The organism is Acidovorax sp. FW305-C-20-28, assembly GCF_058783375.1.
This window is the reverse complement of the sequence record NZ_JBYSYM010000022.1, coordinates 1-56,226: the sequence shown is the minus strand read 5'-3', so window position 1 is coordinate 56,226 and position 56,226 is coordinate 1. Positions and strand designations below refer to the sequence as shown.

At 63.7% G+C, this 56,226-nt stretch carries 55 protein-coding genes and 1 pseudogene (1 of these 56 only partly in view); 21 read left to right on the top strand and 35 right to left on the bottom strand.

Translation table 11 applies throughout. The features are described 5' to 3' along the window. The 3 genes from AC3WOH_RS23095 to AC3WOH_RS23085 all read left to right on the top strand — a co-directional run. Positions 1-1,655, top strand: the 3' portion of a protein-coding gene (locus AC3WOH_RS23095; protein ID WP_492231661.1) for a xanthine dehydrogenase family protein molybdopterin-binding subunit. 715 nt of this gene lie to the left of the window's left edge; only the last 1,655 of its 2,370 coding nucleotides appear in the window; the start codon falls outside the window, past its left edge; its stop codon occupies positions 1,653-1,655. Between the two features lie 162 nt (positions 1,656-1,817). After that, on the top strand, positions 1,818-2,306 hold the full coding sequence (locus AC3WOH_RS23090) for a hypothetical protein (RefSeq protein ID WP_492231660.1): 489 nt from the start codon (positions 1,818-1,820) through the stop codon (positions 2,304-2,306). 146 nt (positions 2,307-2,452) lie between these two features. Then, a complete protein-coding gene (locus tag AC3WOH_RS23085) occupies positions 2,453-2,692 on the top strand; it encodes a hypothetical protein (protein WP_492231659.1) in 240 nt (79 codons plus the stop codon). Between the two features lie 39 nt (positions 2,693-2,731). On the opposite strand, the gene AC3WOH_RS23080 is transcribed toward AC3WOH_RS23085, so the two are convergent. Beyond that, positions 2,732-3,517, bottom strand: coding sequence for a YoaK family protein (locus tag AC3WOH_RS23080; RefSeq protein ID WP_492231730.1), 786 nt, complete (start codon positions 3,515-3,517; stop codon positions 2,732-2,734). A 206-nt stretch (positions 3,518-3,723) separates the two neighbouring features. Between AC3WOH_RS23080 and AC3WOH_RS23075 the strand changes: the two genes are divergently transcribed. Continuing rightward, on the top strand, positions 3,724-4,356 hold the full coding sequence (locus AC3WOH_RS23075) for a response regulator (RefSeq protein WP_492231658.1): 633 nt from the start codon (positions 3,724-3,726) through the stop codon (positions 4,354-4,356). 42 nt (positions 4,357-4,398) lie between these two features. On the opposite strand, the gene AC3WOH_RS23070 is transcribed toward AC3WOH_RS23075, so the two are convergent. Both AC3WOH_RS23070 and AC3WOH_RS23065 read right to left on the bottom strand, forming a co-directional pair. Then, positions 4,399-4,617, bottom strand: coding sequence for a hypothetical protein (locus AC3WOH_RS23070; protein WP_492231657.1), 219 nt, complete (start codon positions 4,615-4,617; stop codon positions 4,399-4,401). A gap of 989 nt (positions 4,618-5,606) precedes the next feature. Next, complete coding sequence (locus AC3WOH_RS23065; protein WP_492231656.1) at positions 5,607-5,831, bottom strand: hypothetical protein; 225 nt, start codon at positions 5,829-5,831, stop codon at positions 5,607-5,609. Between the two features lie 60 nt (positions 5,832-5,891). On the opposite strand from AC3WOH_RS23065, the gene AC3WOH_RS23060 reads away from it, so the two are divergent. Then, positions 5,892-6,341 (top strand): hypothetical protein, encoded by a 450-nt coding sequence (locus AC3WOH_RS23060; RefSeq protein ID WP_492231655.1) that lies wholly within the window; start codon positions 5,892-5,894, stop codon positions 6,339-6,341. Positions 6,342-6,784: 443 nt separating this feature from the next. On the opposite strand, the gene AC3WOH_RS23055 is transcribed toward AC3WOH_RS23060, so the two are convergent. The 4 genes from AC3WOH_RS23055 to AC3WOH_RS23040 form a co-directional block, all read right to left on the bottom strand. Continuing rightward, on the bottom strand, positions 6,785-7,705 hold the full coding sequence (locus tag AC3WOH_RS23055; protein ID WP_492231654.1) for a MipA/OmpV family protein: 921 nt from the start codon (positions 7,703-7,705) through the stop codon (positions 6,785-6,787). Positions 7,706-7,722: 17 nt separating this feature from the next. Continuing rightward, entirely contained in the window at positions 7,723-8,541 is an 819-nt protein-coding gene (locus tag AC3WOH_RS23050) for an alpha/beta fold hydrolase (RefSeq protein ID WP_492231653.1), read from the bottom strand. 60 nt (positions 8,542-8,601) lie between these two features. Further along, positions 8,602-9,030, bottom strand: coding sequence for a hypothetical protein (locus tag AC3WOH_RS23045; protein WP_492231652.1), 429 nt, complete (start codon positions 9,028-9,030; stop codon positions 8,602-8,604). 211 nt (positions 9,031-9,241) lie between these two features. Then, the gene (locus tag AC3WOH_RS23040; RefSeq protein WP_492231651.1) at positions 9,242-9,940 is read right to left on the bottom strand and encodes a class I SAM-dependent methyltransferase; all 699 of its coding nucleotides are present in this window, start codon (positions 9,938-9,940) and stop codon (positions 9,242-9,244) included. A gap of 127 nt (positions 9,941-10,067) precedes the next feature. On the opposite strand from AC3WOH_RS23040, the gene AC3WOH_RS23035 reads away from it, so the two are divergent. Beyond that, positions 10,068-10,520, top strand: a complete 453-nt coding sequence (locus AC3WOH_RS23035; RefSeq protein WP_492231650.1) for a LysR family transcriptional regulator — start codon at positions 10,068-10,070, stop codon at positions 10,518-10,520. Positions 10,521-10,831: 311 nt separating this feature from the next. Here AC3WOH_RS23035 and AC3WOH_RS23030 read toward each other — a convergent pair whose 3' ends face one another. The 3 genes from AC3WOH_RS23030 to AC3WOH_RS23020 form a co-directional block, all read right to left on the bottom strand. Next, positions 10,832-11,950 (bottom strand): sugar ABC transporter substrate-binding protein, encoded by a 1,119-nt coding sequence (locus AC3WOH_RS23030; protein ID WP_492231649.1) that lies wholly within the window; start codon positions 11,948-11,950, stop codon positions 10,832-10,834. An 11-nt stretch (positions 11,951-11,961) separates the two neighbouring features. Further along, positions 11,962-13,296, bottom strand: a complete 1,335-nt coding sequence (locus AC3WOH_RS23025; RefSeq protein ID WP_492231648.1) for a sensor histidine kinase — start codon at positions 13,294-13,296, stop codon at positions 11,962-11,964. Positions 13,297-13,791: 495 nt separating this feature from the next. After that, the gene (locus tag AC3WOH_RS23020) at positions 13,792-14,778 is read right to left on the bottom strand and encodes a LysR family transcriptional regulator (protein ID WP_492231647.1); all 987 of its coding nucleotides are present in this window, start codon (positions 14,776-14,778) and stop codon (positions 13,792-13,794) included. On the opposite strand from AC3WOH_RS23020, the gene AC3WOH_RS23015 reads away from it, so the two are divergent. Further along, positions 14,771-15,769 carry a sodium-dependent bicarbonate transport family permease gene (locus AC3WOH_RS23015; RefSeq protein WP_492231646.1) on the top strand — a complete coding sequence of 333 codons (999 nt, stop codon included), beginning with the start codon at positions 14,771-14,773 and terminating at the stop codon, positions 15,767-15,769. The genes AC3WOH_RS23020 and AC3WOH_RS23015 overlap by 8 nt on opposite strands. Positions 15,770-16,024: 255 nt before the next feature. On the opposite strand, the pseudogene AC3WOH_RS23010 reads toward AC3WOH_RS23015, so the two are convergent. After that, positions 16,025-16,144 (bottom strand): annotated as a pseudogene (locus AC3WOH_RS23010) (IS5/IS1182 family transposase); the annotation flags it as partial. A gap of 26 nt (positions 16,145-16,170) precedes the next feature. Between AC3WOH_RS23010 and AC3WOH_RS23005 the strand changes: the two are divergent. The 3 genes from AC3WOH_RS23005 to AC3WOH_RS22995 all read left to right on the top strand — a co-directional run bounded on the left by AC3WOH_RS23005 (position 16,171) and on the right by AC3WOH_RS22995 (position 17,278). Next, positions 16,171-16,587, top strand: a complete 417-nt coding sequence (locus AC3WOH_RS23005) for an IclR family transcriptional regulator domain-containing protein (RefSeq protein WP_492231645.1) — start codon at positions 16,171-16,173, stop codon at positions 16,585-16,587. Positions 16,588-16,781: 194 nt separating this feature from the next. Further along, positions 16,782-17,072 carry a hypothetical protein gene (locus AC3WOH_RS23000; RefSeq protein ID WP_492231644.1) on the top strand — a complete coding sequence of 97 codons (291 nt, stop codon included), beginning with the start codon at positions 16,782-16,784 and terminating at the stop codon, positions 17,070-17,072. Continuing rightward, the gene (locus AC3WOH_RS22995; protein ID WP_492231643.1) at positions 17,069-17,278 is read left to right on the top strand and encodes a hypothetical protein; all 210 of its coding nucleotides are present in this window, start codon (positions 17,069-17,071) and stop codon (positions 17,276-17,278) included. The genes AC3WOH_RS23000 and AC3WOH_RS22995 overlap by 4 nt, the downstream gene beginning before the upstream one ends. Positions 17,279-17,324: 46 nt before the next feature. Here AC3WOH_RS22995 and AC3WOH_RS22990 read toward each other — a convergent pair whose 3' ends face one another. Continuing rightward, on the bottom strand, positions 17,325-17,561 hold the full coding sequence (locus AC3WOH_RS22990) for a hypothetical protein (RefSeq protein ID WP_492231642.1): 237 nt from the start codon (positions 17,559-17,561) through the stop codon (positions 17,325-17,327). Positions 17,562-17,767: 206 nt separating this feature from the next. Here AC3WOH_RS22990 and imuA point away from each other — a divergent pair, with 206 nt between their 5' ends. The 3 genes from imuA to AC3WOH_RS22975 are packed head-to-tail and all read left to right on the top strand — an operon-like array spanning position 17,768 to position 22,938. Next, positions 17,768-18,550: a translesion DNA synthesis-associated protein ImuA gene (gene imuA / locus AC3WOH_RS22985; RefSeq protein WP_492231641.1), complete on the top strand. Its 783-nt coding sequence runs from the start codon at positions 17,768-17,770 to the stop codon at positions 18,548-18,550. Beyond that, on the top strand, positions 18,486-19,802 hold the full coding sequence (locus AC3WOH_RS22980) for a Y-family DNA polymerase (RefSeq protein ID WP_492231640.1): 1,317 nt from the start codon (positions 18,486-18,488) through the stop codon (positions 19,800-19,802). The genes imuA and AC3WOH_RS22980 overlap by 65 nt, the downstream gene beginning before the upstream one ends. Positions 19,803-19,839: 37 nt before the next feature. Beyond that, on the top strand, positions 19,840-22,938 hold the full coding sequence (locus AC3WOH_RS22975) for an error-prone DNA polymerase (protein WP_492231639.1): 3,099 nt from the start codon (positions 19,840-19,842) through the stop codon (positions 22,936-22,938). 401 nt (positions 22,939-23,339) lie between these two features. On the opposite strand, the gene AC3WOH_RS22970 is transcribed toward AC3WOH_RS22975, so the two are convergent. From AC3WOH_RS22970 to AC3WOH_RS22945, 6 genes are all read right to left on the bottom strand, one after another. Further along, positions 23,340-24,608 carry a tyrosine-type recombinase/integrase gene (locus AC3WOH_RS22970; RefSeq protein ID WP_492231638.1) on the bottom strand — a complete coding sequence of 423 codons (1,269 nt, stop codon included), beginning with the start codon at positions 24,606-24,608 and terminating at the stop codon, positions 23,340-23,342. Beyond that, positions 24,605-24,934, bottom strand: a complete 330-nt coding sequence (locus tag AC3WOH_RS22965) for a hypothetical protein (RefSeq protein WP_492231637.1) — start codon at positions 24,932-24,934, stop codon at positions 24,605-24,607. The genes AC3WOH_RS22970 and AC3WOH_RS22965 overlap by 4 nt, the downstream gene beginning before the upstream one ends. Positions 24,935-24,959: 25 nt before the next feature. Then, positions 24,960-25,751, bottom strand: a complete 792-nt coding sequence (locus tag AC3WOH_RS22960; RefSeq protein ID WP_492231636.1) for a hypothetical protein — start codon at positions 25,749-25,751, stop codon at positions 24,960-24,962. A 139-nt stretch (positions 25,752-25,890) separates the two neighbouring features. Continuing rightward, on the bottom strand, positions 25,891-27,963 hold the full coding sequence (locus AC3WOH_RS22955; RefSeq protein WP_492231635.1) for a tyrosine-type recombinase/integrase: 2,073 nt from the start codon (positions 27,961-27,963) through the stop codon (positions 25,891-25,893). Beyond that, entirely contained in the window at positions 27,960-30,263 is a 2,304-nt protein-coding gene (locus AC3WOH_RS22950) for a hypothetical protein (RefSeq protein WP_492231634.1), read from the bottom strand. The genes AC3WOH_RS22955 and AC3WOH_RS22950 overlap by 4 nt, the downstream gene beginning before the upstream one ends. A gap of 73 nt (positions 30,264-30,336) precedes the next feature. Beyond that, complete coding sequence (locus AC3WOH_RS22945) at positions 30,337-30,624, bottom strand: hypothetical protein (RefSeq protein ID WP_492231633.1); 288 nt, start codon at positions 30,622-30,624, stop codon at positions 30,337-30,339. 211 nt (positions 30,625-30,835) lie between these two features. Between AC3WOH_RS22945 and AC3WOH_RS22940 the strand changes: the two genes are divergently transcribed. Further along, on the top strand, positions 30,836-31,801 hold the full coding sequence (locus AC3WOH_RS22940) for an AraC-like ligand-binding domain-containing protein (protein ID WP_492231632.1): 966 nt from the start codon (positions 30,836-30,838) through the stop codon (positions 31,799-31,801). Positions 31,802-31,810: 9 nt separating this feature from the next. On the opposite strand, the gene AC3WOH_RS22935 is transcribed toward AC3WOH_RS22940, so the two are convergent. From AC3WOH_RS22935 to AC3WOH_RS22880, 12 genes are all read right to left on the bottom strand, one after another. After that, the gene (locus tag AC3WOH_RS22935; protein WP_492231631.1) at positions 31,811-32,521 is read right to left on the bottom strand and encodes an ABC transporter ATP-binding protein; all 711 of its coding nucleotides are present in this window, start codon (positions 32,519-32,521) and stop codon (positions 31,811-31,813) included. An 11-nt stretch (positions 32,522-32,532) separates the two neighbouring features. Continuing rightward, a complete protein-coding gene (locus AC3WOH_RS22930) occupies positions 32,533-33,237 on the bottom strand; it encodes an ABC transporter ATP-binding protein (protein ID WP_492231630.1) in 705 nt (234 codons plus the stop codon). Then, entirely contained in the window at positions 33,234-34,313 is a 1,080-nt protein-coding gene (locus tag AC3WOH_RS22925) for a branched-chain amino acid ABC transporter permease (RefSeq protein WP_492231629.1), read from the bottom strand. The genes AC3WOH_RS22930 and AC3WOH_RS22925 overlap by 4 nt, the downstream gene beginning before the upstream one ends. 27 nt (positions 34,314-34,340) lie before the next feature. After that, positions 34,341-35,198: a branched-chain amino acid ABC transporter permease gene (locus AC3WOH_RS22920; protein ID WP_492231628.1), complete on the bottom strand. Its 858-nt coding sequence runs from the start codon at positions 35,196-35,198 to the stop codon at positions 34,341-34,343. Between the two features lie 10 nt (positions 35,199-35,208). Further along, complete coding sequence (locus AC3WOH_RS22915) at positions 35,209-36,474, bottom strand: ABC transporter substrate-binding protein (protein ID WP_492231627.1); 1,266 nt, start codon at positions 36,472-36,474, stop codon at positions 35,209-35,211. Positions 36,475-36,525: 51 nt separating this feature from the next. Then, on the bottom strand, positions 36,526-38,028 hold the full coding sequence (locus AC3WOH_RS22910) for an aldehyde dehydrogenase family protein (RefSeq protein ID WP_492231626.1): 1,503 nt from the start codon (positions 38,026-38,028) through the stop codon (positions 36,526-36,528). A 23-nt stretch (positions 38,029-38,051) separates the two neighbouring features. Further along, a complete protein-coding gene (locus AC3WOH_RS22905) occupies positions 38,052-38,444 on the bottom strand; it encodes a nuclear transport factor 2 family protein (protein WP_492231625.1) in 393 nt (130 codons plus the stop codon). 11 nt (positions 38,445-38,455) lie between these two features. Then, complete coding sequence (locus AC3WOH_RS22900) at positions 38,456-39,262, bottom strand: MoaF C-terminal domain-containing protein (RefSeq protein WP_492231624.1); 807 nt, start codon at positions 39,260-39,262, stop codon at positions 38,456-38,458. A 38-nt stretch (positions 39,263-39,300) separates the two neighbouring features. Next, entirely contained in the window at positions 39,301-40,104 is an 804-nt protein-coding gene (locus AC3WOH_RS22895) for an SDR family NAD(P)-dependent oxidoreductase (RefSeq protein ID WP_492231623.1), read from the bottom strand. A gap of 160 nt (positions 40,105-40,264) precedes the next feature. After that, positions 40,265-41,866, bottom strand: a complete 1,602-nt coding sequence (locus tag AC3WOH_RS22890; protein ID WP_492231622.1) for a GMC family oxidoreductase — start codon at positions 41,864-41,866, stop codon at positions 40,265-40,267. A gap of 184 nt (positions 41,867-42,050) precedes the next feature. Continuing rightward, positions 42,051-42,935, bottom strand: a complete 885-nt coding sequence (locus AC3WOH_RS22885) for a methylglyoxal synthase (RefSeq protein ID WP_492231621.1) — start codon at positions 42,933-42,935, stop codon at positions 42,051-42,053. Positions 42,936-43,032: 97 nt separating this feature from the next. Beyond that, entirely contained in the window at positions 43,033-44,130 is a 1,098-nt protein-coding gene (locus AC3WOH_RS22880) for a hypothetical protein (RefSeq protein ID WP_492231620.1), read from the bottom strand. An 85-nt stretch (positions 44,131-44,215) separates the two neighbouring features. On the opposite strand from AC3WOH_RS22880, the gene AC3WOH_RS22875 reads away from it, so the two are divergent. After that, positions 44,216-45,244 carry a hypothetical protein gene (locus AC3WOH_RS22875; RefSeq protein ID WP_492231619.1) on the top strand — a complete coding sequence of 343 codons (1,029 nt, stop codon included), beginning with the start codon at positions 44,216-44,218 and terminating at the stop codon, positions 45,242-45,244. Positions 45,245-45,277: 33 nt separating this feature from the next. Further along, positions 45,278-46,285 carry a hypothetical protein gene (locus AC3WOH_RS22870; protein ID WP_492231618.1) on the top strand — a complete coding sequence of 336 codons (1,008 nt, stop codon included), beginning with the start codon at positions 45,278-45,280 and terminating at the stop codon, positions 46,283-46,285. 30 nt (positions 46,286-46,315) lie between these two features. Here the strand turns inward: AC3WOH_RS22870 and AC3WOH_RS22865 are convergent, their stop codons facing one another. Next, positions 46,316-47,215: a LysR family transcriptional regulator gene (locus tag AC3WOH_RS22865; RefSeq protein ID WP_492231617.1), complete on the bottom strand. Its 900-nt coding sequence runs from the start codon at positions 47,213-47,215 to the stop codon at positions 46,316-46,318. Between the two features lie 90 nt (positions 47,216-47,305). Between AC3WOH_RS22865 and mdlC the strand changes: the two genes are divergently transcribed. The 5 genes from mdlC to AC3WOH_RS22840 all read left to right on the top strand — a co-directional run bounded on the left by mdlC (position 47,306) and on the right by AC3WOH_RS22840 (position 51,699). Further along, positions 47,306-48,931: a benzoylformate decarboxylase gene (gene mdlC / locus AC3WOH_RS22860; protein ID WP_492231616.1), complete on the top strand. Its 1,626-nt coding sequence runs from the start codon at positions 47,306-47,308 to the stop codon at positions 48,929-48,931. 67 nt (positions 48,932-48,998) lie between these two features. Next, positions 48,999-50,018: a Bug family tripartite tricarboxylate transporter substrate binding protein gene (locus AC3WOH_RS22855; protein ID WP_492231615.1), complete on the top strand. Its 1,020-nt coding sequence runs from the start codon at positions 48,999-49,001 to the stop codon at positions 50,016-50,018. A 106-nt stretch (positions 50,019-50,124) separates the two neighbouring features. After that, on the top strand, positions 50,125-50,538 hold the full coding sequence (gene rnk / locus AC3WOH_RS22850; RefSeq protein WP_184863310.1) for a nucleoside diphosphate kinase regulator: 414 nt from the start codon (positions 50,125-50,127) through the stop codon (positions 50,536-50,538). Positions 50,539-50,737: 199 nt separating this feature from the next. Continuing rightward, entirely contained in the window at positions 50,738-51,142 is a 405-nt protein-coding gene (locus AC3WOH_RS22845) for a hypothetical protein (protein WP_492231614.1), read from the top strand. After that, complete coding sequence (locus AC3WOH_RS22840) at positions 51,142-51,699, top strand: DUF6886 family protein (protein ID WP_492231613.1); 558 nt, start codon at positions 51,142-51,144, stop codon at positions 51,697-51,699. Before AC3WOH_RS22845 ends, AC3WOH_RS22840 begins: the two co-directional genes overlap by 1 nt. A 26-nt stretch (positions 51,700-51,725) precedes the next feature. Here the strand turns inward: AC3WOH_RS22840 and AC3WOH_RS22835 are convergent, their stop codons facing one another. The 4 genes from AC3WOH_RS22835 to AC3WOH_RS22820 form a co-directional block, all read right to left on the bottom strand. Then, entirely contained in the window at positions 51,726-52,844 is a 1,119-nt protein-coding gene (locus AC3WOH_RS22835) for an acyltransferase family protein (RefSeq protein ID WP_492231612.1), read from the bottom strand. Between the two features lie 192 nt (positions 52,845-53,036). Continuing rightward, positions 53,037-53,990, bottom strand: coding sequence for an NAD(P)H-dependent flavin oxidoreductase (locus AC3WOH_RS22830; protein WP_492231611.1), 954 nt, complete (start codon positions 53,988-53,990; stop codon positions 53,037-53,039). A gap of 109 nt (positions 53,991-54,099) precedes the next feature. Then, positions 54,100-55,890: an acyl-CoA dehydrogenase gene (locus AC3WOH_RS22825; RefSeq protein WP_492231610.1), complete on the bottom strand. Its 1,791-nt coding sequence runs from the start codon at positions 55,888-55,890 to the stop codon at positions 54,100-54,102. Between the two features lie 87 nt (positions 55,891-55,977). After that, positions 55,978-56,226 (bottom strand): FAD-binding protein (locus tag AC3WOH_RS22820; RefSeq protein WP_492231609.1); only part of this gene is annotated, 249 nt, incomplete at its 5' end.

Sequence of the window (56,226 nt, the reverse complement as noted above, 5' to 3'; positions counted from 1 at the left end):
GCCGCTGGGTCGTCTCACGTGTGTTCGGCCTGGGCAAGGACAAGGTCACCGTGCGCAACCCGTTCGTGGGCGGCGCCTTCGGCTCGGGGCTGCGGCCGCAGTACAACCTGATCCTTGCGGTGATGGCCTCGCTTCATACGGCGTGCTCTGTGCGGCTGGTGCTCACGCGCCAGCAGATGTTCACCTTCGGCCACCGGCCGGAGACGGTGCAGCGCGTGCGGCTGGCGGCCGAGCGCGACGGAATGCTCACCTCCATCATCCACGAGGCGGTGGCCGAGACCTCGCGCCTGGAAGACTATGTCGAAGTGGTGGTCAACTGGTCGGGCCAGCTGTATATGAGCGACAACGTGCGCCTGGACTACAAGCTGGTGGACCTGGACCGCTACAGCCCCATGGACATGCGCGCTCCGGGGGCGGCACACGGCGTGCATGCGCTGGAGGTGGCCATGGACGAACTCTCCTACGCCCTGGGCATGGACCCGCTGGCCCTGCGCCTGAGGAACTATGCGGAGCTCGACCCCGCCACCGACCTGCCCCACTCCACCAAGGAGCTCAAGGCCTGCTACGCCCAGGGGGCCGAGCGCTTTGGCTGGGCCGCGAGGCCGCTGGCACCGCGATCGATGCGCGAAGGCCACGAACTGGTGGGCTGGGGCATGGCCACCGGCGTGTGGGACGCGCTGCAGATGTTCGCCCGCGCCCGCGCCGTGCTGCACCCCGATGGCCGGCTGGAGGTGAGCAGCGCCGCCAGCGACATCGGCACCGGTACCTACACCGTGATGGCCCAGATCGCCGCCGCCGCGCTGGGGCTGCCGCTGGAGAAGGTGACCTTCCGGCTGGGCGACTCGACCCTGCCCGTGGCCCCCATCGAGGGCGGCTCGTCCCACGTGGCCACCGTGGGCTCGGCCGTGCAAGGTGTGTGCGAGAAGCTGCGCAAGGCCTTGTTCAAGATTGCGCGCAAAATCGATGGCTCCCCCTTCGCCAAGGCGCGCCTGGCCGATGTGGAGTTCCACCGCGGAGCCATGCGCCTGAAGGGCGTGGCCGGGGCCCAGCTGCCGCTGGTCGACGTTCTGGCCGCAACGGGCGGCAGCCCGCTCGAAGCCAAGTACCTCATGCTGCCGCACATGCTCAAGCAGCGCAAATACTCGCGCGCCACGCACTCGGCCGTGTTCTGCGAGGTGCGCGTGGACGAGGAGCTGGGCACCGTGCGCGTGACCCGCGTGGTCAGCGCCATCGCGGCCGGCCGCATCATCAACGCCCGCACGGCGCGCAGCCAGATCCTGGGCGGCGTGGTCTGGGGCATCAGCCAGGCGTTGCACGAAGAAGCCCACTCCGACGGCGCCCAGGGCCGCTTCATGAACCATAGTTTCGCCGAGTACCACATCCCCGTGCAGGCCGACGTGCACGACATCGATGTGCTTTTCGTGGACGAGGACGACCGCATCGTGAGCCGCCTTGGCGCCAAGGGCGTGGGCGAGATCGGCATGGTAGGAGTGGCTGCAGCCATCTCCAACGCCATCTTCCACGCCACCGGCCGACGTGTGCGCAGCACTCCCATCACACCTGACAAGGTGATGGGTGTGCTCAGCGTGACTGAACAGGGGTCTCCCATCAATGCAGAGTTTCGAGAAGCGAGCCTTGGCCCTGCTCAAGGTTAGTGAGTGCTTGGGGCAGCACAGTGGCGGCAAGAGTCACCGTTGATGTCACTCGCACACTGGTCCTACAGCAGTCAAGCCACATGGATGAGGTCCAGCAGGTATCCGAGGAAGCACGATCACCGTTTGTCCACGCACTTTCCCCATCCCCTCGTGAGAGAAGGCATGCCTATGAAACCCCCCGCATTGCTCTGGTCTGCGCTCATCGGCGCCGTGGCCAGCGCGCGCTCCATGACGCCCATGGCCACCCTGTCGGCCGCGCGACTGCTGGGCCACTCCACTCCCGGCGCCCTGGCGCTGCTTGACCGCCCGCTGTTCAAGTTCGGCGCGCTTGCCATGGGGGCCGGCGAACTGGCAGGCGACAAGATGAAGTCCGCCCCCGACCGAACCGTCTTGCTGGGACTGCTGGCCCGAGTGGCCAGCGCAGGCATTGCAGGGGCAGCCCTGGCGCCCCGTGGCCGCGAGTCGGCGGGCGCAGCCGCGGCAATTGGCACGGCCGTGCCGCTCGCCTATCTCACGTTGGATGCGCGCAAGCGTGCCATGCGGCAGGTAGGCCAGACCCGCAGTGGCCTGGTGGAAGACGCACTGGTCATTGCCGGGGGCATCGCCATCGTCTCGCTGGCCGTTCGGGGGAGCAAGTCCAGCTCGCGATAGAGGTGGGTTCGTGAAGTGGCGAAACCCTAGTCCGTGCCGACCAAACATGTGACTGGATCGTAGGCAAAGGTCCTACGCGGCAGTGTAAGCGGATGACGCACATTGGGAACTTACCGCCTTCACAAGCATATTTCTTGGAGCCAGACGTGAAACACGATCAACCCTTGAACAGGGATGCGAATACCTCCAAGCCATTTCAGAGCGTGCGTACACCCACGGCGGTGAAGTACGGCGCGACCATCGCATTCATCCTGTTCTTTGCCTTCATCGCCTTCTACTACTTCGGCCCAAAGAGTTCTGCTGATCCGGATGCAGATGCGCGGCCCATAGGGGGTCAGAAGGCGCAAGCACCGCTTGGGCCATCCTCTGCCCCTCTGTCCAGATAGCCGTATCCACGCCCTGCCACCGTATCCGTAGCTGCCGCATCAGTGGTGTTCGGTGGGCTTTGCAGGCTGGCGCATCCAGCAGGAGACAGAAGCTCGTCGCCTTTCACGCGCAATGGGCGGCATCGACAACACCAGCAGCAGCGACGCGAGCGGCACCACGCAGATGAAGCCGATGTGTTGGAAGCCGAGAGCACCCACCAGTCCGCCGAGCAAGAACATGGCGATCAGGCCGGCTACGCGCGTCACCCGCTCCGGGTCACAATGGACCAGGGGGAATTGCTCCCTCCGACGCAATCCCAGGTACGCCCACTTTCCCAGCTCCATGCCCAGATCGGTGATGTTGCCGGTCATGTGGGTGGTACGAATGCTGCCGCGCGAGGTCTTGGAGCCCACTGCGTTCTGCAGCCCCATGATGAAGGACAGCAGCAGCACGGTCATGGGCACCGTAAAGGGGGTGGGCCAGGCGAGCGTCACGGTGCCGGCGATGCCGAAGAACAGCAGGAGCAAGGCCTCCAGAAGCAAGGGCGGCGCATAGATGGCACGCAGCCGGAGCTCTCGCGCCCAGCTGACGAGCACCGCGCATACTGCCGCCCCTGCGGTGAAGGCGCATATCGCGCCCAAGGCACTGAGAAAGAGCGTTCTGCTGCCGGTCACGCCGCTGTCGACCAACTGCGAGGCGAAGCCGGTCATGTGCGAAGTGTAGGCATGGAGCACCAGAAAGCCCCCCGCATTGATGGCCCCGGCGTTGAACGCCAGCAACAGCCCAAAGGCCCGGTTCGTCGAACGGGACCGGTGGCGGTACATGAGAAATCGAATCCGGCGCATCACCACAGTATGCGCCCCGCCCGGCCAGCGCCGATGCCAAAGATCCGGGAGATATTCCGCCAAGTCGGGAAAAAGGATGACAGAACCGAGCCGCCGTCCTACCGACAATGTGGCCGCCCCGCGCTTGGAATCGCGAGCATTGTCACCCTCTTCCGCGGGTGAAGCGCGGCTGTTTGCCAGTCACCAATTTTCAGTGAGACCCTTTCATGATCCGTGTTGGAATCGTTGACGACCATCAAATCATTCGATCTGGTCTGCGCCAGTTTCTATCAGAGCACGTGGATATTCGGGTGGAAGGCGAAGCGGCCAATGGCCGCGAGGCCATCGACCTGGTTCGCACCCACGAAATCGACGTACTGCTTCTGGACTTGTCGATGCCAGGGCAAGGCGGGCTGGATGCAATCGGCATGCTGCGCTCGAAGGCCCCAGACATGGGAATCCTCATCCTGTCAGGCTATCCGGAGGAGCAATACGCGCTCAACCTGATCCGCAAAGGCGCCAGCGGCTATCTGAACAAGGACTGCGATCCGAAGCAGATTGTGGAGGCTGTCCGCGTCATCGCGCTGGGAAAGCGTTTCCTTACGCCAGCTGTTGCCGAGCTCCTCGCCCAGCAACTGAACCGCCCCAGCGACGCGCCTTTGCACGAGCAGCTGTCCGATCGGGAGATGCAGGTCTTCCTCAAGCTTGCAAGGGGTGCCACCGTGAGTGAGATCGGGGACGCGCTCTCGTTGAGCGTCAAAACCGTGAGCACCTACCGGACGCGCTTGATGGAAAAGCTCAACCTCAGCTCAAACAGCGATCTAACTTACTACGCACTCAAACAGAACCTCATCGACTGACGCCGTCTATCGACAAGCCCTCCCAGCCCAGGCGTTCGGCTGTCATTTGAGCCACTTGCGCTGTGGCCGAGGATCAACATCGATATCGACAGCATCGTGCACGGCAGGGACCCCAGTTTTGGGGTCATCCTCAACCACCTGCACAAGTTCAACGTCCTTCACCTCAGAGGAGGTCTGTTGCTCCAAGTCCTCCAGAACGGCTCCGATTTTGCGCTCGGCCTGGTCGATTTGGGCTTTGGGAACGGGTGTTGATTTCTGCATACGGCCAGTCCGGTAGAAGTGTCATACATCGTGAACCCTGCCGAGACGTCCGAGTGTCGTCTTTCGCCTCGACGCATGGCGCGTTGGTGTTCCTTGCTCCACTGCGCAGCGAAGGCCATGGATTTCCTACGTCAGTACCAGCGCCATGCCGACACGCCCTCCCGCGCCGGCTGCGCAGGATAAAAGAAGCCGCTCACCACCGTGGTCAGCGCCCAGACGAGGAAACAACCATGTCTCAAGAGCAATCTCAACCGCCGCAGCGAGATCAGAGCAGCCGCTCAGATCGCAATCAGGCTGCGCATGTGCACCCACGCGCCTTGAACGGAGGGGACCGCGGCGCTGCAGACTCTCCACCCACGACCTCCGAGCAACTGAACTTTGATGACGCCAGCGAGGACCATCCTCGCGGAAACACAAGCCGTACTGGAGGTACCTGGAACACGCCGGACCACAATACGGGCGACCAAGGCGAAATAGGTAAGGCGCCGGGCGCAGGCTTGTCGAACACCAACAGTCCCAGCGACCCGAATTCCAAAAACGCCCAGCCCCCGACCTGAAGGCCCAGCACACTGGAGTCGGCCTGGAACAAGCCTGTAAGCGATTTCGGAATGAGGCCGGACGTTAGCCCGCCCTCCGAGCACGGCACTGCCCACGTGAGTTCCAACCATATCCGGCCGGGCCCCTAGAAAGATTCACAGCTATCGTCAGAACAAGAGGTCTTGGTTGCAGACCGTTTGTTCTTCGATAGTGTCGAGCTGGCCAGACTTAGGCGCTCAGGTGATGGTACCTCGACAACTTGCTTAGCAAGACCGAGCTTGGCGGGCAGGAATTCCGTTGTCGGCGGGACGAGAGAGCCGTCGCAGACGGCCATATTGATTGTCCGTCACGTTTGGACACGCTGACAGCCTCGACAACTGGAGCCAGAAAGGCAACTTGACCCTATATACCAAGAAGGCCCTGGCCAAAGACTAACGACAGTTGCTTGTCGGCTAGAAACTCCAGTGCGCGCTCAGGCGCGCACTGCGCGGCTCCATGGGATGCACGTGGCGTCCCTCGATACCGCCGCCGGTGCAGTCACCTCGCGCCGATTCACCCGCCGTGCAGGACGCGTAGAAGTACTCGATGTCGTTGCCTTTCTTGCCGGCCAGGTTGAAGACATCCAGGCCCAGCGTGAGCTCCTTGCTCACGGTGTAGCGCAGGCCGGCGTTGAGCACGGTGTTGGCGCGCGAACTGCGCTGATCGTCGGCCTGCCCTGCCCGGACGGAAGCACCACCATGACGGTGATGGGCGAAGGCGGCGTTTTCATCGTGGACGCGCGCAACGCGGCCTGCATGAGCGCCAGCGGAGAGCCTTTTGACATGCGCGGCGTTCGCATCCATTACGTCACTGCTGGAGATACCGTTCTTGTCGACGCCACAGGACATCTGTCCGTCGGCCTCTTGCGCGCCAAACCCCCACTCATGCCAAATTCTTCGGCCCCTCCGGTCCGTCGCAACGGGATCCAGGACTACGGCAGCGCCAATTTTTTGCGGATGATGATGGACATGGGGACCACCGGGGCTAGCAGCGCCCAAGGCAGCACGAGATCCCTGAGCGCATCTCTCGAAGCTCAAGACTTCGATTTCCGGGTCAACCGTATCTCCGAGTCCGAGTTCAGGGGCCTTTCTGGTGCAGGGGTGAGCTACGCCAATTTGGCGTTGCAGATCGGGCGCCACCAAGGTTGATGCGTGCATGGCCTCGCTCTGATCGAGGTAGGTTGGGTACACGTGCGCCACGCCGGCGTTTTGAGATGGGCCGCAGGGCCGATGCCAGTGCCGACCTCGGAGGTTGATTGCAAGACCCATTTCTGCTTGATAGGACGCCCCCATCTGCCCGCTTGGAATGCGCGAAGTCGTCGCCGTTCACTATCACGCGACCAGTCGTCGCCTCCGGGTAGCGAGCGCGCAAGTACAGCGGCGAGCACCCCGGGCAAGCCAAACACAAGAGGATGTGTGTCTCAGCCTGCCTGGGCGTGGTCACGGGGCCTGTTGGCCGATCTGTCGCCTCGATGAGGGCTGTGCCGGCCTAGGTGTCAGGCACCTCTCATTCGCGAACAGTGCGTTGCCCAGAGTGGTGGATGGACAGGAGGCCTGAGGCCGGTCGCTTGTCCGGACTGGCTACGACCTGGTCAGAAGCGGTACATATATGCTAGATGTGCCCCGTTGGTGCTCGAGCGGTCCACCAACGGACTGTTCTTGATGCCCTTTCCGTAGTGGGTGGTGTGGATGTCCAAAATCACACTTTGCCGGGGCGCTAACGCGTAACCCACGGTCAGTCCAAGCTCCATGTTGACGCTCGCATCGCCTCGGTAGGTTGGTCGCTGTGGCAATGATTCGGAAGACTTCACGCCGTAGTAGTAATTCACATATTTGCTGTCCGCCCAATGCGCGGCCAAGTGGGGTGTGAAGTCGAAGGCTTGCCATTGGAAGCGACGGTCCACCTCCAGCTTGATCTTTCGCCCTTTGCTCTTGCCCGAGGCATCTTCGAACCATTCTCCAGAGACATTGACCAGGTCATTGCGCCATGTCGCTGCGATGCCCGCCCCCACGCTGGCACTGCGTTTATCCATGCCAGAAAGGTAGGGTGAATCTCCGGCTTTGTAGCCTCCACCCAAAAAACGCGCACGCAACGCAAACGACACGGGCCCGGCCGACGGTAGCTTGACGTCGAGTGAAGGACCAAACACGTTGACCCATTGGTTCTCGAAATAGACGAGCGGCAGTCCCTGCACCTTGTCATTGAAGTTCCGGTATGGCGCTCGGTCCGCCGCCACGCCGACGCCCAGACCCAATTGATAGTCGGCGTTGTTGGCAGCCGAGCCGCTGGATACACCGCTACGCGCAAGGTTGTCCTGCGCCCAAGCTGCAGGCCAGGCTAGCGACCCCAGCGCAAGCGCGACCACGGCAGCACGCAGGTGCCTTGCCGCTGTACTGGTGCTGGGCGCAAACGCTTGCTGTGCGGCCCTCTGCCGCCAGAGCGTGCGGGTGGATTCATGGGCGCGGGCGAAAGGAAATGAGACCATCGTAGAAATTCTCAGGGTTGGAAACATAGGAAAAGAGGAAGTGGCTACCGCGTTTTGCGCATGTCGCGCGACGCCCGCGCTGACTGCACCGCCGCGCGAACGGCGTCGACCACCGCTTCGGGCTTCTCCAGCGGAATGGCGTGTCCGCTGTCCACCCACACCTGGGTGGAGCCGGGGTACAGCGTGGCAAGTTCGACCCGCTTGCGCTGGGCATCCTCCGCCAACGCTGAGGGCCCTGACGCCACGCGCGATGCGCTCAGTACCCACACTGGAATCGATGGGTCGACGGGCATGCGCGAAACCATCTCGCCCGTCGCATCCAGAGCTGCGAGCTCCTCTTTGGCCGCGTCGGAGGTCGTGGCTTTGAACAGTAGGTTCAACCAGGTAGGCCATTGGTCCGGGTTGCCGGCACCTTTGAACTGCTCAGGGTGCGTGGAATCCACCAACACCAGAGCCGCCACCTCCTCCGGGTATTGGCGCGCGTACAGCTGCATGTACAAGCCGCCCAGCGAGTGCCCGACCAGGACATAAGGCGGTGGCAGTTGGCGGGCGTTGAGCAAGGCCCTGAGCTCGTCCACCACCTGTGCCCCGTCGCGCGGCATGGTGGACACGTCGCTACGCCCGTAGCCCGCGCGGTTATAGGCCAAAGAGCGGGTTAGCGCTACGGAGTCGGGCCAGACCTTGGACCACCAGTCCAGCTTGGCTCCCAGCCCGTTCTCGAACACCACCACGGGTGCCCCCTGCCCCGCCAGGACGTATTCGACCGTTCGTCCGTCCAACGTATCGGTGGTGGCGCCGGGCAAGGTCGAGCAACCGCTCAAACAGGCCACGAGCAGAAGGCCGAATCCATGCCATCGCTTCATGGCCTCGTATCCACTGCAGAACAGGTTTGTGGCCCAAATGCCAAAGAAGCGGGGTGCCATTTAGCAACGCCCCGCCGTGCGCAGCAGCGCGTTGCATTCTTTCCCAGCACTGCGCCCTCGTTGCTCTGCTGGCGCTGCCGATGCGGGATTGCCGCTCTTGTTGGCCGGACCGTCTACCACCGCAGTGCAGACAGCATCGGAGTGCGGTGTTTGACCGAAGCTCATGGCCTTCTGAAAGCCCGTCGCCCCGTACAGATAGCACCGGTAACTCGCGCCATCGCGGGTGTTGACGGTGTAGTTGATACGACCGCCAGTTTCCTCCTGGCGTTCGGTGATGGTGAACTGGCCTACCGTGCGCCCAATGGCTTGTGCAGTGCGCTGCTCCAGTCCCGCCTGGTCGAGGGTGGACGCGCAGCCGGTGAGAAGCGTCATGGCCGTTGCGAGGCCAGCGATGGGCGTGAGAGACAGCGGGTATTTGCGATTGTTCATGGTGGAAGTAGCGGTCATCGGAAGAAATACGTCAGTGGAAAAAATCGTGTTTGAAGAGGGCGTTGATGGAAGTCATTGCCGTGGCAGGGCGAAAGTCAGGGTCGCCTTCGGAGATCGATCGGGTGAATGCAGGCCCTTGGCGCATTCGCGGGCATGGCTGCGCCTGCGACCCTAAGGAGCCGCAGGCCTGGACTGCAAGGGCGGGAGAGACTCAGCCCGGCTTGCGGGCGACGATGAAAGCGCGAATGTCCTTGCCGCGCGTGCCATGCCGCTCGGCGCAGACAATCTGCAAGCCCTGCCGGACCATGGCGGACTGGAGCTGTCGTTCGTTAAAGCACAGCACCGGGGGGGCCTTGCCAATGGCGCGCATCAGCAGCACTGCCAGATAGGGAATCAGCGGGTTCATCTCGGCAATACAGGGTGTCTTGGAGATCAGCAACCCTCCTGGGCGCAGCGCCTGCACCAGCGGCACAAGCGCTTCCTCCAGATCACTCAAGAGGTGCAGTACGTTGAGGGCCAACACCGCGTCAAAAGCCTCGTGTCCAAATGCCATTGCCTCGGCATCTGCCACGGCAAAACGCAAGGCTGGCGACGGTTGTGCTGCCAGTCGCTGGTGGGCGATAGCGATCATCTCGGACGACACGTCGGTGGCCAGCAGGCTGCGCGCGAAAGGCGTCACGCGCAGGGCGGTGCTGCCGGTGCCGCACCCTATCTCCAGTACGTCATGCTGGGGGGACAGCAGGCCCTGCACGCGCTGCAAAGTGGCCTCATACCCCGCCAGATCGGCATAGGGGGTCGCAGCGTATTTGGGCGCAAGGCGGTCCCAGAAACGCGCTTTGGCTGCCGCAGCCGTCTGGGTAGTGGCAGGGGGCACGGCACTGGAGAGTGCAGCAATGACGGGAGACGACATAGGGTTCGAAGCGGGTGGAGTGCTGAAGCAGCGAGGCACAGAAGTGCAATAAGCAACACCCAGATGCTATCCATGCATTGACGCGCAGGAAACTGCGATAAATTGCAGTGAACATATACATCTACGTATGGAAGACCTCGACTGGAATCAACTCAAGGCATTTTTTCAAACGGCTCAGACCGGCTCGCTGTCTGCCGCCGCGCGCAAGCTGGGCTTGACCCAGCCCACCTTGAGCCGACAGGTCGCTGCGATTGAGCAGCGCATGGGGGTGACCCTTTTCGAGCGCGTGGGCAAGGCGATGGTGCTCACACCCACCGGCCAGGACCTGCTGGAGCACGCTCGTGCCATGGGCGCTGCCGCAGAGGCCCTGGGTCTGGCAGCCAGCGGGCGCTCGCAGGCCGTTGGCGGCGTGGTGTCGGTGTCAGCCAGTGACGCGGTGGCCGCTTACCTGCTGCCGCCCATCCTGCGGCGCTTGCAGGCACAGGAGCAAGGCATTGCTGTCGAAGTGATCCCTTCTGATGCCCTGAGCGACCTGCCGCGCCGCGAAGCCGACATTGCCATCCGCCACATAAAGCCCTAGCAACCTGAGCTGATCGCCCGTCTTCTGCGCGAGGCAACGGCCTACTTTTACGCGTCTGAAACATGGGTCCAGATTCACGGGCATCCACGAACGGCTGAAGACGCGGTGAACGCGGCGTTTGTGGGTTCAGATCGCAACGGCCGGTATCTTGCTTACCTGAGCCAACTCGGCTTGAGCTTGAGCGAAAAAAACTTCACCGTTGCGTGGTTGTCTTCGCGCAGCAGATGATAAACGTGGAGGCGGCTATGGCTGCCGGGTACTCGCCTGCGCGCAAGGTGCCAAGCGGAGCGAGGCGGGGCGTTGTGATGGCGCTACTTGGTTTCTGATGACCACGGGAAATTAATATAGTGTTCGCGCGTATCGAAACATATATTGCCGTACATCCTCAAATAATCCGCACGTCGGGAAAGATCGGCATACACCGCCCCTGGATTGGCCGTGTCACGCTCATAGTCTGCGATATTGCTGCTGGTGAGCGCCTTTGGCAGAACATCCATTGCCTGCGGGATCGATTTTCCGTCCAGCCAGTCTGCGGCCTGCTGGCCCATCGCATAGCCGAATATGGACGAAGCAAGGCTGATACTCGCCTTGTATGGGCTGTCGCCTTTTTTGATTTCGACGACCGCTTGCTGCTCGCCGTCGATACCGCCCAGAAACTGGTCCGCCCGCGCCTTGCCCGCTTCCCGCAACGCTGCCAGCGCTCCCAGCACAACCGTGTCCGCGCCAAGCACCACGTCTATGTTCGAGTGCGCTAGCAGGATCGTCTTCATCGTGCGATATCCACCCTCTTTGTCGACCGTGGCAGGCGAGATGTCGGCCACGATGGTCACCCCCGGCAGTGCCCGAAGGGTATCGCGCATCGCGGTGAAACGCGGCGCCAGAAATTGCAGACTGTCATGGGTCAGGAGCACAACCTTGGCCTTTCCGCCGAGCCGCGTGCGGATGTAGTTTGCCGCGGAATCCGCCAACACCTTGCCGGTCAGATATTGCGGCGCGTTCAGCACCGTCGTCGCTGGCGGCGCCACGACGGCACCCACATAGGCGCCGGCGCCGATCACCTTCTTGAGTGCCGGGGCCAGCGATGGCGGATCGATCGGCGCAACCACAATCGCGCCCGTTTTATCGGTCGCGACTGCGCCCACCTGCTTGATCATCAACTCGGGATCATTGTTCGCAAAGGAAACGCTGTAGTCGAGGCTCCGCGCCCGCGCGGCCGCTTCCAGTCCGCGCCCCACGCCCTGCATGAACTCTCGTCTGTTGTCCAGAACAAAGACCAGCTTTTTCTGAAGTCCGACGGGCGCTCTGCAAGAAGGCCGTGCGGCGTCGTAGGCCGGCAATTTGACTGGCTTGGTCAGCCCATCGCCGCCAGTGGCAAACGAAGCGCCGCTGAGACACGCAAGCGAAACAACCGCAACCACACGAAATTTCATCGCAAATCCCATCACGCAGTCGTCAGCACCAGCCGCGCTGCCGTGCCCGGCATGCGGTTGATATATTCCACATGGGTCTTCAACGACGACGCCATCGTTTGAATGATCTTGCTACCCATCCCCGTGCCCCCAGGCGTGACGTTCGGCGCAATTCCCACGCCGTCATCCTCGACCGTCAATTCGGCTTTGCCGCCGTCCAATCGCTTGAGCCGCACCCGAACCTCACCGGGCTCGTCGGCAGGGTAAGCATATTTGAAGGCGTTGGTGACCAGTTCCTGTACGGCCACGCCCAAGCTGACGCTGGCGTCAGTGCCCAGCGAAATCGGCTCCAGATAGCATTTCAGGATGGCGGTATGGCCGTCCTTCTTCATCGCCGTTTCCAGATTTTTCAGCATGGCGCCCAGATAGTCGTTCAGCGGAACATTGGCCACGTCGCCGGATGTATAGAGACTTTTATGGATCAGCGAGATGGCATTGATCCGCGATTGCGTTTCACGCAAGGCTTCCTTGGCCGCCGTATCGGTGACGGACCGCATTTGCATCGCCACCAGTGCGCCCACCAACTGAAGACTGTTGGCGACGCGGTGATTGACCTCGGTCAGAAGAACCTCTGCGCGTTCCCGCGCCAGGGCCAGGTCGGCGGTGCGGGTTTTCACCCGCTCTTCCAGGGTGAGATTGGCTGCCTGCACTTCGTCGCGCGCTTGCTTCAACTCCTGTCGATTGCGGTAGACGGTATTGGCCACGACCAGCACGACCAGGATGATCACCACGGCAGCGCCCGCCGAGATCCACCGCAGCATCAACGCATTGCGTTGCTGTTCCGCGCTGCTTTGCGAGTTGTTCTCGTCGGCGATCAAGATCGCGCCATAAAGATAGACGTTGATTTCATCCATCAGCGTTTTGCCGCGATTCCTCTGCAGCAACGCCATGGCCTCGGCATCGCGGCCGGCGCTTTTCAGCGCAATACTGGAGTCCATGTCGGCGATTTTTTCGCCCACCGCCTCCGACAACCTGGGCAGCATGGCCCGATTGGGGGCATCGGGCGCGATCATCCTGCTCAAATCGTCCAGCTCCTGCCTCGCCCGCGTCTTGGCAGTGTCGTAAGGGGCCAGATAAATCTGATTGCCGGTCAGCAGAAATCCCCGTTGGCTCGATTCTGCGGTGCGCAGATGGTCGCGCAGCTCCACGGCGGCGATGCGGATCGTGCGCTGGATCGCGGATTGCTCAATCAGGCGGTTACCCAGCTCCACCAGCCAGATCGTGGTGCCAACGATCACGATCAGCGCCAGAAAGCCGATCGTGAGGCCCGCGCCAACACCCAATGCCAACCGGCTTCGTCCGAACATCAATCAACTTTCAAAGAGTTGGGTGGACTCGAATGAGCGTAGATCTGCGCTCTTTGTCCATTGTAAAAACATGTCGGTCACTAGCGTGGAAACGTCAATGGTACTGCTGCGCTGCATGATGCTCGACTTTGGGAGGGCCCGATGCAGAAACGCAGGGACCGCGTGCCTGCATAGCCGCCTGGTCGCATGGCTGATCTGACCCCTCGAATTCCCGATCACGTCCCATTCGTCGTGATGCGCCTGGTCGTTTACCGGGGACCATTGCCGCCTGCACTCCACGGCATGCCTTCCCTGCCGACATCAACACCGTGCAGCTTCACGGCCCTTCGGCTCTTTCCCCGGGCGGAGGGAGAATTCAATCACCATCGCATCCAGCTTGGACGCCGTACCTCATGAGCAATCGTGGCGAAACCGGATTTGCAGGTCGAAGTGGAAGTAGAACACCCGCCTGCCCAGTACGCGGCAACTATGGGTGTCGTTCAAGCGGCTTCCGGCTCAAGAGTGCACTTCCCACTGGGTCGCCAAATCCTGCAGGTGCTCCAGAAATGCGCTCGCAACCGGCGACAAGCGCTTGCCCTTGAGCCACAGAACCGACCACGATGAAGGCACCGGAAATCGATCCGCCTTCAGCACTGCCAGTCCCTCGGTGGACGGTAGACCAGCCAGCGCGTGACGGGATACCAGGCCCAGACCCATGCCCGAGGCGACCGCTTGCTTGACCGCCTCGTTGCTGCCGAGCTCCAACCGCACACGAGGGTGCAGTCCCAGGTGCTCGAAGTGGGCGTCGCCGGCAAGCCGGGTGCCAGACCCTCGTTCGCGCAGGATGAAAGGCTCTTGCTGGAGACGTGTGGGGCGGACCCTTGCTGCCCTCGCCAGTGGATGGTCCAAGGCGGAGATCGGCACCAGTGGGTTGTCCAGCAGCGCGAGCCGCTCATGCGGGATGTCCGCCGGAGGCATGGAGAGGATGTAGAGGTCGTCCTGATTGGAACGCATGCGCTGCACAACGCCGTCGCGGTTCAAGACCTGCAGTTCAATGTCGACGTCGGGGTGATTGGCACAAAAGCGGCCCAGCATTCGCGGTATGAAGTACTTCGCAGTGCTAGCCAGCGCCACGCGCAGACGCCCCTGCCGCAGGCCCTTGAGGCCAGCGATGCGCTGTTCCAGCGTTTCCCATTCAGCCACCATGGCACGGGCGGTTTCTGCGACGGCTTCACCTGCAGGGGTGAGATAGAGCGCGCGGCCTATCTGCTCGTACAAGGGCAATCCGACGGCATCAGCCAACTCCCTGATCTGCATGGAGACGGTGGGTTGGGTCACATGGCACGCACGAGCTGCACCCGTTATGGACCCCGTGTCGGCCAGCGCAACCAGAAGGCGCAGTTGACGAAAAGTGGCATGCATAGTGATCCATCTATATATCGCATCGAAACTATCGATTTTCCTCGATTGCGGGTTGTCCCTACCATCCGCAGCCATGAACATTCTTCTTGATCCAGCAATCCTGTTTTTTATCCTCGGAGTCAGCGCAGGACTGTTGCGCTCCAATCTTGAGGTGCCGCCCCCTCTATCTCGATTTCTCTCGCTCTACCTCTTGATGGCCCTGGGGCTGAAGGGCGGTTTTGCGTTGAGTCAGACCGGTTTGAATGCGACAGTAGTTGCTGCGCTGGGATGCGCAGTGCTCCTGGCCATCGTGATCCCGCTGTTGGACTGGCAGTTTCTGAAGCGCGCGCTGCCGCCAATGGATGCCATAGGCGTCGCTGCCACTTATGGCAGCGTCAGCGCGGTGACCTTCGTGACGGCGGCTCACATTCTTGACTCCCAGGGCAGTCCGGGAGGTGGCTACATGGCAGCGGCAATGGCGCTCATGGAGTCGCCCGCGATCGTGTTGGCTTTGGTCAGCGCGCAGTGGGCCCGTAGCCGGGCCTTATCCACCGATGGTTCGGGTGCTGCGACGCTGGCTTTGGCAGGAGTCGCTCGCCCGTCCACCCCAGGGGTGTTGCGCGAAGCACTTACCGATGGTGGTACGGTTCTTCTGGTGGGGGCATTGCTGGTCGGTTTGGTATCGGGCCCCGCCGGCGCCAAGGCAATGCAGCCGTTCACAGGCGATTTGTTCAAGGGCTTGCTAGCCTTCTTCCTGCTGGACATGGGCTTGCTGACGGCGCGCCAGATGGCGGGTCTGCGCTCGCTGCCGACATCTCTCTTCGCCTATGCGCTTCTTGCGCCCGTTGTGCACGCGATGCTTGCCCTGGGACTGGCGCGCGTGGCGGGCCTGGGGACGCAGGATGCAACACTGCTCGCAGTGCTTGCCGCCAGTGCCTCCTACATTGCCGTGCCTGCAGTTCTTCGACATGCGGTACCCGAAGCGAGGCCTGCGGTCTACATCGGGCTATCGCTGGGCGTCACTTTTCCGTTCAATTTGCTCGTGGGCATTCCGCTGTACCAGTGGTTGGCAGGGATTGTGATTCGAGCTTGAGCTCTCTTATCGGGGTTCGACGGTCCCACACTCTCTCTGTGGTAGCTTACATGTGCGAACGCTGAAAGGAGTAGCTCGAGATATGCGATCCAATGCGGCCAGTTTCTGTCTGCCTCCCTATTCGGGTTAGCAGGCTGTTGAAATTCACTACTTGCCACCGAACGGCCCCGCTGTAAGTTGCAGGCGCTCAGCAAACGGATTGTTTGACCAACCCTTGATACCGCTTCGCGGTGGGCATCGACCGCTTTTCACCCCCTATTTGCTCGCCTGCGCTCCCATCGCCCTGAGTATTCGCGCCATCCGCACAATGCTGCTGGCCGTCATGGTCAGCTTGAAGTACTGGTCCACCCGCTCAATACCTCGGTAGGCCGTCTCGTGCGTGAGTCACCCACCGAGTCAGTATGCTCTCCCAGCACCGCGCGACCATTGGAATCCGCATCCCAATGCTCGTTTCTTCATTTGGGCGGGCCTGGCTATCCTGGTGTGCTGAAGAGGAGCGCGAGGCTACGCTGGTGCTCCTGGGTGAACGTTCGGATGCCATTGGCGAGATGGCCAGGGATGCGCCGCTCATCAAACGGATCGTTCGCGACACTCGGCGCCGTGGCTATGCAGTCAATAGAGGGGAATGGGCGTCGGAAGCCAGTGTGACCGCCGTTGGCCTGCCCATCCGCATTGGCGAGCATGCGATTGGAGCGATCAATCTCGTTATGCAGGGGAACGCCGTCTCTGAGCGAGAGATTGCCACCAGGTATGTACCGCTGTTACGCTCCCTGGCAGATGAGATATCCCAAGGTGTCGGAAATTCCCCCCGAGGCTGACCATTGATCGAAATCAAGGGTAAACCCGCAATCCTGACGCATCTAGGCTCACCACCATAGTGCAAATTCTAAACCTCTGAGATCAACCTAGGCGAGGTGGAAGACGAAAGCGGTGACCCGGTAGGGAAGCCGCCCAGGCTGTGACCGGCGCTGTTGTCAGCGTCACCAGCGACTGAGCACCTACCATCGCATCCATGTTGCTCACCCTCCACCTCATCAAGATCGCGTCCGGCGACTATCGGGCCCATGTGATGGAAGGCGCACAGCACCTGGGCAACTATGAGGCGACGAGCATCGTCGAGGCCATCCGCCTAGCCGCCGAGAACCCACTTCCCGACCTAACGGGCTTTCACATCTGGTATGAGCACGTCTCGATTGGCAGCGTGCCAGCAGGTGACATGCGGCGCGATACCGAGGCGTTGGCCCGACGGCTGGTCGAGCTGCATGCCCTCTTCAGCAACTCCCAATCGAAAGGATTCCTATGAACGACAGACATGCTGGCGCCTCCAGCGGGCAAGTCGAGCTGGACGGGTTCATCGGCGATTGGACCGTGAAGGACGGGCGATTGAAGCTCACCTGCCTCACTGCGGGAGCGCCGCCCAAGGAAGCCCAGGTGGACGAGGATCCTGAGGCATTGGCAAAGCTGCTGCTGCGGAAGCTGTTGGACGAGTGGAACCGCACCCGGCCGTAGAAACGAACGCGCCCTGCTCGGTCCGATCGGGAGCCTTCAGGGGCCCCTACACCGGCTTGGCAAGCGACGTCGTGTGCACCCGCTGGGCAGGATCAATCACCTCGGCCGGCCCAATCCCGTCGTAGACCACGGCCTTCGACACCGCCACCCGCACCTGCGTGCGATCCCCCTGGTGCTCGACTTCGTAGTGCGTATTGGGGAACGGCAGCGCAATCTCGTCCGGCGGCCCGCCATACCAGACCGGTACCAGAAGGATTGCGGGCGAAGGAAGCAGGTCGGTCATTGGACGATTTTAGAGGCGCCTCCTCTGCCTCAAGTTCGCAGAAATTTTTCCTTTGCTGCCGAACATTTGATCCTCCCGCGCCGGCCCTGATTCCCCCGCTATCGTTTTCAGTGCGAACCGCGCGCAATGGCCTTCAACTGCCCTCGGCGACCTCTTTTCTGTCAGTAGGGCTGTCCGTATACTGTATTTAATTACAGTATTTCGATATGCCAGCCGCCGTCCGCTCCTTCGATACCCAGCACCTTCCCCTCAGCGTGCGGGAGTCCGTCTGGACGGGTGACGACCTGGCCCACCAGAACCATCCCACGATCCCGACCGGCTTCGACAGCCTGGATGCCTCGCTCCCCGGGGGCGGCTGGCCAACTCGCTCCCTGACGGAAGTCCTGTCGCCTCAGGCGCCCCTGTGCGAATGGAGCCTGCTGGGCGGCTGCATTCCATCCCTGATGGAGGGGGACGGCCAGATCCTGCTGGTCTCGCCCCCGCTGCCCCCGCATGCCGGAGGCCTGGCCCAGCGCGGCGTGCACCCGGACCGCCTGGTGTGGATTCGCGCCAAGGCGCCCGCAGATCGGCTCTGGATCACCGAGCAGTTGGTCAAGTCCAACCCCCGTGGCGCTGTGCTGGCCTGGCTGCCCCAGGCGCGTGCGGACCAAGTCCGCCGCCTGCAGGTGCACGCGCAGTCCTGCCAGTCCCCGGTGTTCCTGTTCCGGCCAATCGGTGCGCAGCGGGAGGCTTCGCCTGCACCACTGCGCCTGCTGGCCTCCCTGGGCTCCGGCTGGAACATCCACGTGCAGATCCTTAAGCGCCGCGGCACGCCGTGCCCGGACGCCCTGGAGCTGGAGGCCATCCCTCCGCAGCTGCGCAAGGTGCTGCCGCCGCGCCTGCTGCGCTCCACATCGTTTTCTCTTTCGCGCGAGGAGGCCCCCGATGCTCGGGATCTGGGCCGCACTGCGACCATCCAGCACCCACAGCGCGTCCTGCATCCCCATTGACCTGCCGTCCCTCGCCGTGTGGGCGCTGCAGTTTTCACCGCGGGTGGCAGTGCTGGAGGAGGCTGTGCTGGTCGAAGTGGGGGCGAGCGCGCGCCTGTTCGGGGGGCAGGAGCAACTGCGCCAGCGGGTCGAAGAGGAAGGCACGGCTTTGGGCGTGGAGTGCATCGCCTGGGCGCCCACGGGCGCGGCTGCGCTGGCCCTGGTGCGCGCGGGTGTGTGCGACGGCTTTGCAGGCCCGCTGTCCTCCATCCTGGACAAGCTCCCGCTGGAGACCATCACGGCCGTAGCCTCCCACCTGGGCACGCTGCAGCGCCTGGGCTGCAGGAGCCTTGGCGATGTGCGCAAGCTGCCGCGCGGCGGCCTGAGCCGGCGTTTCGACAAGGACCTACTGACCCGGCTGGACCAGGCCTATGGCCTGCGGCCCGAGGCCTACGAGTGGGTGCTACTGCCGGAGACCTTCAGCGCAAGGCTGGAATTCCAGTTCCGCGTAGAGCATGCCCCTGCGCTGATGTTCGGGGCCCGCCGGTTGCTGATGCAGATGTCCAGCTGGCTGGCGGCCCGGCACATGGGCGTGACCTCGTTCACCCTGCGCTGGTGGCACGACGTCATGCGGGCCAAGACGGCCGGCACGGGCGGCGAGCTGACCGTGGGCACGGCCGAGCCCACCCAGTCGGTGGACCACCTGAGCCGCCTGTTGAACGAACACCTGGCCAAGGTCGAGCTGCAGGCTCCTGCGGGCGATATCGAACTCGTTGCCGTCCGCACCATCCCGATCCAGCAGGAGAGCAAGTCACTGCTGCCCGAGACCATTCGCCAGGGCGAAGCGACCTGGCTGGTGCTGGAGCGCGTGCAGGCGCGCATCGGCAAGGCCGAGGTGGTGCGTCCATTGCTGGCCGAGGACCACCGGCCCGAATGGATGCAGCGCTGGCCCGGCGCAGAAGAGGCAAGGCCACGCGCCGCCCCGGGCCCGTGCCAGCTGCCGGTGCCGGACTGGATCTTCGAGGAGCCACTGCGCCTGGCCGAGCGCGACCACCGCCCTATCTACCAGGGCCCCCTGGTGATGCTGCTGGGTCCCGACCGCGTCGAGGGCGGTTGGTGGCACCGCGTGGGCGAAGGTGCGGATGCGCAGCAGACCAATGTGCAGCGCGACTACTGGGTGGCCCAGAGCCAGCATGCGGGCCGGCTGTGGATCTACCAGCAGCGCCTGGCCAACGACGAGACCGGCTGGTTCCTGCACGGGCGCTACGCCTGAGCGACCTACACCCTACCCGCACCCGTGAGCAGGCTGTATGGCGCTTCCCCTGTATGCAGAGCTGCTCTGCGTCTCCAACTACTCGTTTCTCATCGGCGCCAGCTGGCCCGAGGAGCTGGTCGAGCGCGCCAAGGAGCTGGGCTACAGCGCCATCGCGATCACCGATGAATGCACGCTGGCCGGCGTGGTGCGTGCGCACATGGAGGCCAAGAAGCAAGGCATCCAGCTGCTGATCGGATCGCAGTTTCGGGTGCAGGCGGATTTACCCTTCACCCTGGTGGTGTTGGCCCAAGACATGAACGGCTACGGCAACCTGTGCCAGTTCGTCACCCGCCTGCGACGCTCGTCCGAGAAAGGCACCTACCTGCTGCATCGGGCGGACATCGAAGGCGACACGCTGGCCGACTGCCTGCTGGTGGTCTCGCCCTGCCGCGAGGCCAGCGATGCGCAGCTGGAGGAACTGGGCCAGTGGACCTTGACGCATTTTCTTGGCCGGGCCTGGCTCGGCGTGGACTTGAACCGACGCATCGACGACGAGTTGTGGTTGCACCGCGTGCGCGAACTCTCGGCCCTGACCGAACTGCCGCTCGTGGCCTTGGGCGACGTGCTCATGCACCTGCGCAGCCGCAAACCGCTGCAGGACGTGCTGACCGCGACCAGGGTGGGCAAGCCGCTGACAGAGTGCGGCTACGAGCTGCAGCGCAGCGCGGAGCGGCACCTGCGCAGCCGGGTGCGACTGGCCCAGACCTACCCCGAAGAACTGATGGACGAGACCGTGCGCATCGCCGAGCGCTGCACCTTCAGCCTGGACGAGATCCGCTACCAGTACCCGGATGAGGTGGTACCGCAGGGGCACACCCCGGCCAGCTTCCTACGCCAGGCCACCTACGAAGGTGCCGGTCGCCGCTGGCCCGCCGGCATCCCCACCAAGGTGCAGGCCCAGATCGAGCACGAGCTGGAGCTGATTTGCGACCTGCACTACGAGCACTACTTCCTCACAGTCTTCGACATCGTGAGCTTTGCGAGGTCAGAGAACATCCTCTGCCAGGGCCGCGGCTCGGCCGCCAACAGCGTGGTGTGCTATTGCCTGGGCGTGACCGAGGTGGACCCGGCGCGCATGTCGATGCTGTTCGAGCGTTTCATCAGCAGAGAACGCAACGAGCCGCCGGACATCGATATCGACTTTGAGCACCAACGCAGAGAAGAAGTGATCCAGTACCTGTACCGCAAATACGGGCGCGACCGCGCAGCGCTGGCGGCCACGGTGGTGACCTATGGGCCGAAGTCCGCCATTCGCGATGTGGGCAAGGCCCTGGGTTTCAGCCTGGAGGTGGTCGATGCGTTGGCGAAGGGGCACCAGTGGTGGGATGGCGATGGGGTGCGCCTGGAACGCTTCGAGGAGCTGGGCTTGGCCGAGAACGACCTGGCCGTGCGGCAGCTGATTCTGCTGACCATGCAGTTGATCGGTTTCCCCCGGCATTTGTCGCAGCATACGGGGGGCTTTGTGCTCACCAAAGGGCTGCTGAGCAGGCTGGTTCCCATCCAGAACGCCAGCATGGAAGAGCGCACTGTGATCGAGTGGGACAAGGACGATCTCGATGCGGTGGGCCTGCTCAAGGTCGATGTGCTCGCCCTGGGCATGCTGACCGCCATCCGCAAGGCGCTGGACCTGGTGGGTACGCGCAAGGGCTACGACTTCGGACTGCAGGACATCCCGGCGGAAGACCGCGAGACCTACAAGATGATCTCCCGCGCCGACACGGTGGGTGTGTTCCAGATCGAAAGCCGGGCGCAAATGTCCATGCTGCCGCGGCTGCGGCCCCGGTGCTTCTATGACCTGGTCATCTCGGTCTCCATCGTGCGGCCTGGGCCCATCCAGGGCGGCATGGTGCATCCGTACCTGAATCGCCGACAGGGCCTGGAACCGGTGACCTATCCCAGCGAAGACCTCAAGCAGGTGCTCAGCCGCACTCTGGGGGTGACGCTGTTCCAGGAACAGGTCATGCAGGTGGCCATGGTCGCTGCGGGCTTCACCGCCGGCGAGGCCGATGACCTGCGTCGGGCCATGGCGGCGTGGCGCAAGCGCGGCGGGTTGGAGAAGTACGAGAAGAAGATCATCGATGGCATGTTGGAGCGTGGGTACACCCCTGCCTTCGCGCAGGCCACCTACCAGCAGATCAAGGGGTTCAGTGGGTACGGGTTTCCGGAGAGCCACGCGGCGAGTTTTGCGTTGCTCGTCTACGCGTCGTGCTGGCTCAAGCGGCACGAGCCCGCGGCCTTCCTGGTCGCCTTGCTCAACTCGCAGCCCATGGGCTTCTACTCGCCCAGCCAACTGGTTCAGGATGCCCGCCGGCACCGTGTGGAAGTGCGCGGCGTCGATGTCATGCACAGCGCGGTGGAATCGACTCTGGAGGATCTGCCTGCGATCCCAGCCGTTCGGATGGGCCTGCACATGGTGTCGGGCCTGCATGCGACATCGGCCGCGCGCATCGTGGAAGCCCGAGAGCAGCAACCCTTCGACAGCGCCGAGGACCTGGCCATGCGAGCCGGGCTGGAGCAGCACGAGATGAAGCTGCTGGCCGCGGCCGATGCGCTGCTGGGGTTGTCTGGTCACCGGCGCCAGCAAGTGTGGGACGCTGCGGGGCTGCATAGAACGCCCGAACTTCTGCAGGAGGCGCCGGTCAACGAGGACTACCTGGAGCTACAGGCCGCGCCCGAGGGCGAAGAGATCGTGTGGGACTACGCGTCCACCGGGCTCACACTGCGTCGGCATCCGCTGGCGCTGCTACGGCCGCGCATGGCGGCCAAGAAGCTGCTGTCATCGCGGGACCTGCGGCACATCCCGGATGGAAGAGTGATCCGCACGGCGGGGATCGTGACCTTGCGGCAGCAGCCGTCCACGGCCAAGGGGACGATCTTCGTGTCGCTGGAGGACGAGTTTGGCGCCATCCAGGTGATCGTGTGGTCTGCGGTGCGGGATGAGCAGCGGCAGGTGCTGCTGGAGTCGCGGTTGCTGGCGGTCAAAGGGGTGTGGGAACGGCGGGGGCAAGTGGCGAACCTGATTGCGCACCGACTGGTGGATCTCACGCCATGGTTGGGGAGGCTGGGAAGGCTGGAGAGCCGGGATTTCAGGTGATAGCTACTCGTCGCTCGAGAGCTTGTGATCTTGGTCTCACTGAGCAGTTTTCGCGATTGCCAATGCAACTCCCTTTACTCTTTTTTGCACCGAGTGAACTGTGCGAGATGCCTCACTTCAATTCAGCCCTTCACCGGGGTCGAGCCCTCTCAATTCGAAATTGATCATCGAGTTCCCCCGGGGAATCCCGGCCCATGCGCTGAAATCAGGAACGACACCAAAAGCGTGCCTTTTCCATGGCGATCGGCGCAACAATGCGCGACCGGTGCCGAGACGAATTTCGGGCGACGACGAATGTGCCTGCCCTGGTATGGATCGCCGTCACCCGCCGCCAGGCAGGCCAGATGTACTGAGACATCGACCAGTGGGGCCATCGCTGGCAGGCTTAGGTCTAAGAAAGATTACGCCCTAAAGTCCAAGCGGTCGAGCATAGCTGAAAGCCCTTCGTCTATTCTATTGCGATGCAGCTCGGCTAGAAGGTCATCAGAAAACAATTTATTTACAAGATGCACGTAGTACTTGTAGGTCGTTTCGACATCCTCATGCCCTAGCAATTCACGTAGATCGTTGTCAATAGATGCATCATACACATACGGCCCATCTAACCTATTTCGCTTTTTCAGAGCATCAACTACAAAATATGTAGCGCAAGTATGCCTTAGCATCCGCGCGCCAAACTTAGCCTTCGCATATCCAACATTTTTACCCAAAACACGACTCTCACAAGCCGCCTCGGCCACTTTATTGAAAGCGCGATATAGACTATCATAATTCACCGAATAGCCATTTTCATTAAGGAACAAAACAGAGTTTGGCGGCGACACTCCATTTCGCCTCGCATACAACTCCGCACGTTGACGTCGAATCGGTATATATAAACGACAGATTTCCGCCCACAATCTTCCGGGAAATCGCACATAGCGATCCTTGCCTTTGGATTGACAATAAAACACCAAATCACTCATCATCAACCAATCGGGAATTTGGTCAACTTCGTACGGCAAAAATTCGGCATTTTTCCCCTTCCCTCTATACGGCAACTGCAAAACCTCCTTGGGACGCATCGCTGTTATCCTTATGATTGCGGCGATAAATACAAAAACTGGATCATCAATAAGCTTGAGTGCTGCCAAATACTCCTCTTGCGTGACCAGCTTGTTCACCTCCGATGCAACTTTAGTGGCAGGCCCAGAGAGTACCTTAAGCTTAGGTACAGCTTTCCTGACAGGGACCGCTATGTGAGCCAGAAGACTTTGATTCTTTCGGACAAAGACATCTACGTCTTTTATTTCCAACTCAAGATAGTGAGGAAACTTGCTTTTACCCGCCCAAACATAAAAGTCTATAATTCGGCCTAAATAGTCGACGACAGTTTTTCGGCTGGTGGCACCCCCACTCTGAAGATGAGCAATAAATTGACCAAGAATCTCTTGATCGATGGATGCCCACGACTGACATCCGTAACCCGAATCATCAAGCCATTGAAGGAAGCGAGCAAGAATAGCGCCATACTTCTTACTCGTCATCCTACTTCCAGAGCGACGCTTAGCCACCTCTGAAACCCACAAGGTGGGCGCCTCAATGATTTGCCCCACATCATCCAAAAAAAGCATTGGATTATTGGTTAGAGCAAGCGACGTGGAGCCTATTTCTACCCTAAAAATTTTCACACTTCATTCCTCTGCAATTTATTCAAAGCTGCATGAAGCGCCCTCTCAACATGCAATGCCCTGCTTTGAAGACCGCCCAATCGATCCTCCAATTCCCTATAAACAGTCGATTCAAGAACAGCAGCGGAAGATTTTGCAGCCTTGAGCACTCCATTCTTCAGCAGCAATCTTTCTCGCTCCTCTATAAGCTCCGCAACGGGTCTATTTTGATAGATGGTGCTTCTGGGAAAACGACACTCAGCAATAATTTTGCTTCTTAAAATCCTAGTTCGGTCAGCAGAAAGCAATTTCCCCCAATCCCCATCAGCTTCAGTTGCATCAAACAACTCGGCTAACCTTCGAGTATTTCTATTACTCACCAGGAACTCCAAAAATAAAATCAAACGGTTCTGCTACCGATACCACTGTCTGCTCGCTATGTACGCGCTCGATAGCATCGACAGTTGCATCATCGTCACTTGCAAGGTAAGCTCGTTCCAAGCAAGTACTCAAGCTGGCATTTACCCAAGCACATCCGATTTTCATGCTCCCTCTTTCGAGGAGATGCCTTCTTACAGCGCCTCTGATTTCGGGTGTGTGAAAGCACCCTTCAACGTAAACAGAAACCCCTACCGTGCTAGGAATCTGTAAAGCCGCCCACGTGCTCTTTCCTGACATCGGGAGCCCGCAAACGAGCGTCACGCTCGTAACCGCCGAGGAGCTCTGCATATCGGGAAAATTTGCGCGAAACGCGGCCACGAAGTGTTCCAATGCGTCGATTGAGCATAGTAAGCTCGGCACGTTGACTACGCGCTTTGAACCTCTTAATTGAACCACCTTTGCAGCTGCTGCTTGGTCGTTCAACCGCTCATTCTCAAGGGCGAGCTTTCTGGCTTGCTGCTCATAGAATCCAGCTTGATTGCGAGCCATTATTAGTTCTTCTCGCTTCGATGGAGCGATAGCGCCCTTCTGAAAGTAGTGATGAAGTTGTGCTAGCAATTTCTGCTGAGAAGTATTTGCAAGTTCTTCCAATTTTTCCATCTGTGCTTCCATATGAGCAACCCGAGAAGCTAAACGCTGATAGTGCCGTGCGGCTGTAGGCGCAATCGTCTTTTCCGAAGGAGCCGCAATAGGAATTGGTCTGGCCCCCTCTATCATCTTCATAACGGCAGTCCAGTCGTCATCCTTTTGATACAGAGTCCCTCGTGTGAGCCCACTTTCACGAGCCACTGCAGTAGGGTCCAGGGCCTCTCCCCGTTCAAGAAGAGCGTGCATTGCTGTGTAAACCAAATTGAGATTCGACTTACGCGCCATCGCTACTACCCCCTGTCACTTCGCGAAGACGTTTACGACTCTCAACAATCTTTCTTGCTGAAAACGCAATTTGCCTTGGTGTGGCATAAGGGTGAGACAACTGGCGCCGATGGAATGCAATGTCATTTTCTAATTGAACGACGTGTCTTTCTGTGAATACTGCATGACTGCAGCCCAGAGGCGAGCATGCCCAAAGATTGGGTTTTAAACGATTAGATGATTTTTCATTCCTTCCATTACAGGGAGAAATTTCGTTAACAGCCGGAATTTTCATGCATATTGCCAATGCAGAGCGATGAAGAAGCGATATCCCATCATCCAGCATTGCATCAATAAACTGAGCCAAACTCTCTTTTCCATCATCCTGAAGAATAGCCCTGAATTTTCTTGAGCCTTCAATGGACTCCTTTATCCGATTTCCTGCAATCCCGCCAATGGCACCGCTTTCCGCCGCAGCCACCACCTCTCTTAGAATATCAACGTTTTGCCTCAGTAGCTCCCTGCGTATTTCCGCCGAAACTGACGGCAGCGCTAGCAAGTATTTCATTGTCATTCGCAGACTCTTATGAGCAAACAAGTGAGCAATAATATCAATATTACCCGTGTCTTTGTATATTACATACATTGCCAAAGATTTACGAAACTGATGAGAATGTACGCGATGCTCAATACCGGCCTTCAAACAAACACGCTCCAAGCAGCGCGATGTAAACGATGAAAATGGTACTCTGCCAAAAAAATCCGCCCTTAACACAGTCGAGAACAGACTATCGTGTTTGCCATACGCTCGGGATTCAGCGCACAACTCCTTCAATACAGAAATTGCCCGTACAGTGATGTCTGGTATTGGTATGCGTCTGATCTCCCCTTGAGAGCCCTCGGAAGTTTTAAAGACCTTGTAGGTAAGCCAATGCCCATCAGGATCTGAGGAAATACAATTCACCTTCAGCGCACGAACTTCCGACCGACGCATACCGGTGGTGGCGAATATCAAGGTAACTGCACAATCAAAAAGGCCCGCGATGAGTCTTACAATCTCCATGTACGAAATGAATTCGCCCACATCACGCTCATGCATCCGAGGCATGATTTTTAGACTCCACCAGGGTTCCCCATTGACCAGAACTGGTTTGTACTTTCGGAAAAGCTCTACCCCGCGGATGCTAGCTGTCGACTCACCTTCTACCAACACTACAGAGCCACTAGCATCGACCCCAGCTCGCGGGCAGTAAGTACGAGCAAGCCAAAGAATGTCACGGCCGTACTCTTCAACCACAGTTTTGCAATAATTAAATATTGCCGCATAGTCATCCAACGGAAGCGGAAGATAGCCGGACGAGGCATCATCATATGCCTTCCTATATTTCGAGATCAAATCTTGATCAACAAATTCAGTGAAAATTGAATAACAAATCGGCAAAAGATCAGCGCGGCTGAGAGCTTGCCATACACCCAGCGCGTGCGCAATTTCCCACCTCACACCAAGTTTTTCGTGGGATTCGATATATCTAATGACCTGCTCTCGAGAAATTTCATCCAATCCGCGTCTAGGCATTCCACTCTTGCTAGGAAGGTATAGTTGAAAGTGATGAAGCATCGCTATCAGACGTACAAAGCGCGCTTTTTTCGATGCGACAGTTCCATACGACCCACCATGCCTATTAAAAGAGAATTTGGGCAATGAATAGAACAGCAGTGCCTTAACGAGAAGCAATAGATGGATATTAGAGCTTTCACGAAGATTAATTTTTCCGTAGCTTACCGTCTCAAAAATTGCCGTCGCCGATTTTTTATCCACATGTGGGAAACAAACAAAAGACCATCGATCGTCTTCAAACTTTGACAGAGGGCTAACCGCTATACCACTCCATTCATCAATTGGAATATATTTCAAATTAAATCCAACTTCTTGACTGCAATCCCGTTCCTCTACGCAGTCGAACTCATCCGTCGTAGAAGATACTTCCGCCTCAGGAACCTCATCGGCGTCCTGAGACAAAGAGGATTCCAACGTGAGAAACGCCGCCTCAAATCCAGCTTTCAACCTATCTTGGCTTTTCAATTCGAACCTCTCAAGCTTCCTGGAAGCGAATAAATCATATTGAAGCTCAACCGTTCAGCCTGAGCACATTGCTCTCTATTGTTCCAGTCATTCACAATTCCATTCCATGCATCATACTCATCGCCAAAGTTATCAATCCAATCAAGCGTTGGCATGGAAATTCGATACTGATCCAAATCTCTAATTCTGCCGAAAATAAATGGAAGTGCCTCGGAAAATATTCTAGATTGTTCACACAGTCCGCATTTATTAAAGAAGCTGCAAGGGTCATTCTTGGAAACAAATTCATCATGCCTTGGCCACGTTGGATTCAAGCGATCCATACAGGCGGCTATATATGTTTGGGACGCAGGAGACAACAAATGAACTACGTTCTCTTGTGTTAATTTCTCGCCGCCAATTGTTACGCCACGCACAACGCGGCCCTCGTCGATTGCCTGACGAAGCTGTTGGAGAGAAGTATCTTGAATTAACCTACTTGCATATGCTGCAAGGTCGCTGACAAGCTCCCCCTGAACCGCTCGCAACCTGACATTCTTCAGGTCAACTCCGCCCTCATCATTGTCGTAATGTCTAAGAGTAGTCTCTATATCCTCATGATCCATCTGAATCTTCGACTGATCAAGTGTATAGCCGCTTTCTCTCCTACGAGTTTGCACCGTGGTGCGCATCCGCCTAGCAGCAACCGCTTGATACATTTTCCTTGCATCAAGAACTATCCCATGCCTCTCTAGAAATTTCTTTGAGGTGGACGGGATTGCAGAAGCCGAGAGTTCAGCCCGAACGCCAGAGAGTTTAGTCCAGAGATTTTTGGTACGAACATACTGCCAAATACTCTCAACCCGCTCACCCTCCAATATTGGAAATCCATTAACTACACGCTCTACAAATTTTAAAACATTATAAACACTGTATGGATTATTAATATTTGACCGATGATGAACAGACTTCTCGCTCCTTCCCTTCCATGCATAAATCATCACATAATTTGGATCCACCAAGTCAGGCGCGATGTGATCATCCAAATTCGAACTGATGGCAAGAACTGCTTCTAAATTCCAACCTGTATTATTTTGCACATACAACAGGAAAGGATACAACGTTGAAGAGGTGAAAAAAGACCTAGCAATGTACGCTAATAATCCAATTTCAAGTGGCGACTCTCCTTTACCAAAGCGCATGTGAACGGCGACTTTGTAGGCCGAATAGACATCTTTATGCAGACTATGCCTACCTTCAGCGCATATTAGTGAGTTTGCGCTACTCCAATTCATGCCTAAAGGCCACTCAGGGTGATGACGAGCAATAGTGACCGAAGCGATATCCCAAGATTCCTGTACATCTGCCCCAGAAAATCTCGCAACCTGTTTTCCAGAAATAACAGAGTAACTTGGAAACAAGGTTCCGCTCATGGAAAGTGCATCACCAAATTCAAGATAACAACTAATAAACTCGTCAGCCGTCATCTGATAGGCCATGCAAACACTTTTAACTATTGCTCTGCTCTTAATAACTCTAACGCGATCAGAAAAAAACTTCGGCACCCTATTTCTAATTTTCTGCTTGTATTCTGACAGCCCCACCTCAAAGCATGCATCCGCAAGCGTGGGCGCTCTATTCAATATCCCACTAACATTTCTTAAAACGCAATCGTACGCAGACATTTCTGCCATAATAAACTTTATGTCTGCAAGCGAAGCTTCTGCTAGAAGATTAAAGCTGTTGGAAGCGTAGCCCGATGTAGGACTCGCCGTCTCTCTGGGCGCCCGAGGCCAGACAAGCACCCTTCCAACATTCTCAATCCCCAAATAACGCTTTTTGTAATTCGTTATAATTTGCTTCACTTTTCCATAGCGCTTTCTATTTACTGAACGCCCTGGATGATTTTGCAAATACCAAGAAATAAAATCCTTCCCCAATTGATGACCAATACCAGCCACATTTTCTACCGAACGACCACCATCTAACTTCTCTTCACACAGTTTAAAAAATTCTTCCAATCCATAATAGGTATCTTGTACTGTGGTGACAGATAATTTTTTGCCCTCTAATTCTTGGTGAGCAGCAAGCAGGCACTGACGCACAAGCGTCTCACTCAAGTTTTTAGCGTACTCTTCAAAAGACCAACGAAGCACTTTTCCTGACGCCTCATGCTCAACGACACACGAAACAGCGCTTAGTTCTTGAGTCGTTCGACTGGAGCGCCGGGCCCGAAGACTTCGCAAATCGTTAGGGAGGACGTCGCTCAGCAGGGTGGGGTGTACTGGGTTCAGATGGGTCTGGCTTTTCTTCTTAGGCATCTTCATAGCTCGGAGGGTTCACTCATCATCCGCGCAAACTATCTACGTCAAATTAGACACACATTGGAAGTTGCTAGATAACGTGCTCGCAGCCGCGGTAGGGGTTCACCGAGAGATCGAAATAGATGTCGGGCGAGTCGTTGGCGCAGATGGCGCTCTTGGCTGTCTCGAAGTGCACGCGGGTGGCGGGAGGCGCCGGCCCATCGCCCTCTTCCACATACGCCTCCCAGCCATCATCGACGGCCTCGCGCGTGTCGCGCACGAAGCGGTGGGCCAGCGCCGTGGCCGCGCCCCGGCCACGCACGGCCTGCAGGGGGATGCGCACCTCCTGCATGACCTGGGGGGGTGTTGTCGTCGTCAACGTGGGCGGGTGGGCGTGGCGGGGTGGGCATGGTGAGCGCCTCCACAGAACTGCAGCAGCATCACTGTGAATACTGTATTTTTATACAGTATCTTATGCGATCCACACGCCGATGTCTTCCACCGCGTTGCGTGCAAGGGATTCCCCGGTGGAGCCGCGCAGGCAAAAGTCCTAAAGTCACTCAAATGTTAGTAATCGAGGCGGCGGGGGCATGAACCATCTGAGAGTGAACACCTTCCACACCGCTGCCTCCGACCGCGCGGAGCACTGGGCCGACATCAACCGCTGCCACTTCGGCGGCCTGAGCGTGGAGGCCATGGAGACCGGCCTGCTGGAGGCCGAGCTCTCGCGTTATGAGCTGGGCGGGCTGCGGCTGTTCCAGATCGAGGCGCCGCCGCACATGGTGGTGCGCAATCCGCGGCACACGCCGGACGCGCTGGACGACTGCTACAAGCTGGTGCTGCAGTTGCAGGGCCATGCGCGCATCGAGCAGCGGCACCGGGTGTTCGACCTGCGCGCGGGCGACTGGAGCCTGTACGACCCCCGGGTGCCCTACTCCATCGGCAATTTCGAGCGCACGCGGCTGCTGGCCATCCAGATCCCGCGGGAGCTGCTGCGCAGCTTCAAGGTGCCCGAGCTGCACACCTGCGAGGCGCGCGACAGTGCCCAGCTGGGCCTGTCGGCGGTGCTGGGGGGCTTTCTGCGCTCGCTGTCGGAGCAGTTGGCCTCGCTGCCCGACGAGGCCGCCCCGGCGCTGAGCGAGACCGTGCTGTCCCTGCTGGGCTACACCTTGCTGAGCGAGCAGCACCAGGGCCGCGTGCACACCACGCTGCCCGGGGTGATGAAGCTGCGCGTGCAGCAGTACGTGCAGGCCCACCTGGGCGAGGACGACCTCTGCATCGACAGCATTGCCGAGGCCATGCGCTGCTCCAAGCGCTACCTGCACCGTGTCTACGAGGACGAGCCGGTGACCCTGGAGCGCTACATCTGGCGCGAGCGCCTGGCGCGCAGCCAACTGTTGCTGGCGGCCCCCGCGCAGGCCGAGCGCAAGATCGCCGACATTGCCTTTGCCTGCGGCTTTCGCAGCAATGCGCATTTCTGCCGCATGTTCAAGGCCGAGTACGGGGTGGCCCCGTCGGACTGGCGCGGGCAGCAGCAACAAACCCGCCCACACTGAGTGAGCGGCTCAGCCGACTGGCGCCAGGTAGCTGCTGTGCAGGATGTCGGGTTGCGCCAGCAGCGCGCGCGAGGTGCCTGACCAGGCCATGCGCCCGCGCACCAGCACATTCGCCTGGCTGGAGATGGACAGCGCCAGCGTGGTGAACTGCTCGATGAGCAGCACGCCCACGCCCTGGCGCGCCACCTCTTGCACGATCTCGGCCAGGCGCTTGACGACCACCGGCGACAAACCGAGCGAGAGTTCGTCGATCAGCAGGTAGCGCGGACGGGCCAGCAGCGCCTGGGCCACGCAGACCATCTGCTTTTGCCCGCCCGACAGGGAGCGCCCCGGGTCGGCGAGCTTGCTGCGCAGCTCGGGCAGGGTCTGCAGCACCGCGTCGATGGCGCCGGCCACCTCGGCGGCGGGCAGGCCGCCTGCAGCCACGCGCAGGTTGTCCAGCACCGACAGGTCGCCCAGCACGCGGTGCCCCTCGGGCACCACCGCCACGCCGGCGGCGCGCACGGCCTCGGGGCGCAGGCGCAGCAGCGGCTGGCCGTCGGCAAGCACCTGCCCCGACTGCACGGGCAGGGCACCGGCCACGGCCATCACCGTGCTCGACTTGCCCGCGCCGTTGGCGCCCACCAGGGCCGTCACGGTGCCCGGGGCCACGGCCAGGTCGATGCCGTGCAGCACCGGCTTGCCGCCGCGTTGCAGCACCAGGTTCTCGATCATCAGCATGTGGTATCTCCTTAGGTCCCCAGGTACGCACGGCGCACCTCGGGGTCTTGCAGCACCTCGCGCGTGGGCCCCAGCGCCAGGCGGCGGCCGAAGTCCATCACCAGGGTCTGGCTGCAGGTGTCGGCGATCAGGTCCACGTCATGGTCGATGAGCAGCACCTGGGCGCCGCGAAAGGCCTGGATGCCGCGCAGCGCCTCGCGCAGCCGACCCGACTCCTGCTCGGTGAGGCCGGCGCCGGGCTCGTCCAGCAGCAGCAGGCGGGGCCGGCCCACCAGGGCCTTGGCCAGCTCCAGCATGCGGCGCTGGAACAGGTTGATGGCCTGCCCGGGCTCTGTGGCCACATCGGCCAGGCCGCAGTAGCCCAGCACGTCGGCCACCTCGTCCGCAGAATCCACGCCCGTGGACGGCACTTGGTCGAGCACGGCCTGCACGTTGGCCCACACGCTCAGGTCCTCCACCACCTGCTCGGTCTGGAAGGAGCGGCGCAGGCCCTGCACGACGCGCTGGCGCGGCGTGAGCGGCAGCCAGGGCAGGCCATCCACCGCCACGTGGCCGCCGTGCGCGCCCACCAGGCCGCTGAGCAGGTTCACCAGCGTGGTCTTGCCGGCGCCGTTGGGGCCGATCAGGCCGCAGACCGGTGCATCCAGCGCGGCCGTGAGGCCGTCGATGGCCTTGAGGCCGCCGAATTGCACGCTGAGGTTGTCGATCACGATCATGCCTGCGCTCCCCGCAACCGCTGGCGCAGCGCCTGCAGCGCCGTGAGCCACTGGCCCGCAATGCCCTGCGGCGCGGTGATGAGCGCATGCAGCAGCGCCGCGCCGAAGAACATCAGGGCCACATAGCCGTTGACCTCCCAGTCCGTCAGCAGTGCCGGCACGGCCCTGAGCAGCAGGCCTGCGAGCAGCGTGCCCAGCCAGTGGTAGGCACCGCCCACCACCGTGAGGGCCAGCAGCATGACCGACTCGGACGCCTGGAACGCCCGGCCATCGAGCTGGCCCACATTGCCCGCGAGCAGCGCGCCCGCCACCCCGGCGCAAAAGCCGGCCAGGCCGAAGGCCCAGGTCTGGTAGAGCAGCACGTTGACACCGGCCGCGGTGGCGGCGGCCTCGCCGCGGCGGATCAGCGCCCAGGCGCGGCCCGGCTTGCCACGCCGGTGCCACTCGATCAGGCCCATCACGGCGGCCAGCCAGGCCAGCACGTAGGCCAGGTAGGCGCCATCGCCCTGGGCCAGCCAGGGCCGCGCCAACATGGCGCGGCCTGTGCCATCGGCCTTGCCGAGCCAGCCCGGCCCGCCATCGGGAAAGCCGAGCGCGCTGGCCAGAACCTGGTAGCCGCCGGCCATCATCAGGGTCACCAGCGCCAGGTACAGGCCCTTCATGCGCAGCGCCGGCAGGCCGGCCACCATGCCGGCCACGCTGGCGGCCAGGCCGCCGGCCAGCACGCACAGCTCGAACGGCAGGGCCCCACCATGGCCCAGGCGCAGCGCCACCCAGCCGCCCACCCCGAGCAGGGCGTACTGGCACAGGCTGATGAGGCCGAGCTGGCCATAGAGCAGGGCCACGCCGGCGGCGGCCACGCTCAGCGCCATCGAAGCGCTCAAGGTCTTGGTCCAGTAGCTGTTGGCCAGCCACGGCAGGACCAGGGCCATGAGCAGCAGGGCCGCGCACAGCCAGTGGTACTGGCGCCGCTGCAGCGCAGCGCTCTGGGCCACGGCAGCGAGCAGGCCGGCCGGCGCGCGGGGAACGGCCGGGCGCGGCGGCAGCGGCGCGGCGGCGGAAGGGAGGATGGACATGGTGGAACGATCGAAGACAGAAGGGACCTACGCGGCACGCGTGGTGTTGCGAAAGGCCACGATGGCCAGCAAGGCCATGAGAAAGGGCACCGCGGTGCGAAAGGGCGCGAAGCCGGGCAGCAGGATGGCGCAGGCCTCCAGCATGCCGATGAGCAGCCCGCCCGCCACGGTGGCCGGCAGCGAGTTCAGCCGGCCCAGGATGGCAGCGGCGAACGCCGGGATCACCAGAAAGGTCAGCACCGTGGCCTGCAGCCGCACGATGTTGGCCAGCAACAGGCCGCAGACGCCGGCAAAGGCGCCCGAGAGCACCCAGGCCACGGTATCGACGCGCAGCACCGGCACCCCCAGCAGGGCGCTGAGCGCGCGGTCGTTGGCCAGGGCGCGCATCATCAGGCCGATGCGGGTGCGCGCCAGCAGCCAGCCCACGCCGGCCATCATCAGCACGGCCAGCGCCAGGCCCAGGATGCGCGTGCCCGTGAGGCGCACCTCGCCCAGCTCGATGGCCTGCAGGTCGGTGGGCAGGATGAGGCGGCGCGGCTGCTCGCCCCAGAACCATTCGACAAACGCCATCAGCATGAGGGCCAGGCCCAGCGTGGCGATGCTGCGGATGGTGGCATCGCGCGCAGCCAGGCGCGGCGCCAGCAGGCGCCCGTAGGCCAGCGACAGCAGCATGGCCGTGGCCACCGCCGCGGCCCAGGCCAGGCCCTGCTGCCATTGCGCCTGCAGCGCCGACCAGGCCACATGCGCCCCCACCGCGCCGATGGCGCCGAAGGCGAAGTTCAGCACCCCGCTGGCGCGGTACAGCACCACCAGGCCCACGCCGGAGAGCGCATACACCGCGCCCACGCCCAGGCCGGCCATCAGGAAGGGCAGGAGCTCGTCCATGGCGGGGTGCTCAGAGTCCGAGCCGCTTTTCGTCGGCACGCACATCGGCGAGCTCGGGCTCGTCGGCCGTCAGGCAGGCCGCTGTGACCTGCTTGAAGCCGTTGCCGCTGACCTGCGCGATGGGGCCGCTGGTGTTGGCGTTGTGGCGCGCGCCATCGCCCACGTAGAAGGGCTTGCACAGCATGTCGCTCTTGAAGCCCTTGACCTGGCGCAGCGCGGCGCTCACGCTGGCCCGGTCCAGCGGCTTGGCGCTGCCCAGCTTGAGCAGCGCGTCCGTGACCACGCGCGCCGCCAGGTAGCCTCCCTGCGCGAAGGAGTCGCGCGGCGCCCCCTTGTCCGCATAGGCGGCCATCACCGCCTTCCAGTTGAGGTTGTCCGGCCCGTTGGACTCGGTGGGCATGAACTCCAGGTGCACATCCAGCGCGTTGTTCCAGGCCGCGCCGATGGCCTTGGGTACGTCGCTGTTGTAGGCCGGCGTGGTGGAGGCGAAGCGGATCCGGCGCTGCAGGCCCTGCTGCTCGGCCGCGGCCAGCATGGGGACCATGATGCCCTTGGGCACGTTGAGCACGATCACGTCGGGCTTTTTCGCGGCGGCCTGCAGCATCACCGAGGTGGCGTCGGCCGAGCCCGGGTCGATGGTGATGGTCTCGACCTCCACGCCCTGCCCCTTGCCCCAGCCCTTGGCGCCTTCGCAGGCCCAGTTGCCCAGGCTGGGGATGTTGGGGATGATGCAGACCATGCGGCGCGCCTTGTAGGCCTGGGCCGCATGGGCGGCCACCAAGGTGGCGGAGACCCGCGGGCCGCTGTTGACCGGGGCGTAGTTCTTGGCGAAGAAGCACTCGCGCGGCACGCCCACGCCGGCGATCGCCATCACGTTCTCGCGCTCGTAGAGCCGGGCATTGGCGCCGCATTCGACGAAGCTGGAGCTGCCCACCATGGCCAGCACCTTGCGGTCCATCACCAGCTTGGCCGCCACCTGCGAGGCGACCTCGGGGTTCCACTGGTCGTCGGCGATCAGGTACTCCACCGGGCGACCGTGGATGCCGCCGTTGTCGTTGACGCACTTAAAGTACGCGGCGGCGGCCAGAGCCGAGGCGCTGAAGTCGTCGGGCCCGGTCTTACCGACCACGGCGCCGAGCACGATGGGCTCGCCGCTGGCCTTCTTGCCGGTGTTCATGCCGCAGTCGGGCCGGGCCTGGGCCCAGGCGGCAGCGCTGCCGGCGCCCAGGGCCAGGGTGAGTGCGGCCAGGCGCACGGTGTTGCGGAAAGGGATCATGGTTTGTCTCCTGTGGGTTGGAATGCTTCTGTTCTGCGCTGTCTCAGCCGCTCAGACGGCCATGCACACGCTCTTGAGTTCGGTGCAGCCCTCGACGGCGGCGCGCCCCAGGTCGCGGCCCACGCCCGACTGCTTGTAGCCGCCCAGGGGCAGGTTGTTGTCGAGCATGTTGTGGCAGTTGACCCAGACGGTGCCGGCCTGCAGCCGCGGGATGAGGCGGTGCACGGCCGCGAGGTCGTTGGACCAGACGCTGGCGGCCAGGCCGTAGGGCGAGTCGTTGGCCAGGTGCACCACCTCGTCGACGTCATCGAAGGGCATGGCCGCCACCACGGGGCCGAAGACCTCTTCGCGCACCACCTGCATGCCGGCGTGCACGTCCACCAGCACGGTCGGCGCGATGAAGCAGCCCGCCGTGCCGCTGCGCGTGCCCCCGGTGAGCACGCGTGCGCCTTCGGCGCGGGCGCGGTCCAGGTGGCCCAGCACACGGTCGAGGTGGCGGCTGGAGACCACCGGCCCGATCTGGGTCTCGGGGTCGAAGCCGGAGCCGATCTTCATGCCCTGCGCAATCTGCGCCAGCGCCGCCACCACCCGCTCGAAGATGCGCCGCTGCACGTAGACGCGCGAGCCCGCCGTGCACACCTGGCCCTGGTTGAAGAAGATGCCCATGGCCGCGCCCATGGCGGCGCGCTCTACGTCGCAATCGCCGAGCACGATCAGCGGCGACTTGCCACCCAGCTCCAGCGTGACGCGGGCCATGTTCTCGGTGGCGGCGCGGCCGATGGACTTGCCGGTGGCGGTGGAGCCGGTGAAGCTGATCTTGTCGATGCCCGGGTGGCCGCAGAGCGCCGCCCCCGTGGCACCGGCCCCGCAGACCACGTTGAGCACGCCCGGCGGGATGCCGGCGGCCAGGGCCAGCTCGGCCAGGCGCAGCGCGGTGAGCGGGGTCTCGGGCGAGGGCTTGAGCACCACGGTGCAGCCGGCCGCCAGAGCGGGCGCCACCTTCCACAGCGCGATGGCGAGCGGGAAGTTCCACGGCACGATCGCCGCCACCACGCCCACGGCCTCGCGCCGTGTCCAGGTGTGGTACTGCACCCCGGGCGGAAAGCCGATGGAGGGCTGCAGCGTCTGGCCTTCGAGCTTGGTGGCCCAGCCGGCCATGTAGCGCACGAACTCGGCGCCGCCGCCCACGTCCACGGCGCGCGCGATGCTGCGCAGCTTGCCGCTTTGCAGCGTCTCGATGGCGCTGAGTTCGTCGCCATGCTCCTCGATCAGCTGCGACAGCCGGTACAGCATCTGCTCGCGGTCGGCCGGGCGCAGCCGCGTCCAGGCCGAATCGGTGAAGGCGCGCCGGGCCGAGGCCACAGCGGCATCGACATCGGCCGCGTCGCTGTCGGGGGCGTCGGCGATGTGCATGCCGGTGGCCGGGTCGACCACCGGCAGCCAGGCCCCGCTGCGCGGGGTCTGCTCCTGGCCGTCGATGCAATTGCCGTAGCAGCGGCGCATCAGAAAGCCGTCGGCCAGCGGGTGGTGGGTAGGGTGTTCGTGGGATGCCATGGGAGGGTTCCGATGGGGCCTGCTCATCGGGCCATGGCGCGCGCCACGAGCAGGGTGTCGGTGAACTGCTCGAAGCGGGTCACGCGGCCGCCCTGCAGGGCCCAGACATGCACGGCACGGGCCTGCATGGCCTGCCCGGTGGCACGAAAGCGGCCGCTGTAGGTGCCGATGCCGACCACCTGGTCACCCGCATCGAGCAGGGCCGTCAGCGCAAAGCGGTAGCCCTCCCAGTCGCGGCCCAGCACCTCGAAGACGTTCTCGACCACGGCGCGGGGGCCGACATAGGTGCCGGCACAGGGAAAGCCGGCCATCTCCGTCCACTGCACATCGTCGGCAAGGTCGGTCACCATGGCTGCGATATCGCCCCGATCGGAGGCCGCGTAGTGGTCTGCAATGATTTGGTAGGGGGTGCGCATGGTGGAAGGCCTCAGACGGGTTCGTGCTGGGAGGGGTAGACCGTCATCGAGGCTTTGCGCATGAAGGCCCCGGCGGACTGGTTGGAGATCTCGCCCGCGCCCGTCAGGCCCAGGAACTTGCCGGTGGAACGGCCGCTTTCGAAGTTGAAGAAGAAGACCGAGGCGACGGGGATGCGGTACTCGCGGAAGGTGAAGATGTACTGCTGGTCGTCGAACTTGTAGTAGCTGGCCTGGTCCACGTCGCCATGGCCGCGCTGCACGCCCACCAGGCACTGCCAGGCGTAGCGCTGGGAGCTCAGGTAGGTGTGCTCGTAGGTGTGCTCGGGGCTGTAGGTCTGGAAGGTGCGCAGCCCGATCAGCTCGCGCGTCTCGTGCGGCGCGGTGCTGCCCGCCAGGGCCGGGCCCGCGCCCAGCGTGCCGGCCAGGAAGTCCTGGGCCACCCGCGGCTCGCCCGCCACCTGCCCGTCGCCGAGGATGCAGCAGCGCACGGCCAGCACGCGGCGTGTGCGCGTGTTGGCGATGACGGTCCAGGCTTCGTCGGGCAGCGCCGCCCGCGTGAGGTCGATGAACCAGGTGTCCGGCGCGACCTCCACGGCCTCGTAGCGGTCGCTGCCGCTGCGCGGGGCCAGGCCGTCGCCCGACTCCTCCCAGCGCAGCATGTGGCGGCTGTCGGGCTGCAGGGTCAGCACGCGGCCCGGCAGGTGCAGCGGCAGCACCTGACCGACCAGGGCCTCGCTGGCCGGGAGGCGGTTGGTGGCGATGCCGGCCGCGAAGTCGTCGTAATGCTTCCAGTCCGGGGGGCGGTGGGTAGCGCTCATGGCATGTGCTCCAGTGGTGAGAAAGGAAAGGGGTGCCTTCATTCGGCAAAGGCCAGCGTGGGCAGGTCCACCGCCGAGGCGCCGCCATCGACCATCAGCGCGCTGCCGCTGACCATGGCCGCCTGCGGCGAGGCGAGGAACAGCACGGCCTGCGCCACGTCATCGGGGGTGGCCGGCCGGCCCAGCGGCACGTGGCGGGTGACGAGGTCGTAGGCGGCCTCGGTGTCGGCCAGCCCGTGGCGCTGCACCAGCACGGCCATCTGCTCGTCGGCCATGTCGGTGCGCACCCAGCCCGGGCAGACGGCGTTGGCGCGCACGCCATGGCGGCCGTAGTCGCGCGCCAGCGAGCGAGTCAGGCCGATGAGCGCATGCTTCATCGTCACGTAGCCCACCGCATCGGGGCCGGCGAAGTGGCCGGCCAGGGAGGACAGGATGACGATGTTGCCGCGCCGCTCCATCAGCCCGGGCAGGGCTTCGCGCGCACAGACGAAGGCGGTGTCCAGGTTCAACCGCGCCGACAGGGCCCACGAGGCATCGTCGGTGCCCAGCGCATTGCCGATGCCATGCCCGCCCGCATTGGCCACCAGCACGTCGATGCCGCCATGGGCCTCGCGCACCTGCGCCAGCGCGCGCCGCACGTCGGCCGCGTCGGCCGCGTCGCCCGCCACGGCCAGGGCCCCCAGGGGCTGGGCCACGGCCTGCAGCGGGGCCAGCCGGCGCCCCATCAGGGCCACACGGGCGCCCGCGGCTGCGCATTGCCGCGCCACGGCGGCGCCGATGCCGCTGCCGCCACCGGTGATGAGGACCGACAGGCCGGCCAGGGATGCAGATGGGTTGCTCACAACAGTCTCCTTTCGAATCACGGCCCCGAAGCGGGGCAAACAGGCCGGCAGGGCTCATATGGATTCGCGTTCGACCGTATAACTAGGCGGGAAGCCGCAGACAGTGCTGTAGCACGGCAAGGCGAACCAACGACGTTAGACGGTTGAAGGCGAATCCGTATCAGCGCGCACGCAGCATGAAATCGGCGCAGCGCTCAGCCAGCATCACCACCGGTGCGTTGGTGTTGCCGCTGACCAGGGTGGGCATGGCAGACGCGTCGCAGACGCGCAGGCCGCCGACGCCGCGCACGCGCAGCGCGGGGTCGAGCACCGCCTGCGCATCGCCTGCGCCGCCCATGCGGCAGGTGCCAGCGGGGTGGTAGACGGTCTTGGCGCGTGCGCGCACATGGGTTTCGAGCGCGGCATCGTCCAGCGCCTCATCGGCCGAGGGCGACAGTTCGGCGCTGATGTGGCGCGCCAGCGAGGGCGCGCGCAGGATGCGCCGGGCCAGCTTCACGCCGCGCACCAGGGTGTCCACATCCTCCCGGGCTGCGAGGAAGTTGCCGTCGAAACGGGCCTGGGCCATCGGGTCGGGGCTGGCCAGGGCCACGGAGCCGCGCGAGGCGGGGCGCAGGAAGCACGGGTTGATGGAGAGGCCGTGCCCCGCCAGCGGCTCGCGGTCGACATCGCCCACGAGCACCGGCAGCACGTGGAACTGCACGTCGGGACGGCCGCTGCCCGTGGTGTCCACGAAGCCGCCGGACTCCACCACGTTGGAGGTGAGCAGGCCGGTGCGCGTGAGCTGCCACTGCAGGCCGTGGCGCAGCGCGGCCAGCCCGCGGTCCTGGCCCGCCAGGCTGATGGGTGCGCGGCAGCGGCCATAGACGCTGACCTCCAGGTGGTCCTGGAAGTTCTGGCCCACGCCGGGCAGATCGTGCACCACGGGGATGCCCATGGACTGCAGGTGCGCCCCCGGGCCGATGCCCGACAGCATGAGCAGCTTGGGCGTGGCCAGCGCACCGGCGCTCAGCACCACCTCGTCATGGGCCAGGGCCTGGAGCTCGGTGCCTTGTGCATCGCGGTAGACCACGCCCGTGGCGCGCCCGCCCGACAGCGTGAGGCGCAGCACCTGGGCACCGGTGGCGACCGTGAGCTGGGGCAGGTGGCGCACGGCCGCCAGGTAGGTGGCCGCCGTGCTGGCGCGCTCGCCCTGGTGGGTGGTGGTCTGGTAGTAGCCCACACCGGCCTGCTCGGCGCCGTTGAAGTCGTGGTTGTAGGGCAGGCCGCACTCCTGCGCGGCCTGCAGGAAGGCCGAGCTCAGCGGGTGGCGGTGGCGCGTCTCGCTGACATGCAGCGGCCCCTCGGTGCCGTGCAGCGGGCCGGACAGCACCTGGTTGGCCTCGGCCTGGCGGAACCAGGGCAACACATCGGACCAGGCCCAGCCCGTGCAGCCCTGGGCGGCCCAGCCATCGTAGTCGGCCGCCTGCCCGCGGATGTAGACCATGGCATTGACCGAGCTGCCGCCGCCCAGGGTGCGGCCCTGGGGCACATGCATGCGGCGGCCCTGTGCATGGGGCTGCGGCTCGGTCTCGTAGAGCCAGGTGCGTTCGCTGCCGATCACGCGCACAAAGGTGGCGGGCATGCGCACGAAGGGCGTGTTGTCGGCGGGCCCGGCTTCGAGCAGCAGCACGCTGTGCCCGGCGCGGACCAGGCGGTGCGTGACCACGCAGCCTGCCGAGCCCCCACCCACGACGATGTAGTTGTATGCCTGTACCGCACCCATGATGCCTTGTCTCCGGATCTCGTTCTGGTTCACCCGGCGCGGGGCACAAGCCCTGCGCTGTTCTGGTGGCCGATGATCCGGGGCATGGCAGCCCGCGGCAATGCGCGGCGGCGGTTTCGCCGCGTGGGTCAACGCGCAGTGCGCTGGCGGTCAAATGGAGGCCGCCGGTGGTGGCGGCAGGGGGTCAAGCCCAGGCGCGCGCCCAGGCGTCGGCCATGGCAGGCGTGTGGTAGCAGGCAGCTGCAAAGCTCTTGGTGCAGACGGCGCGCTCCAGCAGCTGGATGTCGGCCTCGTGCTGGCGCGCCACGTGCACATCTTCGAAGAAGAGCACCTTGTCGCAGCGCTGGTCGAGCACCAGTTCGGCGATCTGCGCATCGCCCCCCAGCGGGCCGCTGCGCAGGGGCTGCACCCACGGCTGGTCGCGCGGCCAGCCGCGCGACCAGGCCATCTCGTTGAGCCGCCCGCCGGTGGTGCCGGTGGCAAAGCGCTCTTTGGTCTGCGAGAGCAGGTCGAAATGGCGGTGCGCGAAGTCCACCATGGCGGACTTCAACGCATCGTGCGCGATGAGGGCGACGGACTGCTTGTCGATCAAAGGCACCATGGCCGGCGGGCGCTGGCGCAGCGAGGTGCCGGCCTGCAGCGCGGCCTCCACCGCGACCCATTCGACGGCCGCGGCCACGGTGAGCAGCAGGGGCTTGCCGTGCGAGATGCACTGGCGCTTGAGGGCCTGGGCCTCGGGGTACAGGGACGAGGGGTCGAGCGGGTCCAGCAGGTAGATGGCGCCGGCCAGTTCCTGCTCGGCATGCACACCGCCCGCGATGCGCGAGACCATGCGCATCACCCCGCCCTCGCGCCCATAGGGCAGGCGCGTGAAGCGCGGGAAGTGGCCGGCCAGGGCATGCTGCTCGATGGCGTCGGCCGAGCCACCGACGGCGGCGATGCCCAGTTGCAGCTCGTGCAGGGCGGCTTGCGATGCAGCGGCCCATTGGGCCAGGCCTCCGTCGGCCTGCAAACGGTGCAGGCGGTGTGCGGCCAGGCCGAAGGTTCTTGGGGGAAGGGTTGCGGTCACCAGCGGGCTCCAATCCAGATGCAGCAGCAGCTTACCAGGGGAGCACTACATGCCCTGGACGTTCGCAGGCCCGCAGGGCCAGTCCCGGCGCAGCAGGTCAGACTCCTGCTGCCTCCAGCGGCCCGTCGGCCACCGCCTTGGCCGACGGCATGCCGTCGATCAGCCAGGACCATTGGTCCCCATCGAACTGCGCTGCCCAGACGCCGCCAGCGATCAGCAGCATGCGGCCATCGGGTGACACGTCCAGCCGCCGCGCGGCCGATGAAAACTCCCATGGCATGGGCTGCTCGCGGGCGTCCTGCGCGAGGACCATACGACGGCCCTGCAGCAAGTACAGGCCGCCCTTGTCCCCTGTACACCAGAGCCTGCCGGCGAACCAGGCGCTGTCCTTGAAACCATAGAGAGACTTCCATACGGGCGTTATACAGCGCCATTCATCGTCCCGGCCTTTCCAGACCCGGCCGTTCTCATCGGTGATGTAGGCCATGCCATTGGGTGCGACGGCGATGGTGCGCAGCGAGAGGTCCGAGGGGAAGAGCAGCTTGCGCCACTGCTCTCCCTGGCGTCGCCATGCGGTGCCTTTCGATCCGACCACATAAAGATCCTGCGCAGAGTGGCCTGCCAGGTAGTGGAAGCTGGATTGGTCCAGGCCCATGGCCTCGTCGAAAATGTCTCTATCCGTGCTGTCCAGGCCCTCGGGCAAAGGGATGTGGGTGTGCTCGCGCCATTGATCAGGCCCGAGGCGCTCGAACACGCGAAATGGCCAGCCCACGGCAAACACGGTGGTGCCGGCGCGCACGGTGCACCGCACGATGCTGTCGTAGCGCGCCTCGGCGCCGGCCGGCACGCGGTGGAAGGGAATGCGCGCTTCCTGGCCCTTGTGGACCTTGGGTTTGTAGCCATAGACCTGCCGGCCGATGCTGACACCGACAAACTCTGCATGGTCCGGCGCCCAGGCGCTGGACAGATCGGACCAGAGGTCCAGTGCGTTGGCGGACAGCCAGAAGAAACGTGTCTCCACCGGGCTCGTGCGTTTTACTGCCAGCACACGCAACTGGTAGGGGTCGTCGTGCGCCCTACCCTCCTTGATCTCGGCGAGCAAAAAGCCCAGCCGGCCGTCTTCGAAGCCAATGGTGCAGTCGATGATGTCGTAGCCGTGGAAGAAGCGCTTGTAGGTTTCGCGGTCGAAGATCATGTAACAGATGGCAAGGAGTCAGCGGCGCCGGCCGGGAGTGGCAACAATAACGGGCCAGCCCGCGCCGCGCGACCAAAGAGGGAGCATGATTTTTGACAAGAAGGTGTGGAAGAAGTACTTCCACGGGTACACGATTTACGACTGTGCCATTTTTCGGGAACAGGGCTACTGCTTTCTGCTGGTGGAAGAGAAGGACGACCGGGACACCTACCCCAAGACCCGCGCCGTCACCATCATCACGGACCGCCCCATCGCGGCCGGGAGCATTCCGTTTGCGCAGACGGAGCGCTTCAGCTTCTCGTCGATTGCCTGCGGCACCGACCCGGCAGAGTATGTCGTCGTGGACAGCGTGAGCAATGTCTACAGCACGAGCGCGAAGTCCAAGCAGTTCGAAGCCGCCATCGAAGACCTGATCAGCCTGAAGACGCCGGTAGGCACCATGGTCACCATCCGCAAGGTGGTGCGGGCTGCCGGCAAGCTCTATGCCGTGGGCAGCAACCGGCGCCTGTACCGGCGCGAAGGCATCGAGCAGTGGGTGGACCTGCATAGCGAAGGCCGCGGTGCGCCCATGCCAACGGACTACACCGAAGCACCGCACGCCGATTTGGGCCGCAGGATTGGCTTCAAGGACCTGAGCGCGTTCAGCGACACCGACTTCTATGCCGCCGGCGGCGGGGGCGACCTGTGGCGCTTTGATGGAACCCACTGGCACCCGTGCCACTTGCCCACCCAGGCGCAACTGGAAACGGTGTGCTGCGCTGGCGATGGCAAGGTCTATGTCAGCGATCTGCATGGCAATGTCTGGGCAGGTCGGGAAGAGCACTGGGAGCAAGTGGCCAGCAGCGAGCTGGCCTGGGGCTCGCAGCCGATGGATGCGCACTGGTTCCAGGGGCGCATGTACTTTGGCGCGCAGGAGGGGGTTTACGTCATCAGCGCCGACAAGGAACTGGTGCCGCTGGGCGAGTTGGACGAGCATGCCCCCAGCTCCATGGTGACCGGCCGCATCGACATCAGCCCCGATGGCAGGCACCTGCTCACCGCCGGGCCCTATGGTGCCTGCCTGTTCGACGGCGAGCAGTGGACGCGTTTGTTCAGTGCGTTCGACTTTCGCTGAACGCCCAATGCGCATGGTGCAGGGATGGAGCACATGAAGATTTTTTCCAAGGCCACGTTCAAATCCCATATCGAGGGCTACACGGTCTACGACTGTGCTTTCAACACCGTCGACCGGTTCTGCTTTCTTCTGGTCGAAGAAAAGGATTCACGCGACATCCTGCCGAGAACCCGGTTTCTGGTGGTGGGGCTGGATGGCCCGACGGCGCCGCGCCTGGGGTACTTCGACACGGGGGACATGCGGTATTCCACGATCGCACGCGGGTATGCCCCCGAAGAGTACGTGGCCGTGGACACGGCCAGCCGGGTGTATTCATCGGACTCCAGGCGGCGCGGGATGGAAGCGTCCATCGAAGACCTCATCAGCCTGAAGACGCCCGCCGACACCATGGTGAACATCCGCCGGGTGGTGCGCGCTGCCGGCAAGCTGTATGCCGTGGGCAGCAACCGGCGCCTGTACCGGCGCGAAGGCATGGACCAATGGGTGGATCTGCACGGCGAGGGCCGCGGCGCTCCCTGGCAGAGCGACGCCCGCAGCCGTGCCATGGGCTTCAATGACCTGAGCGCGTTCAGCGATACCGACTTCTATGCCGCTGGTGGCGAGGGCGACCTGTGGCGCTTTGACGGAACCCACTGGCACCCGTGCCTTTTTCCCACCCAGGCGCAACTGGAAACGGTGTGCTGCGCGGGCGACGGCAAGGTCTATGTGAGCGACCTGCACGGCAATGTCTGGGCAGGACGGGAGGAGCACTGGGAGCAGGTGGCCACAAGCGGGCTGGCCTGGGGCTTCCAGCCAGTGGACGCGCACTGGTTCCAGGGCCGCATGTACTTTGGCGCGCAGGAGGGCGTGTACACCATCAGCGCCGACAAGCAGTTAGTGCCGCTGGTCGAAGTGGACGAGCACGCCCCCAGCTCCATGGTGACCGGCCGCATCGACACCAGCCCCGATGGCAGGCATATGCTCACCGCCGGGCCGTATGGTGCCTGTCTGTACGACGGCGAGCGGTGGACGCGCTTGTTCAGTGCGTTCGACTTTCGCTGAATGCTGCAAGGGGCGGCGGCGTTGGGCCGCCTATTCCCGGAACAGACCCTCGATCACCCCGCGCAGCCAGCGGTTGCCCGGGTCGGCCTCGAAGCGCTTGCTCCAGTGCAGTGACACCGTGAAATCGCGCAACGGCAGCGCGGGCTCGATGAGGGTGTAGCCGCCCTCGGCGGCAAAGCCCTGGGCGATGTTGCGCGGCATGACCACGGCCAGGTCGGTGCCGCGCACGATGGAGGGCAGCACCATGAAGTGCTCGGTGGTCAGGCGCAGGCGGTCTTCGAGCTGCAGCAGCGCCAGGATGCGCAGCGTGTCCGAGTGCGAGCGCACGGCCACGAATTCGAGTTGCTTCAGGTCGTCGAGCAGGGCTGCTCCGCTGCGTTTGCGGCGCGCAAAGGGATGGTCTTCGCGCAGCAGCACGATGTAGCGGTCGCGCAGCAGTTGCACACGCTGCGTGTCGCGCACAGCGGGCAGAAAGCCGAAGGCGAAGTCGATGCGGCCGCTGTCGAGCAGGGGCGCGATCTGGTCCCCGGGCATGGGCTGCGTCTCCAGCCGCACGCCGGGGGCCTGCTGGCGCAGTGCGCGCATCAGCTCGGGCAGAAAGCGGCCCTCGCCGATGTCGCTCATGTGGATGCGGAACACCTTGCGCGACTGCAGCGGGTCGAACAGGGCCGATTCGTTGAGCGCTTCTTCGAGCGTGCCCAGGGCGCTGCGCACGGCGTCGGCCAGGCGGTCGGCCCGGGGCGTGGGCTGCACGCCGCCGCCGGCACGCACGAAAAGCGGGTCCTGGATCAAGAGGCGCAGCCGCGTGAGCGCCTGGCTGGCGGCTGGCTGGGTCAGGTCCATGAGCTCGGCCGCACGGCTCACGCTGCGCGTGCGGTAGACCGCATCGAACAGGCGCAGCAGGTTGAGGTCGATGTCCTTGATATGCATTGAGCTAATACCACTTAGTCAATCCATTGTATTGATGGATATTGCCGCCCCCCCGAAGATCGGTGTTTTCCACCTGCACCGACCTTCCCCATGCTCCAGGCCACCGCGCCCCGCGCCACCGACGCCGCACCTTCTGCCAACGACCTGCGCCCCACCGTGCGCGAGGTCGTGCTCGACCTGCTGCGCGGCTTCGGCATCGACACCATCTTCGGCAACCCGGGCTCGACCGAGCTGCCGCTGTTCCTCGACTTCCCGGCGGACTTCCGCTACATCCTGGGCCTGCAGGAGGCCGTGGTGGTGGGCATGGCCGACGGCTATGCCCAGGCCACGCAGAACGCGGCCTTCGTGAACCTGCATTCGGCGGCCGGCGTGGGCCATGCCATGGGCAATATCTTCACGGCGCACAAGAACCGCACACCCATGGTGATCACGGCAGGGCAGCAGGCACGCTCCATCCTGCCGTTCGACCCTTTTCTGTTCTCGGGCCAGGCCACCGAGCTGCCCAAGCCCTATGTGAAGTGGAGCATCGAACCCGCGCGCGCCGAGGACGTGCCGCTGGCCATTGCCCGTGCCTACTACATCGCCATGCAGCAGCCGCGCGGGCCGGTGCTGGTGTCCATCCCCGCGGACGACTGGAGCAAGCCCTGCGAACCGCTGGCCGCGCGCACGGTGAGCACCGAGAGCCGGCCCGAGCCGCGCGTGCTGGGTGCCATCGGCGACGCGCTCGATGCGGCCGAGCGCCCGGTCTTCGTGGTGGGCGCCGCGGTGGACCGCGATGGCGCCTGGGACGAGGTGGTGGCCCTGGCCGAGCGGCACAACGCGGCTGTGTGGATCGCCCCCATGTCGGGGCGCTGCGGCTTTCCGCAGGACCACCGGCTCTTCATGGGCCTGTTGCCCGCCATGCGCGAGAAGATCGTGGCACTGCTCGGCGGGCACGACCTGGTGTTTGCGCTGGGCGCAGCCGCCTTCACCTACCACGTGGAAGGCCAGGGCCCGCACGTGCCGCCAGGCGCCCAACTGGTGCAGTTGATCGAGGACCCGGGCACGGCGGCGTGGACGCCCGAGGGCACCTCGGCCGTGGGTGGTGTGCGCCTGGGCGTGCAGGACCTGCTGGCCCGCCCCGCGCCGCGCAGGCGCCCTGCCCCACCGCTTCGCGCAGCGCGGCCGCGCGCCGAGCCCTCGGCGCTGATGAGCGTGCCCTATGTGATGCAGACCCTGGCGGAGGTGCGCGACCCCCTCTCCATCGTGGTGGAAGAAGCACCGAGTTCGCGCGCCGCGATGCATGCCTACCTGCCCATCCTGCACAGCGAGACCTTCTACACCATGTGCAGCGGCGGCCTGGGCTATGCCATGCCGGCCGCCGTGGGCGTGGCCCTGGCACGGCCCGAAGGCAAGGTCATCGGCCTCCTGGGCGATGGTTCGGCCATGTACTCCATCCAGGCGCTGTGGAGCGCGGCGCAGCTGCAGTTGCCCATCACCTTCATCATCCTGAAGAACCGGCGCTATGCGGCACTGCAGGAGTTCGCGCCGACCTTCGGCTTCGGGCCCGATGACAAGCTCGAAGGCACGGACCTGCCGGACCTGGACTTCCTGGCGCTGGCGCGCGGCCAGGGCTGCGATGCCGTGCACTTGGCCGATGCCGCGCAACTGCACCAGGTGCTGCGCGATGCGCTGGCGCACCCTCGGCCCATTCTGGTGGAGGTCGACGTGGCCTGACCACCCCGCCCCCCCTCGCCCGCACAGACCCGGACCACCGGGCACCCCGTTTTTTGGAGACATGACCATGAAGAAGACAACGCACCCGACCGCACCCCAGCATTCCTCCCCGCGCCGCCGCCTGGCGGGCGCCCTCGCCCTGGCCGCCCTGGCGGGTACAGCCCTGCTGCCCGTGGGCACCCATGCGGAGACCTATCCGGCCAAGCCCATCAAGGTGGTGGTGAACTTCCCGGCGGGCGGCGCGGCCGACCAGATCGCGCGGGCCGTGACGGTGCCGCTGCAGGCGGCGCTGGGCCAGCCCGTGGTGGTGGAGAACCGCGGGGGCGCGGGCGGCAACATCGGCGGCGAGGCAGTGGCCAAGTCACCGGCCGATGGCTACACCCTGCTCATGAGCTCGGGCGGCATGGTTTCGGTGAACCCGCACATCTACCCCAAGATGCCCTTCGACCCGGTGAAGGACCTCATGCCCGTGGCGGCGGCAGCGCGGGTGCTGGTGTTCCTGGAGGTGCGGCCCACTCTGCCGGTGAACACCATCCAGGAGTTCCTGGCCTACCTCAAGGCCAACCCGGGCAAGGTGAGCTTCGGTACACCGGGCAACGGCAGCTCGCCCCACCTGGCGGCTGAGATGCTCAAGACCCAGGCCAATGTGTTCGCCGTGCACGTGCCCTACCGCGGCGCGGCGCCCGCCATGCAGGACCTGCTGGGCGGGCAGGTGGACTTCATGTTCGACCCCGGCATCGGCCTGCAGCATGTGAAGGCGGGCAAACTGCGCCTGCTGGCCGTGGGCAGCGCCAAGCGCTCGCCGCAGTTCCCCGACGTGCCCACGCTGGACGAGGTGGGCTTGAAGGGCTTCGATGCCGATACGCTGTTCGGCTTCTATGCCCCTGCGGGCACGCCGGCCGAGGTGGTCACGAAACTCAACCGCGAGATCAACAAGATCCTGGCCACGCCTGCCGTGCAGGAGCGCATTGCCGCGCTGGGCGGCGAGCCCGCACCCATGGCGCCCAAGGCCTTCCACGACCGGGCGATGAGCGACAGCAAGCGCTTTGGCGCACTGATCAAGGCCCGCAACATCACAGGCGACTGAGCGCCGGTGAATGCCCGCACGGTGCAGTGCGAGATTGCGGGCAAAGTCCGCCGCCCGGCCTATAGTCCCGCGCTTTGCAACCACCATCACCAAGCGAGGTACCGCCATGGCGCGCAAGCCCCAGATCATCCTGTCGTCCCTGGACGTTGACCGCATCGAGGCCCTGCTGGCCGCCATTCCGGCCAGCGTCTTCCCGGGCAAGGCCGATCTGCAGGCCGAGATCGACCGCGCCGAGGTGGTGGCGCCCGAGGAGATTCCACCGCACGTGGTGACCATGAACTCCACGGTGCAGTTCGCCATCGAGGAGACGGGCAAGGAGTTCTGCCTCACCCTGGTGTACCCGCGCGACATGGACGGCAGCGCCGACCGGCTGTCGATCTTCGCGCCCGTGGGCAGCGCGCTGCTGGGCCTGTCCGTGGGCGACGCGCTGGTCTGGCCCGGCCCGGGCGGCAAGCCCATGACGGTGCGGGTCAAGGCCATCCTGTACCAGCCCGAGGCGGCGGGCGAACTGCACCGCTGAAACAACGCTCCCCCTGAGCCGCTTCGCGTCATCCCCCTGAGGGGGACGCCCCCAGCGCACCCAAGTGAAACGCCGCTTCGCTTGTAAGGTCGGCCCTTGCGCGGGGGCACTGGCCTGGAGCGCGCCAGTTTCGTAGGCCATGGCCGCAAATGCAACAGTGCTTTGCGATCAAAGGGGCGAGCAGCGACAATTGCGGGCCATGACCGCGCCCCAGAATCTACCCGACGAACGCAATGCCACCACCCCGGCAGGCCCAACCGTGCCCGCGTTCGACCCGGATTCGACCACCGCATTCCAGCAGCGGATGGAGCGCGCGCCCGAGTGGTTCTGCTCCTTCCTGGCCGGCAACAGCCGCGAGAAAAGCCGCCTGAAACGCGAGATCGCGACCATGAAGGGATCCGTCGCCTGGCTCATGAAACAGCGCCGCGAGGGCAACTGGACGGCCGAGGAACGTGACCAGCTGCGCGACGTGATGCGCTCGGCCTCGTCGGTCAGCCCCTACCTGTTCATCTGGGTGATCCCCGGCTCGATGCTGCTGCTGCCCTTCATGGCCTGGTTCCTGGACAAGCAGCGCAAGCGGCGCGAGGGCTTGCCCCCGGCTTGATGGCCTTGCCGCAGGGCATGCGCCTGTTCCACTTCAGCGACGACCCGGCCATCGCCCGCTTCGAGCCGCGCCCGGTCCGCACGCCCTCTGCGCGCCGGCCGGGCCAGGCATGGCTCAATGGCCCGCTGGTGTGGGCCATCGACGAAGATCACCAGCGGCTGTACCTGTTTCCGCGGGAATGCCCGCGCATCGTGGTCTGGCCGCGACCGGATTCGACCCAGGCCGACACGGACCGGTGGCTGGGCGGCTTGCAACCCGGCATGCAGGCCATGGCCTTCATCGAAAGTACCTGGGCTGACCAGGTGCACACCGGGCACCTCTACCGCTACGAACTGCCGCCCGGCCCCTTCGAAAGCCTGGAGGATGCCGGCATGTGCGTGAGCCGCCAAGCGGTGGCCCCCGTGGCGCAGGAGCTGCTGGCCGACCTGCCGGCCGCACTGCGCGCCAACCAGACCGAGCTGCGGGTGGTGGATTCGCTGGTGCCCCTGCGCCCCGTCTGGGACAGCACGCTGCACGCCAGCGGCATTCGCCTGCGCAACGCCGCCGACTGGGTCTGACAGCCGACCCTGGAGCAGGCGCCAGGCTACGCCCAGTGGCTGCTGACGGCCACGAGCATGCCGGCCCCCACCAGCCCGGCCTGCCAGCGCAGCGCCATGGACCAGGTGGGCACATGGCGCTCCACGCGCTGGTAGAGCTCGCGCCCCGCCATCAGCGACAGGGTGAACGCCAGGGCCATGCCCAGGGCATTGACCACGGGCGCCTCGGGAAACAGGTGGCCGATGACCGCGTTGACCAGCAGGCACACGGCGAAGTGCACGAGGAAGACCGAGTACGACATCTGCCCCAGGCGAACCAGCGGGGCCGAGCCCTGCCAGCGCAGCAATTGCGGCGAACGCAGGGCCGCGACCAGCAGGACCGCCGCCACCAGGGCCAGCGCGATGCGGCCGCGGAACTCCAGGGCCAGCGCCCCACCGCCCAGCAGCAGCATGAGGGCCAGCCAGCCGGCGGGGCGGGGCGACTTCACGGCCCAGTAAGCCAGCATGCCCAGGCCGTACGCGCCGAAGAAGTACCAGCCCCACATGTCGAGCGCGCTGTCGCGGTTGAACACCCACAGCGAGGCGGCCGTGAGCGCCACCAGCAGGCCCTGGCCGATCACCGGACCATGGCGGCGTGCCCAGTCGCCAGGCAGCGAGCGGACGCCGGCCCAGACCAGCACGCTGAGTGCGAACAGCTGAAAGTCGATGGCCACGTACCAGACGCCGGCCGAGAGGGCATCCTCGCCCACGATGTCCTGCAGCAGCAGCGCATTGGCCAGCAGCTGGGCCAGGGTGGGCTCGTCGGGCACGGAGTGGTGGTCCATCCACGGGCGCACCAGGGCCGCCACCAGCACCGCCAGCAGCAGGGCCACGGCATAGGGCACGACCAGACGCACGAAGCGCCGGGTGATCGCTGCGCCGGCACTGTCGAAGCGCGCCACACCCTGGGGCGCGAGGCTGGCGGCCGCCAGGTAGCCGCCCAGCACCAGGAACACCTGCACGGCCATGCGGCCGTAGTCGTACAGCCAGGCCATCAGCAGCGGCGCCAAGGGCGCTGCGATGTCGGACATGGGGCCATAGAACGCCAGGTGGTGGCAGACGATGGCGGCGCAGGCCAGCCCTTTGACCATGTCGATCAGGGGCATGCGGGAGGTGGCGGAGGACATGGGAGACGGAAGGAGCGAAATGGAATGACCCGCCCGCCGATGCGGGCAAAAACCGCCTATTGTCGCTTGTTACAGAAATTTGCGCTTGGACCCCACTTCACGGGGCATGTGCGGCTACGCGCAAGGCGGACGGGCCCCTGGCAAAGAAAAAGCCCGGGCAAGCCCGGGCGCAAGGGGGAGCAGGGGCAGGGATCAGAGCGCCAAGCGTGCGCGGGCGGCCTGGTATTCGCGGCGCAGGCGCGCCACGAGGTCGGCGGTGCTGGTCACGGCGTCGATGGCGCCGATGCCCTGGCCGCAGCCCCAGATGTCCTTCCAGGCCTTCTTGGCATCGCCGCCGAAGTTCATCTTGCTCGGGTCGGACTCGGGCAGGTTGTCGGGGTCCATGCCGGCGGCGCGGATCGAGGGCGCCAGGTAGTTGCCGTGCACGCCCGTGAACAGGTTGCTGTAGACGATGTCATCGGACGAACCGGCAACGATGGCCTGCTTGTACTCCTCACTCGCGCGCGCCTCGTGCGTGGCGATGAAGGCCGAGCCGATGTAGCCGAAGTCGGCGCCCATGGCCTGCGCGGCCAGCACCGCATCGCCGCTGGCGATGGAGCCGCTGAGCGCGATGGGGCCGTCGAACCACTGGCGGATCTCCTGGATCAGCGCGAACGGGCTTTTCACGCCCGCATGGCCACCGGCACCCGCAGCCACGGCGATCAGGCCGTCGGCGCCCTTCTCGATGGCCTTGTGGGCGAACTTGTTGTTGATGATGTCGTGCAGCACCACGCCGCCCCAGGCGTGCACGGCCTGGTTCACGTCTTCGCGCGCGCCCAGGCTGGTGATGATGATCGGCACCTTGTACTTGGCGCAGACCTGCATGTCGTGCTCCAGGCGGTCATTGCTCTTGTGCACGATCTGGTTGATGGCAAAAGGCGCGGCCGGCCTGTCGGGGTTGGCCTTGTTGTAGGCCGCCAGGGTCTCCGTGATCTCGGCCAGCCATTCGTCGAGCAGTTCGGCCGGGCGTGCGTTGAGCGCGGGCATGGAACCCACCACGCCGGCCTTGCACTGCTCGATCACGAGCTTGGGGTTGCTGATGATGAACAGCGGCGAGCCGATGACGGGCAGCGAGAGGTTCTGCAGGACGGGAGGCAGCTTGGACATGGCAGGTTCGTTCCGATGAAAAGAATGAATGGATGGATGGGCAGCAGATCGGTTGCGGGGCGAAGAACGGCGCCACCGGCGCCGCCCTCCCTTGTCTCCCCCTGCGCAATCAGAAGGCTTCGAGCGCCAGGTCGGTCACGCTCGCGGCGCCCTCGACGATGCTGTCGCGCAGGCCCGGTGCCTTGACCAGGATGTGCTCGGCATAGAACTGCGCCGTGGTGATTTTTGCCTGCATGAAGGCCGCATCCTGTCCCTTGTGCAACAGCTCCTGCGCCACCAGCAGGCTGCGCGCCAGTTGCCAGCCGGCCACGAGATTGCCCGCGAGCATGAGGTAGGGCACGCTGCCCGCGAACACGGCGTTGGGCGAGCTCTTGGTGCCGCCGGCCACGAAGCCCACCACGTCCAGGAAGGCCTGGCGCGCAGCGCCGAGGCGGCGTGCCACGGCCTTGGCGGCGTCGCTGCCGTTGGCCAGCAGTTCGGCCTCGGTCTTCTCGATCTGCGCGGCCAGGGCCTTGGCGGTCTGACCACCATCGCGCGCGGTCTTGCGGCCCACGAGGTCGTTGGCCTGGATGGCGGTGGTGCCCTCGTAGATGGTCAGGATCTTGGCGTCGCGGTAGTACTGGGCGGCGCCGGTTTCCTCGATGAAACCCATGCCGCCATGCACCTGCACCCCGAGGCTGGTGACTTCCAGGCTCATCTCGGTGCTGTAGCCCTTGACCAGGGGCACCATGAATTCGTAGAAGGTCGCGTTCTGCTTGCGCACCTCCGCATCGGGGTGGTGGTGCGCGGCATCGTAGGCCGATGCGGCCACGGTGGCCATGGCGCGGCAACCCTCGGTGTAAGCGCGCATGGTCATGAGCATGCGGCGCACATCGGGGTGGTGGATGATGGGCGCGCTGGCGGCGATGGAGCCGTCCACCGGGCGGCTCTGCACGCGGTCCTTCGCATAGCCCACGGCCTTCTGGTAGGCGCGCTCGGCGATGGCGATGCCCTGCACGCCCACGGCGTAGCGCGCGGCGTTCATCATGATGAACATGTATTCGAGGCCGCGGTTCTCTTCACCCACCAGGTAGCCCACGGCACCGCCATGGTCGCCGAACTGCAGCACGGCCGTGGGGCTGGCCTTGATGCCCAGCTTGTGCTCGATGCTCACGCAGTGGGCGTCATTGCGCGCGCCCAGGCTGCCGTCGGCGTTGACCATGAACTTGGGCACGACGAACAGGCTGATGCCCTTGACGCCTTCGGGCGCGCCCTGCACACGGGCCAGCACCAGGTGCACGATGTTGGCGGCCATGTCGTGCTCGCCGTAGGTGATGAAGATCTTGGTGCCGAAGATCTTGTAGCTGCCATCGGGCTGCGATTCGGCACGCGTGCGCACCAGAGCGAGGTCGGAGCCGGCCTGGGGTTCGGTGAGGTTCATGGTGCCGGTCCACTCGCCGGTCACCAGCTTCTCGAGGTAGGTGGCCTTGAGCGCATCGCTGCCGGCCGTGAGCAGCGCCTCGATGGCGCCGTCGGTCAGCAGCGGGCACAGCGCGAAGCTCATGTTGGCGCTGTTGAGCATTTCACCGCAGGCCGCACCGATGGTCTTGGGCAGGCCCTGGCCGCCGAAGTCGGTGGGGTGCTGCAGGCCCTGCCAGCCGCCTTCGGCGTACTGGCGGAAGGCGTCCTTGAAGCCCGGGGTGGTGGTGACCACGCCATCCTTCCAGCTCGAGGGGTTCTTGTCGCCCTCGAAGTTGAGCGGAGCCAGCACGCCCTCGTTGAACTTGGCGCACTCTTCGAGCACGGCCTGGGCGGTATCGAGGCCCGCGTCTTCGAAGCCGGGAATCTGTGCGATCTGTTCAATGTTGGCCAGGTGCTCGATGTCGAACAGCATGTCCTTGACCGGGGCGGTGTAACTCATGGATGTCTCCGGGATTTCAAAAAAAGACTCAAAAAAAAGGCACCGCAAGCGATGCCCTTCTGTGGCAGTTGGTGCCGTCAGGCCGCCTTACAGCGCCTTGACCAACTCCGGCACGGCCGTGAACAGATCCGCCTCCAGCCCATAGTCGGCCACGCTGAAGATCGGCGCTTCCGCATCCTTGTTGATCGCCACGATCACCTTGGAGTCCTTCATGCCCGCCAAGTGCTGGATGGCCCCCGAGATGCCGGCTGCCACATACAGCTGCGGCGCCACGATCTTGCCCGTCTGGCCCACCTGCAGGTCGTTCGGTGCATAGCCCGCATCGACTGCCGCACG

Coding starts and splice junctions, on each gene's coding strand:
- AC3WOH_RS23005 (WP_492231645.1), top strand. CDS start 16,171: ATGCTCTCCCAGCACCGCGCGACCATTGGAATCCGCATCCCAATGCTC.
- AC3WOH_RS22980 (WP_492231640.1), top strand. CDS start 18,486: ATGCTCGGGATCTGGGCCGCACTGCGACCATCCAGCACCCACAGCGCG.
- AC3WOH_RS23000 (WP_492231644.1), top strand. CDS start 16,782: ATGTTGCTCACCCTCCACCTCATCAAGATCGCGTCCGGCGACTATCGG.
- AC3WOH_RS23015 (WP_492231646.1), top strand. CDS start 14,771: ATGAACATTCTTCTTGATCCAGCAATCCTGTTTTTTATCCTCGGAGTC.
- AC3WOH_RS22960 (WP_492231636.1), bottom strand. CDS start 25,751: ATGAAGATGATAGAGGGGGCCAGACCAATTCCTATTGCGGCTCCTTCG.
- AC3WOH_RS23080 (WP_492231730.1), bottom strand. CDS start 3,517: ATGCGCCGGATTCGATTTCTCATGTACCGCCACCGGTCCCGTTCGACG.
- mdlC (WP_492231616.1), top strand. CDS start 47,306: ATGCTCCAGGCCACCGCGCCCCGCGCCACCGACGCCGCACCTTCTGCC.
- imuA (WP_492231641.1), top strand. CDS start 17,768: ATGCCAGCCGCCGTCCGCTCCTTCGATACCCAGCACCTTCCCCTCAGC.
- AC3WOH_RS23075 (WP_492231658.1), top strand. CDS start 3,724: ATGATCCGTGTTGGAATCGTTGACGACCATCAAATCATTCGATCTGGT.
- AC3WOH_RS22845 (WP_492231614.1), top strand. CDS start 50,738: ATGACCGCGCCCCAGAATCTACCCGACGAACGCAATGCCACCACCCCG.
- AC3WOH_RS22975 (WP_492231639.1), top strand. CDS start 19,840: ATGGCGCTTCCCCTGTATGCAGAGCTGCTCTGCGTCTCCAACTACTCG.
- AC3WOH_RS23090 (WP_492231660.1), top strand. CDS start 1,818: ATGCCTATGAAACCCCCCGCATTGCTCTGGTCTGCGCTCATCGGCGCC.
- AC3WOH_RS22870 (WP_492231618.1), top strand. CDS start 45,278: ATGAAGATTTTTTCCAAGGCCACGTTCAAATCCCATATCGAGGGCTAC.
- AC3WOH_RS22925 (WP_492231629.1), bottom strand. CDS start 34,313: ATGTCCATCCTCCCTTCCGCCGCCGCGCCGCTGCCGCCGCGCCCGGCC.
- AC3WOH_RS22830 (WP_492231611.1), bottom strand. CDS start 53,990: ATGTCCAAGCTGCCTCCCGTCCTGCAGAACCTCTCGCTGCCCGTCATC.
- AC3WOH_RS23035 (WP_492231650.1), top strand. CDS start 10,068: ATGGAAGACCTCGACTGGAATCAACTCAAGGCATTTTTTCAAACGGCT.
- AC3WOH_RS23030 (WP_492231649.1), bottom strand. CDS start 11,950: ATGAAATTTCGTGTGGTTGCGGTTGTTTCGCTTGCGTGTCTCAGCGGC.
- AC3WOH_RS22875 (WP_492231619.1), top strand. CDS start 44,216: ATGATTTTTGACAAGAAGGTGTGGAAGAAGTACTTCCACGGGTACACG.
- AC3WOH_RS22825 (WP_492231610.1), bottom strand. CDS start 55,890: ATGAGTTACACCGCCCCGGTCAAGGACATGCTGTTCGACATCGAGCAC.
- AC3WOH_RS23025 (WP_492231648.1), bottom strand. CDS start 13,296: ATGTTCGGACGAAGCCGGTTGGCATTGGGTGTTGGCGCGGGCCTCACG.
- AC3WOH_RS22995 (WP_492231643.1), top strand. CDS start 17,069: ATGAACGACAGACATGCTGGCGCCTCCAGCGGGCAAGTCGAGCTGGAC.
- AC3WOH_RS23020 (WP_492231647.1), bottom strand. CDS start 14,778: ATGTTCATGGCTGCGGATGGTAGGGACAACCCGCAATCGAGGAAAATC.
- AC3WOH_RS22920 (WP_492231628.1), bottom strand. CDS start 35,198: ATGGACGAGCTCCTGCCCTTCCTGATGGCCGGCCTGGGCGTGGGCGCG.
- AC3WOH_RS23045 (WP_492231652.1), bottom strand. CDS start 9,030: ATGAACAATCGCAAATACCCGCTGTCTCTCACGCCCATCGCTGGCCTC.
- AC3WOH_RS22940 (WP_492231632.1), top strand. CDS start 30,836: ATGAACCATCTGAGAGTGAACACCTTCCACACCGCTGCCTCCGACCGC.
- AC3WOH_RS23040 (WP_492231651.1), bottom strand. CDS start 9,940: ATGTCGTCTCCCGTCATTGCTGCACTCTCCAGTGCCGTGCCCCCTGCC.
- AC3WOH_RS22950 (WP_492231634.1), bottom strand. CDS start 30,263: ATGCCTAAGAAGAAAAGCCAGACCCATCTGAACCCAGTACACCCCACC.
- AC3WOH_RS22880 (WP_492231620.1), bottom strand. CDS start 44,130: ATGATCTTCGACCGCGAAACCTACAAGCGCTTCTTCCACGGCTACGAC.
- rnk (WP_184863310.1), top strand. CDS start 50,125: ATGGCGCGCAAGCCCCAGATCATCCTGTCGTCCCTGGACGTTGACCGC.
- AC3WOH_RS23055 (WP_492231654.1), bottom strand. CDS start 7,705: ATGTTTCCAACCCTGAGAATTTCTACGATGGTCTCATTTCCTTTCGCC.
- AC3WOH_RS22855 (WP_492231615.1), top strand. CDS start 48,999: ATGAAGAAGACAACGCACCCGACCGCACCCCAGCATTCCTCCCCGCGC.
- AC3WOH_RS22915 (WP_492231627.1), bottom strand. CDS start 36,474: ATGATCCCTTTCCGCAACACCGTGCGCCTGGCCGCACTCACCCTGGCC.
- AC3WOH_RS22840 (WP_492231613.1), top strand. CDS start 51,142: ATGGCCTTGCCGCAGGGCATGCGCCTGTTCCACTTCAGCGACGACCCG.
- AC3WOH_RS22935 (WP_492231631.1), bottom strand. CDS start 32,521: ATGCTGATGATCGAGAACCTGGTGCTGCAACGCGGCGGCAAGCCGGTG.
- AC3WOH_RS22900 (WP_492231624.1), bottom strand. CDS start 39,262: ATGAGCGCTACCCACCGCCCCCCGGACTGGAAGCATTACGACGACTTC.
- AC3WOH_RS22990 (WP_492231642.1), bottom strand. CDS start 17,561: ATGACCGACCTGCTTCCTTCGCCCGCAATCCTTCTGGTACCGGTCTGG.
- AC3WOH_RS22910 (WP_492231626.1), bottom strand. CDS start 38,028: ATGGCATCCCACGAACACCCTACCCACCACCCGCTGGCCGACGGCTTT.
- AC3WOH_RS22930 (WP_492231630.1), bottom strand. CDS start 33,237: ATGATCGTGATCGACAACCTCAGCGTGCAATTCGGCGGCCTCAAGGCC.
- AC3WOH_RS23070 (WP_492231657.1), bottom strand. CDS start 4,617: ATGCAGAAATCAACACCCGTTCCCAAAGCCCAAATCGACCAGGCCGAG.
- AC3WOH_RS23060 (WP_492231655.1), top strand. CDS start 5,892: ATGACGGTGATGGGCGAAGGCGGCGTTTTCATCGTGGACGCGCGCAAC.
- AC3WOH_RS22890 (WP_492231622.1), bottom strand. CDS start 41,866: ATGGGTGCGGTACAGGCATACAACTACATCGTCGTGGGTGGGGGCTCG.
- AC3WOH_RS22905 (WP_492231625.1), bottom strand. CDS start 38,444: ATGCGCACCCCCTACCAAATCATTGCAGACCACTACGCGGCCTCCGAT.
- AC3WOH_RS22865 (WP_492231617.1), bottom strand. CDS start 47,215: ATGCATATCAAGGACATCGACCTCAACCTGCTGCGCCTGTTCGATGCG.
- AC3WOH_RS22835 (WP_492231612.1), bottom strand. CDS start 52,844: ATGTCCTCCGCCACCTCCCGCATGCCCCTGATCGACATGGTCAAAGGG.
- AC3WOH_RS23050 (WP_492231653.1), bottom strand. CDS start 8,541: ATGAAGCGATGGCATGGATTCGGCCTTCTGCTCGTGGCCTGTTTGAGC.